Here is a 44,553-nt window from a genome sequence, read left to right as displayed (position 1 = left end):
TCATCACGCTGGCGTGGCGGCAGCGCCGAACCCCGCGCTGCAGCCGACGCGCCTGGCGATGGCGCTGTACGCCATCGCCGGTGGTGTGGCGCTGGGCTATGAAGTGGTGTGGTCGCAATCGATTGTGCAGTTCATGAGCACCCGCACCTATGCCTTCGCCGTGGTCTTGGCCACCTACCTGACCGGACTGTTTATCGGCAGCCAATTGATGTCGCGCCGGGTCGAGCGTCTGCGCGATCCGTGGGGCGCGTTCGGTCTGCTGATTGCCGGCGCGGGCTTGGTCGCGTTGCTTGAGATTGCCCTGCTGGGCCGCTGGCTGGTGGTGCTGCAAACCCAGGCCGAGGCGCTGGTGCTGAGCTTGGGCGGCAGTGAATTACCGGGGATGAGTGCGCGGTTTGCGGCGGCGGCGTTGTGCATTGTGTTTGTGCCGACGCTGCTGCTGGGGGCGGCGTTCCCGGTGGCGTTACGCTTGAGCGTGGGCAACCGTCATGTCGGTCGAGACGTGGGCGCCGTGGTAGCGTTCAACACCTTGGGCGGGATTGTCGGAGTGATGCTCTGCGGGTTTGTGCTGATCCCGTGGCTGGGCCTGGTGCGCACCCTTGGCCTGCTGGCGGTGGTTGCCGGTGCCGTCGGCTATGTGGCCGTGCGCCGTGGTCACGGGGTGAAGAAAGGCCGGCGCCAGGCGGTTGTTGCCTTGGGCCTGGCATCTCTGGCGGTGGCGCTGCTGACCCCGGTGGACCGCCTCGCCAACCTGCTGCCCGGCGCACGCAATGGGAGCCTGGCGTTTTATCAGGAGGGCCATGGCGCAACGGTTGCGGTGGTCACCCAGGGTCACGGTGCGCGGGCCTTCCAGCGCTTGTACATTCAGGGCGTGTCAAACACCGGCGACGCTATGCCGTCGCTGCGCTATATGCGTATCCAGGCGTTGTTGCCGCTGTTGATCCATAACGCCGAGCCCAGGTCGGCGCTGGTGATTGGTTTTGGCACCGGGATTACCGCCGGCGCCCTGTTGCGCTACCCAGGGTTGGAGCAGCGGGTGGTCGCCGAACTGTTGCCTGGGGTGGTGCAGGCTGCGCCGCTGTTCAAGGGTAACTACGACGCCGCGAGTGCCCCCGGTATCGACCTGCGCCTGCGCGACGGTCGCCAGGAACTGCTGCGCAACCCGCAGCGCTATGACCTGATCACCCTGGAACCGCCACCGCCCTCCGCCGCCGGCGTGGTCAACCTGTATTCACAGGATTTCTACCAATTGGCCGCCAGCCGCTTGCAGACAAACGGCTTGCTCGCCCAGTGGCTGCCGTTGCCCACGCAAAATATCGACGACTCACGCGCGCTGGTGCGCAGTTTCCTCAATGTATTCCCGTATGCGTCGCTGTGGACCAGCGAATTTCACGAGATGCTCTTGGTAGGCTCGCTCGAACCGGTCGAACTGGATGTCGAAAGGGTTCGCCAGCGCTTTATGCAACCTTCCGTGCGTGATGCCCTGGCCGACGTCGGCATCGACTCCGCTGCAACCCTGCTGGCCACCTGGGTCACCGACCGCCAAGGCCTTGAGCGCTTTGCCGGCGCGGCGCTGCCTGTCACCGACGACCAGCCGCGCATCGAATACGCGCCCTGGGTGCGCAGCAAGGAAATCACCCGGGTGTTGCCGGCCCTGCTCGACCTGCGCGTGCCGGCACCGCTGCTCAACGCCGATGCGAGCTTTACAACAACCCTGGCGGCCGAACAGCGGCGCCTGATGCAGTTCTACCGCGCCAGCCTGCATGCCTACGCTGGCGACCGGGATGCGTGGGGCCGGGATATCCGCGAGGTATTGCGCGAAGATGGCGCCAACCCGTATTACCGCTGGTTTGGCGGCAATTGAAAAAACACTGAGGGCGTGGCGGCCCTCAGCGTCAGTGCGGCTTAGTTGGTTTTTTTCAGCTTCAGGTACGACTGGTGCAGGTCCGATGCCCAGCCGTCGATAACACCCTTCACATCATCGGCCTTCATCACCTGAGCGTCGTTTGCCAGCGGCTTGCCGGTGCCTTTGCGCACCACTTGGGCGATGACCTTGCCGCTGGCGCCATCAAGGAACTGCGCTTCGGTGCCCAGCGTGGTTTCCTGGTCACGGATACCGGTTCCGGTACTCACCGCCGCTGCCACCAGCGCAACGGGAATATATTCGTAGGGCTTGAGGCTTTCGGTCTTGCTGCTGACCGCGGTAATGGCCGCACGCACCACAATCACACCAGGGCCTGGGGCGTTGGCCACAGGCAATGACTTGGCCAGCTCACGCTTGAGCGCCTGGTTGTAGTAGGTATTGATGCCGTTGAGGGTGCTGTCCGGGATTTTCGCGGTGGCCTGGGGCTTGGGGTAGAACTGGGTCGGTTCGATATACACCGCGTTATAACGGCTGAGGTCCAACGTGGGATCAACCCAGCGCATCACTTCGGCGCCCGAGGGTGACTTGGCTTCCTTGAGTTGGCTGTAGTCGGACAGAAAGCCTGAATATTCGTCCGGCTGCGTGACCTTGCTGGCGCAACCGGTGATGGCGATTGAAGCGACGCATAACGTGCTGAACATTAGCCTTAGTTTCATCATTGAACTCCCTGGCAGTCATCATCGAAACACTGAGCTGTAGGTATAGCCAATCCTGACGAAACAAGCCTTTTTTCAACCGCTGGTTTGACAGGACTGCGACCAGCGTCAAAGCTGCACGAAGCTTAAGCACGCCGCAGAGCGTCCATGCATCAAGACAGCGGAAGTCGAATGCCCAAGCCGAAGCGCCAAACAGCCGTGCCCCACCGTGATTCACCGCGTCGTTACCTGTACCCCGCATTGATTGTGCTGCTGTTGGCGGCCATGGCCGGGCTCTGGTTTTTCCTGCAGGCCAGTACGCCCCGGTTGCCGGCACCGGCGCCGGTGGTGGCGGCCAAACCGATGGCGCCGCCGCCGTCCGCGCAACTTGTGGATGAGCAACAGTGCCAGGGCTGCCACCAGGCCCAGGCCAGGGACTGGCAAGGCTCGCACCATCAGTTGGCGATGCAGGAAGCCACGCCTGACACGGTGCCGGCGGATTTCAACGACGTTTCCTTCACCGGCGAAGGTGAAACCACACGGTTCTTTCGTCGCGGTGCTGAGTTCTGGGTCAACACACCCGGCAGTGACGGCAAGGCTGGCGACTTCAAGGTGGCGTATACCTTCGGCATCGCGCCGTTGCAGCAGTACCTCATCGACGTCGGCGACGGTCGCCTGCAGGCGTTGGGCGTCGCCTGGGATACCCAGGAAAACCGCTGGTTCCACCTCTACCCCGGCCAGGGGGTCAACTTCAAAAACCCGCTGCACTGGAGCAAACCCAGCCAGAACGCCAACTTCATGTGCGTGGAATGCCACACCACCGGCTACAAGCGCAATTTCGATCCGCTCAAAAACAGCTTCGACAGCCAATGGAACAGCCTCGGTGTCGGCTGCCAGGCCTGCCACGGCCCGGCCTCCAATCACGTGCAATGGGCAGCGAAAAAAGGCGACCTGCTGCACGCGGGTTTCGCGGTGGACTTAAAGGACCAAGACGCCACCGTCGAACTGGAAACCTGCGCCCGCTGCCACGCACGCCGCGCGCCCCTGGGCGATGGCTATACCGTGGGCAAGCGTCTGATGGACGATTACCTGCCCAGCGTGCTGACCCGTGAGCTGTATGCCCTGGACGGGAAGATCCAGGATGAGGTGTTTGAACACGGCTCCTTCGCCCAGAGCAAAATGGCCGAAAAAGGCGTGCGCTGCAGCAATTGCCATAACCCCCACAGTAATCAACTCAAGGCCCCCGGCAATGGCGTGTGTTTGCAGTGCCACAACACGGCGGGAAAAACCCCGTATGCCACGGTGGACGGGCGTGGCTTGCAGGCCAAGCACTACGATTCCGCCGAGCACACCGGCCACCCCGTCGGGCAACCCGGTTCGTTCTGTGTTGATTGCCATATGCCGGGCAAGGTCTACATGGGCAACGACCTGCGGCATGACCACGGCTTCAGCATCCCCGCCGGTGCACGCGAGGTGCTGCGCGCGCCCAATTACGCCGAGGCCATGGTGTTGATTCGCGGCGGCCAGCCAGGCGCAGCCCAGGCATTGTACGAGCAACTCGCGCGCAGCAACCTGCCGCCGATCCAACGCGCAACGCTGTTGGTCGAGTTGCCCAACTATCCCAGTGAGCAGGCGCTGAAACTTGCGACCCAAGCGCTTGGCAACCCCGCCCCGCAAGTCCGCGAAAGCGCCATCCGTGCAGTCAGTGCATTGCTGCCGCCAGCGGAGCGCGCTGCACGCTATGGGCCGTTATTGCGTGACCCGGTGCGCGCGGTGCGCATCCTCGCCGCGCGCGATTTATTGAGCGTGCCGGGCCAGGGCCCCGCCTGGGAGCACGCGATTGCCGAATACGAGCAAGTACAGTTGAGCCTGCAGGAGCGCGCCGAAGCCAACCTCAACCTGGCGATGCTCTACCAGGCCAGTGGCCGTGGCGACAAAGTCGAGGCGCAGCTGCGCACCGCCCTGCTGCGCGACCCCGACTTCTTCCCGGCGCTGGTGAGCCTGGCGCAGTGGCTCGAAGCCAACGGCCGCGCCGAGGAAGCCCGCAGCCTGATCACCGAGCGACTGGCGCAGCATCCGCACGCAGCACTGCTGCAACACACTCAAGGGTTGATGCTGATTCGTGCAGGGGATGTCCCGAACGCCATGCCGCATCTACGCAGCGCCGTGCGCCTGGACCCGGCCAGCGGCCAATACGCGTATGTATTGGCGGTGGCCTTGCATGACAGCGGCAAGGTTGGTGCGGCCTGCGAGCAGCTTGAGGACTTGCTCAAGCGCCAGCCTTACAACCGCAACGCACGCCTGTCGTTGATCCAGTATTACCTGGAAAATGGCCAGGAGCCCAAGGCCCAGGCCGTGATGCAGAGCTGGAAGGCCCTCAATCCCGGCGACCCGGCGTTGAAATAGCGCCCTCAGCCGCGCTCGCGCGGGATCAGGCTCTGCAACTGCGAGGCCAGGAAGTTGGCGTCGAAGGCGAAGGTGTCCGGGTCTTTCAGGCCGTTGGTTTTCTTCCACAGCCAGTCGTTTTTATCCGCCGGCAGGACCAGCGAGACACTGCCATGGCGGGCGGCGGTCAGGCCCATGACCGAGACGGAAATCAGGCCGCCGGCGCCCATCACGTCCGGCACGAATTCCACCGGCTTGCCGGTGATCTGCACGGTCAGTTTCTCGGTCACGAAGGTCGAGGCCTCCACCGGTAGGCTCGGGCCGCTGGCTACATAGGCTTCGCGATGCACTTCCAGTAACCCGACGGTCTTGACCGGTTCCAGCCATTGCTCGATCTGCGCGAACAGCTCGCCGAGCTTTTGCGCCCAGCGCGCTGACTGCAGGTCGAACTGCTGCTTTTTATGTGCTTCGCTGTCGGCGTAATGACGGAGCATCTCGCCCAGTTGCTGTACATCGTCCATTGCGGAATTCCTTGGGTGAGCCAGGTTGCAAGACTCGATCATGGCAGATGCGACAGTTTGGCGTACGGCTTAAAACTGCACCGGTGATTTGCCCGGCAACTGCGTATGACTAATCAGTGGCCGATGGGTAAGGTGAAACGACTTTCCGTGTCAGGAGCATCGCATGCGCACCATCGGCCTTATCGGCGGCATGAGCTGGGAGTCCAGCGCCGAGTATTACCGCATCATCAACCAGCGCGTGCGCGACAGCCTCGGCCCACTACGCTCGGCGCAGCTGTTGATGTACAGCGTGGATTTCGGCCCGGTGGAACAGGCCCAGCATGCCGGGCGCTGGGATGACACCGCAGTGATCCTGGAAGACGCCGCGCGTCGCCTGCAAGCCGGCGGCGCCGAGTGTGTGGTGCTGTGTACCAACACCATGCACCGGGTGGCACCGCGTATCGAGGCGGCGGTGTCGATTCCGTTTCTGCATATTGCCGATGCGGCCGGGGCCGCCGCGGTTGAAGCCGGCACGCTGACCGTTGGCTTGCTGGGCACTGCCTTCACCATGGAGCAGGACTTTCTCAAGGCGCGCCTGGCAGCCCAGGGTTTGACCGTGCTGGTGCCCGAGGCAGACGAACGCCAGGCCGTGCACCGGATTATCTATGACGAGTTGTGTGTCGGGGTGATCAGCGATGCGTCACGCGAGGTATACCTGCGGGTGATCGAGTCCCTGGCCGCACGTGGCGCGCAGGCGATTATCCTAGGGTGTACGGAGATCAGTTTGCTGGTCAAGCCCGAACACTGCGACTTGCCGCTGCTGGACACCACCGAGCTGCATGCGCAGGCTGCGGTGGCGTTTGCCTTGCAGGATTAAGCCGACCGGCGCAGGCGCGCCATGCTCAGGGTGTCGACAAACACGCCGTCACGCAGGGCATAGTCGCGCAACCGGCCTTCGACTTCGAAGCCGAATTTGCGGTACAGGTGATGCGCGGCTTCGTTGTCGGCGTATACCGTGAGCTCGACACGGTGCAGGTTCATCCAGTTGTCGGCCACGTCCAGCGCGGCGGTCAACAGCCGTGAGCCTACGCCCTTGCCTTGCCAGGCGGTGGCGACGCCCATGCCAAACGAGCCGACATGCGCCTGGCGCACCCGCAGGTACTGTTCCAGGCCAAGTTGGCCGATGACCTCGCCGCCGTGCACTGCAACCAGTTGCAGGCGCCGTTCGTTATCGGTAACGAGTTTGGTGCGCCACGCTTCCACCGACTGGTAAGGCATTTGCAGCACCTGACGGCATACGGCCGGGTCGTTATAGAGCGCAGCCACGCCTTCGAGGTGGGCTTCGGTAAAGCGCTGGATGACGATATGGGGTTCAGGTGCGTGCATTGTGTTTCATCCTTTGAAAGACAAGTGGCCGCCCAGTGTAGAGCCCCCTGCCCGTCTGATGGAACGTCATCTCAGAAATTACCCTGCCAAAAAATGCCGGTTTCCTACATTTGCGCGCTCCGCCGCTTGCAATACTCGGCGCTTTTCAAATGCACAGGTCGGGGCAAAAAGGGTGATGAAGCAACGGGCAATAGTCGGAGTCTTGTGTGTGGCGGGTTTACTGGCTGCCAGCGCTTGCGCGACCAGGCAACCACCTGAGGTGGGTATCAAATGGCTGCCGGACTGCGCGGACCGAGCAATCCACTCCCTCGACCCCGAGGTCGTCGCCAGGACCCAGTGCGGCATTGTCACTGTGCCGCTGGACCATTTGAAGCCTGCGCGCGGTACGCTGGAGGTGGATATAACCCGTGTGACAGCCCTGCAACCCTCGAAGCGAGAAGGCGCGATATTCACCAACCCGGGCGGCCCGGGCCTCGACGGCGCCGCGTTCCCGGTGCTACTGGCCTGGATCTGGAAAGGCTACGCTGAACGGTCGGGCGGTGAGGCCTATCGGCATCTGACCGAGACCTATGACCTGATCGGCCTGACGCCCCGTGGGATGGGCAGTCGGCCAGACTCGCAACTGGTGTGCCAATCCGATGAGCTGATTGTCGCGCAAAACGACATCACCGAAGACCGCAGCCCCGACAACCTGAAAGCGCTGCAGCATAACGCCGGCGTATTGGCCCGAGGTTGTGCCGCTCAGCGCCTGGCGCCTTACATCAATACCGATCAAACCGCACGGGACATGGAGTTTGTGCGCGCCCAGCTCGGCGAAAAACACCTCAACTATTTTGGCAATTCCTACGGCACCTGGCTGGGCGCCTGGTACGCAGGCCTGTTCCCCAAGCGCGTCGGGCGCATGGTGCTGGACTCGAATACAGACTGGACGTCGACTTTCCAGGACGCGTTTTTTATGCAAGCGCCGGAGAAAGAACGCATCTTCACGCGCTTTGTTGCGCAACGCGCCGCCAGCGAGCCGAAGCTGTACCAGCTGGGCGATGACCCGGCGGCCATTCGCGAAATATTTCTGGGGCTGCTGCCCGAGGTTCGAGTCGCCCTGCGCTCTGACAACGAACTGTACAGTTCCATCGAAACACTGATGGCGGCACGCGCACTCAGCGACTGGCGGCGCCAGTCGCCGAGCCTGGAAGACGCGAAACTGCTGAAAAAGGCGCAAGCCTATCGGTTCAGCCCTGACGCAGAAATCGATCAATCGGCAAAAGCCGCGTTTGCCACAGTGCTCAACCTGACCGGCAGCCCTCGCCCCTGGAACGACATCGCGCCGGGCCCGCTGAAACTCACGACAGATATGTCCGTGCGCTCTACGGTGTTGTGCAATGACACGGTAGCGGCACACGAAGGGTTCTGGACCCAGAAGGAAGACCACTACGCAAGCCGCTACCCGGTTGGCGGCAGTTACTTTCAGGCCCGGCACTGCGCAGGCTGGAGTGGCAAAGTGCTTGGCGGAGTACCACAGCGCAAGCTGAAACTGGCTGACAGCATCGTGATGATCCAGGCCGAATACGACGACCAGACACCCGCAGCAGGCGCTTTGAAAGCGTTCAACAGTTTGCCCAATACCCACCTGGTCATGCTCAAGCGTAGCTATCACCATGGGGTTTCATTTGCCGACTTGAGTGCGTGTATCAACCGCACGGTGGGCGATTACCTGGCGTACGGCACAAAACCTGATCGAATCACCACCTGCTTCGCGTCAAACTGAGCCACTACGCCGGTCAGCGGCGCCGTGCAGTGCGCCACACCCGCGCAATATCTGCCGCGCGCTCACGCAATAACCGCGGCGCCTCGCTGCACGCCTGTTCCAGGCTCATCGGGCCGGACGGCAAGGCGAAAGCCGCGTCCACGCCGTGGGCGTACATCTGCTCATAGCCTTCGCCCAGCGTGCCGGCAATAACAAACACCGGCACGTTGTGGTGCCGGGCGACACGCGCCACGCCGAACGGGGTTTTGCCACGCAGGGTCTGGGCGTCGAAGCGGCCCTCGCCGGTTATCACCAGATCGGCGTCACGCACGGCGGCGTCCAGGCTCACCAGCTCAGCGACCACCTCCACCCCGGCCCGAAACTGCGCGCCCAGAAATGCCTTGGCCGCAAACCCCAGCCCACCGGCCGCGCCACTGCCTGGCTCGTCACGCACATCCCTGGGCAGCACCTTGGCACAGTGGTCGGCAAAGTGGCCGAGGGCCGCGTCCAACTGTTGCACCTGCGCAGCACTGGCGCCTTTTTGCGGGCCGAAAATCGCCGAAGCGCCCTGTGCACCACACAATGGATTGTTCACGTCCGCCGCGATCTCAAAGCGCACCCGAGCCAGGCGCGGGTCAAGCTTGTCCAGGTTGATCTGCGCCAGGCCAGCCAATGCCAGCCCACCTGGCGCCAAGGCTTGCTTGTCGGCATCGAACAATTGCACGCCCAGGGCCTGCATCGCTCCCGCACCGCCGTCGTTAGTGGCGCTGCCGCCAATCGCCAGGATGATGCGTTCTGCGCCTAGATCCAGGGCGGCGCGGATCAATTCACCGGTGCCATAGGTGCTGCTGGAACACGCGTCGCGCTGGCCCGGCGCCACCAGTTGCAGGCCGCTGGCTTCGGCCATCTCGATGATCGCGGTGTGGCTGTCGGCCAACCAGCCCCAACGGGCCTCAACCGTATCGCCCAACGGCCCACGCACGACCTGGCGGCGCAGCTCGCCATTGCACGCTGCGAGCACCGCATCCACCGTCCCCTCACCACCATCCGCCATCGGGCACTGAATCAACTGTGCATCCGGCCAGACTTGCGCCAACCCCTCGGCAATGGCCTGGGCGACGCCCTCGGCACTCAGGCTGTCCTTGAACGAGTCGGGGGCGATGATGATTTTCATGGGCTTTCTCCGGTTTTTATGACGCCCATGCTGCCAGCTGGCACCGGCAATGACGCCGGTCCGATGCACAAGTGCGGGTCAGGTTTGTTGTTCATTCCGACAAAGCCTGGGGCAACAGCTGAACGCCGAGGTACAGCGCGAGCATGCCATCCAGGGTCAGCGGGTCGACACCGCTGAGTTCGGCGATGCGCTCCATGCGGTAACGCAGGCTGTTGCGGTGGATGCCCAGCGCGTCGGCGCAGGCCTGGCTTTGCCCGTCGTGTTCACACCAACTGCGCAGCGTCGCCAGCAGTTGGCCGTTGCTGTCCTTGGCCAGCACTTTGCGCAACGGGTTGAGCAGTTCGTCGAGGGCGTCGTCGTTGCGATGACGCCAGAGCATGACCGGCAGGCGGTAGCGGTTGAGGGTCAACAGCCGCGACTGGGGCAACACATCACGACCGTAGGCCAGCAAGTCACCGACCCGCCGGTAACACCGGCGCAAACCCGCCAGGCCATCAGCCTGTCCACCCACGGCCACCCGCAGCACGGTCCACCCCGAACCCTCGAGTTTTTCCAGCAGACGTGGATTGTCGACTTGCACGCTGGCCGGCCGACACCACAGCAGGGAAAACTGCGCCGAACTCACGCACCAGCTGTCCGGGTAGCGCGACGTCAGCCAGGCAGCCAAGGCTTCCGCCGATTGCCCCACGCCCAGTTCGAACAAGTACGGCGTACGTGACAGGTGCGGCTTGAGGCCCAGTTGCTGCGCTTCGTCGACCAGGCGCGGTGAATCGCCGCTGTCGGCCAGCAGCAGGGCCAGCAAGTCGTCACAGCGCTGGCGCCGCCATTGTTGTTCGACCTGCTGGTGCCGGTGGCTGACCAGCATCTCGGCGGTCATGCGCACCAGTTCGGCGTAGGTGCGCAGCCCTTCCGGCTCGCCGGTGATGCCCAGCACGCCGATCAGGCGCTGGTCGTGCATCAGCGGCAGGTTGATCCCCGGTTGCACGCCCTTGAGGTGCTTGGCGGTCTGCCCGTCGATCTCGACCACGCGCCCATTGGCCAGCACCAGTTGCGCGCCTTCATGCCGGGTATTGATGCGCTCCGGCTCACCGCTGCCGAGAATCAGGCCCTGGCTGTCCATGACATTAACGTTATGGGGCAGGATCGCCATGGTGCGATTGACGATATCCTGCGCCAGGTCATGATCCAGCTCGAACATGGGGGCAACTTCCTCAAAAGACGGGTTGTTCATAGGCACAGCGCAATGGATGCTTCACTGTGCTCAGGCACAAAGACAGCACCCTGCCAGGTGGCCGAGACTCATTGGGCGATCAACGTTACCTGCGCATCGCGAAAAATCATAATAAAGAGAGATTCCCATGTCACAGAGCGCCGCTGCCCCACTGGCCACCGATGACGATAAAAACGCCATCTACAAGCGCATTACCCTGCGCCTGATTCCCTTCATTTTCATCTGCTATCTGTTCAACTACCTTGACCGGGTAAATGTTGGCTTTGCCAAGTTGCAGATGCTCGACGCACTGAAATTCAGCGAAACCGTGTACGGCCTGGGTGCCGGGATCTTCTTTATCGGCTACGTGCTGTGCGGCGTGCCGAGCAACCTGGCGCTGACCAAATTCGGTCCACGGCGCTGGATTGCGTTGATGATGATCGTCTGGGGCACCCTGTCCACGTGCCTGCTGTTCGTCACCACGCCGACGCACTTCTACACCTTGCGCCTGTTTACCGGCGCGGCCGAAGCCGGCTTCTTCCCCGGTGTGGTGCTGTACCTCTCGCAGTGGTTCCCGACGTTCCGCCGTGGGCGGATCATGGCGCTGTTCATGTCGGCAATCCCGGTATCCGGCTTGCTCGGCAGCCCGTTCTCCGGCTGGATCCTCAATCACTTCGCCGCCGGCCAGGGTGGCCTGGCGGGCTGGCAGTGGATGTTCCTGCTGCAAGGCATCCCGACGGTGATCCTCGGCGCCCTCGCCTACTTCCTGCTCAGCGACAGCTTTGCCCACGCCAAGTGGCTCAAGCCGCATGAGCGCGCAGTGCTCGAAGCCGACCAGGCCACGGACCTGGCGAACAAGCCGAAAACCACCACCGATTCCCTCGGCGAAGTGTTCAAGAACCCGGCGATCTGGGCATTCGGCCTGATCTACTTCTGCATCCAGAGTGGCGTCTATGCGATCAACTTCTGGCTGCCGTCGATCATCAAGAACCTCGGTTTCAGCGATAACCTGGTGATTGGCTGGCTGAGTGCGATTCCGTATCTGCTGGCCGCAGTGTTCATGCTGCTGGTGGGTCGCTCGGCGGACTTGCGCAAAGAGCGCCGCTGGCACTTGGTGGTGCCGATGCTGATGGGCGCCATCGGCCTGGTGATCGCAGTGAATTTCGCCACCACGCCGGCCATCGCCATCCTGGGCCTGACCATCGCCACCATGGGCGCCCTCACCGGTCTGCCGATGTTCTGGCCGGTGCCGACCGCGATGCTCAGTGCGGGCGCGGCGGCAGGTGGCTTGGCGTTGATCAACTCAATGGGCCAGATGGCCGGCTTTCTCAGCCCGTATATCGTCGGTTTTGTGAAAGACACTACCGGTTCCACGGATGTGGCGCTGTACCTGCTGGCGGCGGTGATCGTCGCGGGCAGTGTGCTGGCGCTGCGGATGACGCGGGCTTTGAAAGTCTGATGAGGTCAGTGTGGGAGCGGGCGTGCTCGCTCCCACATTTCAGGTCTGTGTTTACAACTGGCCGCCGCCGTCGATGTCGATCACGCTACCGGTCATAAAGCCATTTTCCATGGCCAGCATGTACCCCGCCGCCACTTCCTCCGCCTGACCGACGCGCCCGACCGGCAATGCCTCGCCGGCCTTGGCGAACATCGCCAGGCGCTGCTCCTCAGCCAACCCCGCATAAGCCGGCGTATCAATCACCCCAGGGCTGACCACGTTGACCCGGCGCGGCGCCAACTCTTTGGCCAATTGCTTGCCCAGCGCTTCGGTCGCGGCATTGATGCCAGTCTTGATGAACTGGCCCGGCGCCAATTTCCGCCCCAGCTGCCCGGAGGTCAGGCTGATGCTGCCGTGCTCGTCGAGAAATGGTAGCGCCAGCTGAATCGCGCGCAGCGAACCCCAGAGTTTCACGTTGAAGTTTTCCTGAGCCTCATCCAGGTCGGTCTCGACCAGAGGCTTGGCGCGCACCGATGGCCCGGAAGTGTAGACCAAATGGTCAAAGCGCCCGACGGCCTCGAACAGGCGTTGCAGGGAGGTGGCGTCGGTGACGTCCACCGGCTCGCTGCGCAGGCCGTTGTCCACGCCTGAAACCAGGCGCCGCCCGGCCAGTACCACCTGGGCGCCGCGCGCTGCAGCCGCTTTGGCCACGGCGGCGCCGATGCCGCTGCTGCCGCCGATCACGACGACGGTTTTGCCGTTTAGGGAAGAAGTCATGGGTGAAGTGTCCTTGGTTCAGAAAGTGAGCGTTCATCTTCACCGCTTGGCAATCGATGAAAAATCCCGGTAAAACGACAAGATCTTTAAAGGATTTTTACAAATGAGCTCAATTCTCGACCTGGAAGTGTTTGTGCGCACGGCCGACACCGGCAGCCTGTCGGCCGCCGCGCGTGGGCTGGGCTTGACCCCGGCAGCCGCGAGCATTGCGCTCAAACGCCTGGAAACCCGCCTGGGCATTCGCCTGCTGGCGCGTTCGACCCGCAGCATGCGCCTGACCGAAGAAGGCCGGCGTTACCTGGACAACGTGCGGGTGGCCCTTGAAGCACTGTCTGAAGGCGAGCAGGCCATCAAGCAGCAAGGCCAAAGTCTCAGTGGACTGTTGCAACTGGCCGCGCCTTCGGATTTCGGGCGCAATGTGCTGCTGGGCTGGCTGGATGAGTTCAAGCTCGAACATCCGAACATTCGCCTGCAGTTGTTGCTCAACGACAGCAACGCGGATCTGTTTCGCGACACCGTCGACATCGCCCTGCGTTTTGGCGTGCCCCAGGACTCCAGCCTGGTAGCGCTGTCGGTGGTGCCCGGCCATCATCGCATCCCGTGCGCCAGCCCCGACTACCTCGCGCGCCATGGCACACCGCGCACCCCAGCGGATCTGGCGCAACACAGCACCTTGCGCTATATGCGCCGAGGTCGGGCCAACAGCACGTGGTATTTCCGCCAGGGTGCGGTGCTGCAGGAAATCGAGGTCAGCGGCGATTACCTGAGTGATGACGGCGAAATCGTCCGCCGCTGGGCCTTGGCCGGGCATGGCATCGCCTACAAAGCCAATCTGGATATTGCCCGCGATATCCAGGCCGGGCACCTGGTGCCGCTGCTGCCCGACTGGCAAGGCGAGCCCACGCCTTTCAACCTGATGTGTCCGCACCGCCTGCAAGTGTCGGAACGCGTGAAAGTGCTGCATGTTTTTTTACAGCAGCGCTGTCAGACCTTGCTGGCTGGATGAAGAAACCCGCGCGGGGCTTGTTCCAGAGCCCTGGAGTCTGGTATTGCATAGGCCACATTTGCCTGCCTCGAGGAACTTTGCATGATTTACCGCACATTGGGCCAGTCCGGCTTGAAGGTCAGCGCCTTGACCCTGGGCACCATGATGTTTGGCGAACAGACCAACACCGAGGACTCGCTGCGCATCATCGACAAAGCCTGGGACCAGGGCATCAATTTTATCGACACGGCAGACGTCTACACCGGCGGGCGCTCCGAGGAAATCGTCGGCGAGGCCATTGTCCGCCACCGTCAAGACTGGGTGGTGGCCTCCAAGGTTGCGATTGGCCCGGCCGACGGCCTGCCCAACCGCAGTGGCTTGAGCCGCAAGCGCATCTTCAATGCGCTGGAGGCCAGCCTGGCTCGCCTGGACACCGACTACCTGGACATCTATTACCTGCACCGCGAAGACCACAACACCCCGCTGGAAGTGACGATCTCGGCGATTGGCGACCTGATTCGCCAGGGCAAGATCCGTTACTGGGGCCTGTCCAACTATCGCGGCTGGCGCATCGCCGAAGTGATTCGCGTGGCCGAGCGGCTGGGCGTGGACAAGCCGGTGATCAGCCAGCCGCTGTACAACATCGTCAACCGCCAGGCCGAGGTCGAGCAGCTCACCGCCGCGGCCGCCTATGGCCTCGGCGTGGTGCCTTACAGCCCGCTGGCGCGCGGTGTGCTCAGTGGCAAATATGCACCGGATGTCACCCCCGAAGCCGGCAGCCGCGCGGCGCGCCAGGATAAACGCATCCTGGAAACCGAATGGCGCATGGAGTCATTGCGCATCGCCCAGCAGATCCAGCAGTACACCCAAGGGCGTGGCGTGGGGATGGTCGAGTTTGCGATCGCCTGGGTGCTGAACAACTCGGCGGTCAGCTCGGCGATCGTCGGGCCACGCACCGAGGCGCAGTGGGATGCGTACACCGGGGCGCTGGAAGTGAAGATCACGCCCGAGGACGAGGTGTTTATCGACTCGCTGGTGACGCCGGGGCATGCGTCAACCCCGGGGTTCAATGACGTCGGGCACTTTGTGTCGGGTCGGATTGCGCGCATGTAAATAAGCTCGGTCACTGCCCCTTCCCCAGGGGCAGTGATAAATTTCCTGCAAAACGCCCCAAAACAGCGCAACTGTCTCGCGCCAAAAGCACCATAATCCCCTCCTGAGATCCCCCCTTACTTTTTGTATCAATCGGTTTTCGCGAGGACAGTGTGTCTAAAGGTGTTGTGTTATCGGTATCGGCGTCGATTTTGTTTGCCGTGATGTATTACTTCACATCGTTGCTTACGCCGTTGAGCGGCCTGGAGATTTTCGGCTGGCGCATGCTGCTGACCGTGCCGTGCATGACCCTGTTCATGATCGTCAGCGGCGAGTGGCGGCGGGTGTGGGAGCTGGTGCGAATGCTGGCGGGCAAGCCGCGCTTGATCGCCGGCGTGGTGCTGTCGTCGGCCTTGCTGGGCGTGCAGTTGTGGCTGTTCATGTGGGCGCCGCTGAACGGGCGCAGCCTGGATGTGTCGGTGGGCTACTTCCTGCTGCCGCTGACCATGGTGCTGACCGGGCGCTTGGTGTGGAGTGAGCAGCTGTCACACCTGCAACGCATCGCGGTGTTTTTTGCAGGCCTCGGGGTGCTCAACGAGCTGTACCAGTCCGGCGGGTTTTCCTGGGCGACGCTGGTGGTGATCATCGGCTACCCGCTGTATTTCATCGTGCGCAAATACCTCAAGACCGACAACCTGGGCGGGCTCTGGCTGGATATGGCGTTGATGCTGCCGGTGGCCTGGTGGTTTGTGCAAAGCGGCGAACAGGGGTTTGCCGTGCTTGATACACACCCCAAGCTGTATGCGTTGATTCCGCTGCTGGGTTTGATCAGTGCGTCGGCGCTGGTGAGCTACATCATTGCCAGCCGCTTGCTGGCGTTCAGCCTGTTCGGGCTGCTCAGCTATGTGGAGCCGGTCCTGCTGCTGGGCGTGGCGCTGCTGCTGGGTGAAGGGATCAAGGCCGGGCAATGGCTGACCTATATCCCGATCTGGCTGGCGGTGATGGTGCTGGTGTATGAAGGCTTCAAGCACCTGGTGCGTCAGCGCAAGGCCTGAACCGCAGGCAATAAAAAGCCCGGCCGGGGTATCCCGAGCCGGGCTTTTTTACACTCAGTCGGCGGTCAACACACCGCGACGCACCTGGTCACGCTCGATGGATTCGAACAGCGCCTTGAAGTTGCCCTCGCCAAAGCCATCATCGCCCTTGCGCTGGATGAACTCGAAGAACACCGGGCCCATCAAGGTTTCCGAAAAGATCTGCAGCAGCAGACGCTTGTCGCCTTCAATCGACGAGCCGTCCAGCAAAATACCGCGCGCTTGCAGTTGGTCCACCGGCTCGCCGTGGTTCGGCAGGCGGCCTTCGAGCATTTCATAATAGGTGTCCGGCGGCGCGGTCATGAAGCGCATGCCGATGTTCTTCAGCGCGTCCCAGGTCTTGACCAGGTCTTCGGTGAGAAACGCCACGTGCTGGATGCCCTCGCCGTTGAACTGCATCAGAAACTCTTCGATCTGCCCGGCGCCCTTGGACGACTCTTCGTTCAGCGGGATGCGGATCATGCCGTCCGGGGCGCTCATGGCCTTGGAGGTCAGGCCGGTGTATTCGCCCTTGATGTCGAAGTAGCGCGCTTCGCGGAAGTTGAACAGCTTCTCGTAGAAGTTGGCCCAGTAGGCCATGCGCCCCCGATACACGTTGTGGGTCAGGTGGTCGATGACCTTGAGGCCGGCGCCAACCGGGTGACGTTCTACGCCTTCGAGGTAGACGAAGTCGATGTCATAGATCGAGTTGCCTTCACCGAAACGGTCGATCAGGTACAGCGGCGCACCGCCGATGCCCTTGATCGCCGGCAGGTTCAGTTCCATCGGGCCGGTCTGGATATGGATCGGCTGGGCACCCAACTCCAGGGCGCGGTTGTAGGCCTTTTGCGAGTCCTTGACCCGAAACGCCATGCCACACACCGAAGGTCCGTGCTCTGCGGCAAAGTAGGACGCCAGGCTGTCGGTTTCGTTGTTGAGGATCAGGTTGATCTCGCCCTGACGGTACAGGTGCACATTCTTGGAGCGGTGGGTCGCGACTTTGGTGAAGCCCATGATCTCGAAGATCGGCTCCAGGGTACCCGGGGTCGGCGATGCGAATTCGATAAATTCAAAGCCCATCAGGCCCATGGGGTTTTCGTATTGGTCGGCCATTTTCGGCGCCTCATCATTCTTGTAGTAAACAAATAGTTATTTGCGAGCAAGGATGAGGTCGGAGGGCGGCGCACACGAGAGTCCCCGCACGCTGCGGGCGAGGAAGTCACCAAAGATCAGGGGGGAGCCGAGTAGCTTCATGGTGTCATCAGTCTCTGACGGCCGAGGCTTGCGTGAGCGCAAGTCCATATTCTTGTATGCGTAAATCGATTCTACACAGCGTAACGTGTTTTGTCCGTACAGTTCATCAAATCCCTATTGCCCTGGCCGGTGCAAGGGGTTTGTTGCACAGGTAGATCCCCAGCAGGATCACCAAGCCGCCCGCCAGCATCGGCGCGCTCAATGGCTCGCCGAGCAGCAATGCGCCGCAGACCACGGCTGTCAGCGGGTTGAGAGCGATAAATACGCCAGAGCGCGTGGCGCCGATGCACCGGATGCCATCGTAGTAACCGATGTAGGCCAGGGCCGAACCCAGCACGCCGAGGTACGCCAGGCTCAACAACTGCGGCAAGTGCAGGCTGCCGACCGCTCCTGCAGTAAAGCTGCCGGTCACCCATGTGGTTGCGCAAAGCATCAGCGTGCCCAGCAGCACCGACCAAGTGACCGTTTGCAGGGGCCCCAGGCTTTGGTTGAGCCCACGGGACCACAGCGAGTAGACGCCCCACCCGGCCACACAGCCGAGAATCAGCAGGTCGCCGAGCCAAGCATTTGCGGTGTGCTGCAGCAACTGTGGGTTGCGGCTGACAATCACCGTTGCCGCGCCACCCAGGCACAACCCGATCCCCAGCAGCCTGACCCGGCTCAGACGCTCCTTGAACAGCAGCCAACTCGCCAGGCCGATCACTGCCGGGTTCAGCGCGACAATCAACGAGGCCCGCGACGCATTGATGTACTGCAACCCGTAGAAGAAGCACAGGTTGTAGAAAAAAATCCCGAAGAACCCGAGCAGCGTCAGTTGCGCCCATTGCCGAGGGTTCGGACGTGCCAGGCGGACGCGTGCAACGGCCATGAACAGCAGCAATGCCAGGCTGGCCAGGATAAACCGCAGGCTGGCCGCCAACAGCGGATCGAGTTGATCGGCCAGGAAGCGGCCGGCGACAAATGTGCCGCCCCAGATCATGGTGACGGCGGCGAGTTTGCAATAAGTCAGGCGATCGCTCATGGGGGTCAGGCTCAAGATACGCAGAATTCGCGTATTATTTAGCTAATGATCGATCATCGTAAAATGAGCAATCACTCATGACCCTGACCCAGTTGGAAATCTTCTCCATGGTTGCCGAGTTACACGGCTTCACCAGCGCCGCGCACCGGCTGGGCATCAGCCAGTCGGCGGTATCGCACGCAATCAAGGCCCTTGAGCAGGAATTGGGCGTCGCGCTGTTTCGGCGGCACCAGACCCTGGTGGAACCGACCGACATTGGCCAGCAACTGCTCGGGCGTGCCCGGGCGATGCTGGGCCTGGCCAACACCCTGCAACAGGAAGCCGCGGATTCGCGTGGCATGAGGCGCGGCACCCTGCGCATCGGCTCGTTCGGACCGACCGCTTCGGTCCACCTATTGCCGGGCATCCTCAGGCGGTTTCGCGCCGAATACCCCGGGATCGAGGTGCATATTGACGAAGGGCCCGACCGACAAGTGCTGCAGTGGTTGGACGAACGACGCATCGATGTAGGTTTTGTGGTGCTGGAGCAGGAGCGTTTCGACACGTTCATGCTGTTCGAGGACCAGATGGTGGCGCTGCTGCCCGCCGCCCATCCACTGGCGGCGTGCGACGCGCTGACCTTGCGGGCGCTGTGTGACGACCCGTTCATTCTCACCGAGGCCGGCTCTTCGGAGCTGGTCACCCACTTGTTCAGCGCCGGCCAATTGCGGCCTGAAGTGCGTTACCGCTGCGCGCAACTGCTGAGCACCCTGGATGCGGTCAGCCGGGGTGATGGGGTGAGCATCGTTGCGCAGGCGTCATTGCCGCAGGCCCACGACCCGCGCTATGTGACACGGCCATTGTCACCCCGCGTATCGCGCCGGATCGGTCTGGCAGTGCTTGATCGCCGCCAGTCCTCGCCGGCCACCCTGGCCTTTATCGACATCGCGCAGGCGAGCGTATTTGAATCAGGCCGTCTATCATCGGGGCATTCCTGCCCGGTCGACCAATAGGCCTCATCCCCCATGCCGCTCACCGTCAAAGGCCCTCGAAAGCCCTTCGCCCGTCATTCAATCAGTGTGCTCTGCGGGCTGCTGCCGGTCCTGCTGGGTGGGATCATCCTGTATTGGCAAGCCGAGCGCAGTCTGCAGCTCAGCACTGCGCAAACCGCGCAGGAAGCGGTGCGCCAGTTCGACCTGATGCTCGATAATACAGCCCTCGCCGCCCAGGCCTTGCTGCCGCTGGCGGGGCAGCCTTGCGACAATGGCGCGCAGCTGGCGCTGCGTGAGCAGGTCACTCGGCGGCCCTTCGTGCGCGCCACGACCCTGTCCTGGCAGAGGAATATTTATTGCAGCTCACTGTTCGGCGACAATTACGAGTCGCGGGTCAACCCCGATGACTATGTGGATGGGCGGCTGTGGTTGATGAACGGCAACCCAGTGACGCCGGACACCGCGCTGCTGGTTTACCGGCTGGTGGACGGAGACAAAGCTGCGTTTGCCTCGATCGACGGCTACCACCTGACCAACGCCTTGCGCCTGATCAGCCGGTATGCGCACCTGGTGTTGCAGGTGGGCCCCCATTGGCTGGGCGCTGACGGTAAGGTGAATGACGCGCCAGTGCCACACTTTGCCGTGGCGCGGCATCACTTGGCGTCCGAGCGCTACCACTACAGCGTCGACGCCGGCATGCCCGCCGGCGAAGTATGGCGCTATATGCAGGCGCGTTATCCGGCGCTGTTCAGCCTGGTGCTGTTCTTTGGCGTGTTGGCGGGCGTGCTCGCGAACTGGCTGCAAAAACGTTCTTCGGCACCGACCCATGAACTGCAACGGGCCTTGGGCGCGAATGAATTCATCCCCTACTTCCAGCCGGTGGTGCGCGGCGACACACGCGAATGGGCCGGCTGCGAAGTGCTGATGCGCTGGCAGCATCCAAAGGAAGGCCTGGTACGCCCGGACCTGTTTATTCCGCTTGCCGAGGATTGTGGCCTGATCGTGCCGATGACCCGCGCCCTGCTCCGCCAGACGGCCGCTCAATTGGCGCCGCATGCAGCGCGGTTCAGTCCGGGTTTTCATATCGGGGTGAACATCACCGCTCGCCACTGCGAGGACTTGGCGCTGGTGGAGGACTGCCGGGAGTTCCTCGCCGCGTTCGCGGTCGGCCAGGTCACCCTGGTGTTGGAGTTGACCGAACGCGAGCTGATCGAACCCACCGAGGTCACGCGCCAGCTGTTCGACGCCTTGCACCAACTCGGGGTGATGATTGCCATTGACGATTTCGGGACCGGCCATTCAAGCCTCGGTTACTTGCAAAACTTCAATGTGGATTATTTGAAAATCGATCAAAGTTTTGTCGCCATGATCGGTGCAGATGCACTATCGCGGCATATTCTCGACAGCATCATAGATTTGTCCGTCAAGCTCGACCTGGGCATCGTTGCAGAAGGCGTGGAAACTGCGCAACAGTGTGAATACCTGGCGACGCGGGGCGTGGACTTCCTGCAGGGCTACCTGTTCGGCAGACCGTTACCCGGCGATGAATTCATTAAATCCCTGTCCAGCCATTGAATAGCCATGCACTAGGCGCATGAAATAATGTTAGTCAGACAAAAGACATGATTTACTCGAAGCCGATTAACTACTACAATTTTTTCTGCCTGTGCTGAACTCGCAGGAAGGCGTCTTTTCTGAGTTGCCTTAACGCTCTTGGCTTACAGCTTTTTTTATAGTTGATAACGGCCAATTACACTATTTGGAGTACCTATTTTGTCCAGACTCGCCGAATTTCGCGCAGCAGAAAAAGCCCTTCAAGAGCAGCTTGCCCAGCTGGAATCCCTGAAGAATGACGCCGGCCTGAAGAAAGAAATCGAATTTGAAGAAAAGCTCCAGGGGCTGATGAAAACTTACGGCAAGAGCCTGCGTGACATCATCGCAATCCTTGATCCTAACCTCAGCAAGTCCGGCGCCGCCTCCGCGCCTGCCCCAAAACAGCGTCGCGCGCGTGTGGTCAAGGTCTACCACAACCCGCACACGGGTGAGCTGATCGAAACCAAAGGTGGCAACCACCGCGGCCTCAAAGCCTGGAAAGAACAGCACGGTGCCGACACCGTAGAGTCCTGGCTGCGCAAGTGATCAAACCGCACTAAAAAAAGCCCCGCCGATGCGGGGTTTTTTTATTCAAGGGTTCGAAACCGAACTTAAATAACATTTCATTTGTTCAGTATCGCTCAGCGTACTGAATCTAAAGTTTCAGGCTGTCACGCACTGCACTGACTTCATCCCTACTCGCCTCGTAAGCCTCGGCTTGGCCTGCATACGAAAAGACATAGGCTTTATCTGTATCAACAGCGCCTACCAATGTTTGCGACAGCACGTGTCGGCCATTCTCGGTAATCACGCAAGTAGTTTCCAGCGCTGCAAGGCCACTCAATGTCGAAGGGTGCATTTTGGTGCACACACTTTGATAACCGCTGTGGGCAAAATCCTTCTGAATGGACTTACGCATTTCCAGCAATACGCCTTGAAGATTAACTTTGTGCCCCGCTTCAATCGGCGTGCCGGTCAATTCCATGACCATCAAGGTTGCGCCATTTTCGTCGTTCTTGATTGCCCGCTGGCGCGAAACAGTCGAAGGCTTGGCGAGCGCCTGGTCGTCAGGCACCACCTCTTCCACCTGCCAGCCACTGGGCCAATGGATCTGAGGGTCGGCCGCCAGCACACAGGGGCTGACCAACAGTAAACACACAGCGCGCAACAGCGATTTACGGGTTTCGATCATTGCAAAAAACGCCCAGGGATCAAGTGACAAAGTTTGAGCCCCGCCCCCCATTGCCCGCAAGGCCTGCGAGGTCTTTTTCATTTGGCGCAGTCGGTGACGCTTGCGTATCATGGCTGTGCTGCACGGATGCCAGCCGCAAGCCAAGGGACCGCTCTTTTTTCCTGGAGCCGCGTTTGCCCCATTTTTTTCTGGAGGGCCCATGAGCCTGCACGAACTGAACACTTTCCCGGGCGTCACCGCCCAGCCTGACACTGCCACCACTCACTTCGTGTTCAACCACACGATGCTGCGGGTCAAGGACATCACCAAGTCGCTGGACTTCTACACCCGCGTTCTCGGCTTTTCCCTGGTTGAAAAGCGCGACTTCCCGGAAGCCGAATTCAGCCTGTACTTCCTGGCCCTGGTCGACAAATCCCAGATCCCGGCCGATGCCGCTGCCCGCACGCAGTGGATGAAGTCGATCCCGGGCATCCTGGAACTGACTCACAACCACGGCACCGAAAACGATCCCGACTTTGCCTACCACAACGGTAATACCGACCCACGTGGCTTTGGCCATATCTGCATTTCGGTGCCGGATATCGTCGCCGCGTGCGAACGCTTCGAGGCCCTGGGTTGCGACTTCCAGAAGCGCCTGAGCGATGGCCGCATGAAAAGCCTGGCGTTTATCAAGGACCCGGACGCGTACTGGGTTGAGATTATTCAGCCAGCGTCGCTGTAAAGGTTTCACGCAATAAAAAACCCCATGATCGCTCATGGGGTTTTTTATTTCCGGGTCCGGGCTTATGCGGGAGCAGACGTGCGGATCAGGTGATCGAAGGCGCTCAACGAAGCCTTGGCGCCCTCGCCTACTGCGATCACGATCTGCTTGTACGGCACGGTGGTAACGTCACCGGCGGCAAATACGCCTGGCAGTGAAGTCTCGCCACGCGCATCGACGATGATTTCGCCACGCGGGGTCAGTTCCACAGTGCCTTTGAGCCAGTCGGTGTTCGGCAGCAAACCGATCTGCACAAAGATCCCTTCCAGGTCGATGGTCTTGAACTCGCCGCTGTCACGGTCCTTGTAGGCCAGGCCGGTCACCTTCTGGCCATCGCCTTTGACTTCACTGGTCAGTGCGCTAGTGATCACGTCGACGTTCGGCAGGCTGTAGAGCTTGCGCTGCAACACGGCGTCGGCGCGCAGCTTGCTGTCGAACTCAAGCAAGGTCACGTGGCTGACAATCCCGGCCAGGTCGATGGCTGCTTCAACGCCGGAGTTACCGCCGCCGATCACCGCCACGCGCTTGCCTTTGAACAACGGGCCATCGCAGTGCGGGCAGAAGCACACGCCCTTGGCCTTGTATTCCTGCTCGCCCGGCACACCCATTTCACGCCAGCGGGCGCCGGTGGCGAGGATCACGGTCTTGGACTTGAGGGTCGCACCGCTTTCGAAGCGAATCTCGTGCAGTTCACCGGCGTTTTTCGCCGGGATCAGGCTGCTGGCACGTTGCAGGTTCATGATGTCCACGTCGTATTGACGCACGTGGGCTTCCAGGGCGCTGGCCAGTTTCGGCCCTTCGGTTTCCTGCACCGAAATGAAGTTCTCGATCGACATGGTGTCCAGCACTTGCCCGCCAAAACGCTCGGCGGCCACACCGGTGCGGATACCTTTACGGGCAGCGTAGATGGCTGCCGCAGAACCGGCTGGGCCACCGCCGACCACCAGTACATCAAAAGCTGCTTTGGCGCTGATTTTCTCGGCGGCTTTTTCGATACCGCTGGTGTCGAGTTTGGCGAGGATTTCTTCCAGGCCCATGCGGCCCTGGCCGAAGTTCACACCATTGAGGTACACGCTGGGCACCGCCATGATTTGGCGCTCGTCGACCTCAGCCTGGAACAGCGCGCCGTCGATGGCCACGTGGCGGATGTTCGGGTTGAGCACGGCCATCAGGTTCAGCGCCTGGACCACGTCCGGACAGTTCTGGCAGGACAGCGAAAAGTAAGTCTCGAAGCTGAACTCGCCTTTGAGGGCGCGAATCTGTTCAATCACTTCGACACTCGCCTTCGACGGGTGGCCACCGACTTGCAGCAGGGCCAGCACCAGCGAAGTGAATTCATGGCCCATGGGGATGCCGGCGAAACGCAGGCTGATATCGGCACCCGGGCGGTTGATGGAGAACGAAGGCTTGCGCGCATCATCGCCATCGGTTTTCAGGGTGATCAGCGTAGTGAGGCTGGTCACGTCCTGCAAAAGGGCGAGCATTTCCTGGGATTTCGCACCGTCGTCGAGGGAGGCGACGATCTCGATCGGCTGGGTGACCCGTTCCAGGTATGACTTCAACTGAGCTTTAAGATTGGCGTCCAACATACGGGCGATTTCCTTTAATTCTGGGTATAAAAAAACGCCCGAGCGAATATCGCCCGGGCGTTTTTGAGGGCGGATGCAGCTTACTTAAGGTGCGGTGATACCCGCCCTGAGGTGTTTCACAGACTTAGATCTTGCCGACCAGGTCCAGGGACGGAGCCAGAGTAGCTTCGCCTTCCTTCCACTTGGCTGGGCACACTTCGCCTGGGTGGGCAGCTACGTACTGAGCAGCCTTGATTTTGCGCAGCAGCTCGGAAGCGTCACGGCCAACACCACCGTCGTTCAGTTCAACGATCTTGATCTTGCCTTCTGGGTCGATCACGAACGTACCGCGGTCTGCCAGGCCAGCTTCTTCGATCAGAACGTCGAAGTTGCGCGAGATGGTCAGGGTCGGGTCGCCGATCATGGTGTACTGGATTTTGCCGATGGCTGGCGAAGTGTTGTGCCAGGCAGCGTGGGCAAAGTGAGTGTCGGTGGAAACGCTGTAGATTTCGACGCCCAGTTTCTGGAACTCGGCGTAGTTGTCAGCCAGATCTTCCAGCTCGGTTGGGCATACGAAGGTGAAGTCGGCTGGGTAGAAGAAGACTACGGACCACTTGCCTTTCAGGTCAGCGTCCGACACGTCTACGAAGTTGCCGTTTTTGTAGGCGGTAGCTTTGAACGGTTTTACTTGGCTGTTGATGATAGGCATCGTTGACTCTCCGTCAGTGGTTGAAAAGTTGATGAGGTGAATCCTACCCACTCTCTCGGACGATGGCTCATTGGCAAACCTGATGCTGACGATTGGTTTTCCCTATCAGGTGACTGTATTAATAGAAGAAATCTCAAAGCAGCGGTTGCGTCGCCAAGGTCATGCCGAGAAAGGGCGTCGCTTCAACATAGCGCATGGCAGATTTCATGTCGCTCCAGCCGACGTAACTCATCAACGACTTCAAGTCCCAGCCGCTGCGGTGAGCCCAGGTAGCAAAACCTCGCCGCAACGAGTGGCTGGTGTATTGCTCGGCGGGGATACCGGCGCGCTCCAGAGCCTGGCGCAGTAACGGGATCACGCTGTTGGGGTGCAGCCCCTCCTCGCCCAGGTTGCCCCAGCGATCAACCGCGCGAAACACCGGCCCGCGCACCAATGCCGAAGCGCTGAGCCAATCGCCGTAGGCCTGCACTGGGCAAAGGCGCAGCAGCGCCGGGGTCTGATAGGTCTTGCCGAGGTTGTCACGGTCACTTTTGCTACGCGGCAAGTACAGGCTGATCCCTGCACCGGGGGTGGCTCGGACATGTTCGATTTCCAGGCGGCACAGCTCATCGCTGCGAAAGCCACGCCAGAACCCCAGCAAAATCAACGCCGTGTCGCGTTTGGCGCGCAGCAGCCTCGGCTGGTCGTGGTTTTCGCTCGCTTCCTGCGCTTCGACTTCCAGGCAGGCCACCACCTGTTCCAGGTGCTTGAGCTGCAAGGGTTCGGCTTGCTTCTCGCGCGCGGGGTGCACGGCGCGAATGCCCTTGAGCACTTTGCGCACCACTGGCGCTTTGGTCGGGTCGGGAAATCCCTGGCTGGTGTGCCACTGCGCCAGCGCCGAGAGCCGCAGCTTCAAGGTGTTGACCGCTAGTACCCCGGCGTGTGCCACCAGGTAACGCGCCACGCTATCGCTGGTCGCCGGCAGGAACCCACCCCAACTCACTTCGAAGTGCTCGATGGCCGCGCGGTAGCTGCGCCGTGTGTTGTCGCGGGTGGCGGCGTTGAGATAACGCTCCAGATCACTCATGAAAGGCCCATTCGTACGGCTTCGGCGCGTTTCGGGAATCAAAACGGCGATGACACGGGATAATACGCCAATATCCCACCTGTTAAATCATGAATTTAATCGCTTTTTAATCCGTGTTACAGTATGTAAATACATACTACGTACCACATTATCAAATCGACGGAGACCCCATGGCTCGCGGCGGCATTAATAAAGCAGTAGTCCAAACGGCACGCCTGGCGATCCTCGCCCGCGGCGAGAACCCCAGCATCGACGCGGTACGCATCGAAATGGGCAATACCGGCTCAAAAACCACGATTCATCGCTATTTGAAGGAGCTGGACGACAGCGAAACCCGCCTCACCATTACCGAAGCGCCCATCGACGATGAGCTTGGCGAGTTGGTCGCACGGCTGGCGCAGCGCCTGAAAGAGAAGGCACAGGAGCCTATCGATCTGGCCCAGGCGCAGTTCGAGCAGCAGAAAACCGCCCTGCTCGCCCAGGTAGAAGCGCTTGAAGAAGCCCGCAGCCAGCTCAAGCAGCAATGTGATATCCAGGCCGCAGCCTTGGCTGAAGAAAGCGCCGCGCTGCAAACCGCCAGCACCAGCCTGCAGACCGAGCAAACCCGTAACGCCGGGCTCAGTCAGGCGTGCAGCGATTACGAATTGCGGATTTCAGATAAAGACGAACAGATTCGTTCGCTCGAAGAAAAGCACCTGCACGCGCGTGAAGCGCTCGAGCACTATCGCAATGCAATCAAGGAGCAACGCGAGCAAGAGCAACGCCGGCATGAAGGCCAACTGCAACAACTGCAGGCAGAGTTGCGCCAGGCCCAGCAGAGCGCCATGGTGCGCCAGGATGAAATCACCCAGCTGCACCGTGACAACGAACGGCTATTGATTGAGCACCGCGTGACGGCGAAGGAATTGGCGACGCTGCAGGAGCAAAGCCGCAAGGATCAGGCGCAGCAGCTCAAGTTGAGCGCGCAGATAAGCCAGATAGAAAGCGAGCGCAGCGTGATTCAGGAACGTCTGCGGGTGGCCGTACTGGAAAGCCAGTCACGCCAGCAAGCGCTGGCAGAACATCAGCACACCAACAAAGCGTTGGAACTGGACCTTATAAAGGCCCAGGCCCAGATCGAGACATTGCGCCTGGCCGCCGCCGTTGCAACGGCGCCAGAGGCAACACCGCAGGCTTGATCAGCTCGCTACGGGCGTGCGCATGGTGACGAACTCTTCCGCCGCCGTGGGGTGCACGCCGATGGTTTCGTCGAAATGCTGCTTGGTTGCGCCCGCCTTGAGCGCGATCGCCAGGCCCTGCACGATTTCACCGGCGTCCGGGCCGACCATGTGGCAACCCAATACCTTGTCGGTGTCGGCGTCGACCACCAGTTTCATCAGGGTTTTTTCCTGGCAGTCGGTCAAGGTCAACTTCATGGGACGGAAGCGGCTTTCGAAGACCTGCACCTTATGGCCTTTGTCCTTCGCTTCTTCTTCCGTCAGGCCGACGGTGCCGATATTCGGCAAGCTGAACACCGCCGTCGGGATCATCGCGTAGTCCACTGGGCGATATTGCTCAGGCTTGAACAACCGGCGCGCCACGGCCATGCCTTCGGCCAGGGCAACCGGGGTCAGCTGTACGCGCCCGATGACGTCGCCGATCGCCAGGATCGAGGATTCTGCCGTCTGATACAGGTCATCGACTTCGACGAAACCACGCTTGTCGAGTTTGACGCCGGTATTTTCCAGGCCCAGGTTGTCGAGCATCGGGCGGCGGCCGGTGGCGTAGAACACGCAATCGGCTTCCAGCACCCGGCCGTCTTTCAGGGTGGCCTTGAGGCTGCCATCGGCCTGCTTGTCGATACGCTCGATGTCGGCGTTGAATTGCAGGTCCAGCCCACGCTTGGTCAGCTCTTCCTTCAAGTGCGTGCGCACCGAACCATCAAAGCCGCGCAGGAACAGGTCACCGCGATACAGCAGCGTGGTATGCGCGCCCAGGCCGTGGAAAATCCCAGCAAACTCGACAGCAATATACCCACCGCCGACTACCAGCACGCGCTTGGGCAGCTCTTTCAGGAAGAACGCCTCATTCGAGCCAATCGCGTGTTCACGCCCTGGAATCTCCGGAATCTGCGGCCAGCCGCCGGTGGCGATCAGGATGTGCTTGGCGGTAAAGCGCTCGCCATTGATTTCTACCTGATGCGGGTCCACCAGGCGCGCATGCCCTTCATGCAGGGTCACGCCGCTGTTGACCAGCAGGTTGCGGTAGATGCCATTGAGGCGATTGATCTCGCGATCTTTATTGGCGATCAAGGTCGCCCAATCAAACTTCGCCTCGCCCAGGGACCAGCCAAAACCGCCGGCCTGCTCGAAGTCCTCGGCAAAATGCGCGCCGTAGACCAACAGTTTTTTCGGCACACAGCCGACGTTGACACAGGTCCCCCCCAGGTAGCGGCTTTCCGCCACGGCCACCTTGGCGCCAAAGCCGGCGGCAAAACGCGCCGCGCGAACGCCGCCAGAACCGGCGCCAATTACATACAGGTCAAAATCGTAGGCCATTTCACTCTCCTCGGCAGGACATCAGCATACCGACTTAGATGGGGCTGAAAAACGAAAAAGCCACCCGAAGGTGGCTTTTTCAAGCGTGCAGGCAACCGTGAATCAGTAAGCCTTGCCCGTTTTGTAGAAATGCTCGAAGCAGAAGTTGGTCGCTTCGATGTAGCCTTCAGCACCACCGCAGTCGAAACGCTGGCCTTTGAATTTGTAGGCAATCACGCAACCGTCTTTGGCTTGCTTGAGCAGCGCGTCGGTGATCTGGATCTCGCCGCCTTTGCCTGGCTCGGTTTCTTCGATCAGCTTGAAGATGTCCGGGGTCAGGATGTAACGACCGATGATCGCCAGGTTCGACGGAGCGTCTTCCGGGTTTGGCTTCTCGACCATGTCACGCACACGGATCAGGCCATCGCCAATTTCGTCGCCAGCGATCACGCCGTACTTATTGGTTTGCGACGGATCTACTTCCATCACTGCAACGATGGTGCAGCGGTACTTCTTGAACAGATCAACCATCTGCTCCAGAACACCTTTGCCGTCCAGGTTTACGCACAGGTCATCCGCGAGGACCACGGCGAACGGTTCGTCACCGATCAGCGGGCGGCCGGTCAGGATGGCGTGGCCGAGGCCCTTCATCTGGGTCTGACGGGTGTAGGAGAACGAGCACTCGTCGAGCAGCTTGCGGATACCAACCAGGTATTTTTCCTTGTCGGTGCCCTTGATCTGGTTTTCCAGCTCGTAGCTGATGTCGAAGTGGTCTTCCAGTGCGCGCTTACCACGGCCGGTCACGATGGAAATTTCGTTCAAGCCGGCATCCAGTGCCTCCTCAACCCCGTACTGAATCAGTGGCTTGTTCACCACCGGCAGCATCTCTTTGGGCATGGCCTTGGTCGCTGGCAAGAAGCGAGTGCCGTAACCGGCTGCTGGGAACAAGCATTTCTTGATCATATGGGTCCTTACAAAGGGCTGTGCGTACGAAATTCGGCGCAGTCTAATCAGGCCGCAGTCACCTTACAATGGGTCCTGCTGGCGTTGCGATGTCAACATAGAGAAAAAATGTTCGCGTAAGTTCCGCTGATCTTACGAAGAGCATCTTTCCCGGTGGGGCCAAAATACCTGCACCGCGCCGTCTCCATGGGCTGTGCCCTTTTTAGCACGCTTTTGGAACCAGAACACTGACCTGGAATAACTTGCGCGAACCCGCGGCATTTGGCGCTATCATTACGCCCTTGAACCAGACCACGAGATTGTTAATAGATGTCAGAACCAAAAGGCGTGAACGGCTACCTGATCACACAGCGAGCGGACGGCTGGCACCTGATCAACTTCCACGGTGACAGCGTTGCCGGGGTATTCCCCACCGAACAAATGGCTATCGCGGTAGCTGAAGTGTTCGTCGATGAAGCAGGCCACGCGTCGAGCAAGCGGCCCAAGGGCAAGTAAGCCTCTGCGCCAGCAAAAAGAGCCTCGTTGAACGGGGCTTTTTTGTGTTTGTCTGTACCTAGGTGGCAGATCGCTATAATCTTCCGCAAACGCCCCACGACAGTGTCAGCGCTCCCCTCCAACACCCTTGATGACGAACTCATATGAACAAAATTCTGGCACTGACTGCGGTACTGGCGCTTACCGGCTGCACCACCACCTCCGACGTTTACCTGAAAAACGGTGAGCAAGGCCTGACGATCGACTGTTCAGGCGAAGCCAACTCCTGGGCCAGCTGCTACGAAAAGGCTGACGCCTCCTGCGCCGGCACCGGTTATCGCATTGTCGGCACCGAAGGCACGCCTGCGCTGAGCGAAGATGACAAAACCCTGGGCAAAGATGTCGGCAACTTCAAGAGCCGCAGTGTCGTGGTGGTCTGCAAGTAAGCGCGACGGCCTTACATGTGAATTTCGGCGAACTTGATGCCCAGGCCGCGAATGGTCTCGATCAAGTCATCCAGGCGCTCGAACGACTCCACTTCGTCCTGATCGTCCACCAGGAAAAAACTGCGCCCTCCGCTTTTCTTGAAAAATACAATCCACTCGCCCAGGTCGGCGGGGTTCTGGATGACATGGGTGGCCGAAATCTGGCCCTCGGCATGGTGGGTTCTGACGTGTTCACGTTTCATGACGGTTTTCCAGGAAAAGACCCATGCCGCGCAAACCCAGGGTTTGCGCGGCATTTTTGTGGTGAATGGCCGACAGTTTAACGGATGCCTTGCCCGATCAGCACGCCGTCTACGGTTTGGCCGTAGAGATTGACCCCGTCATTGGCATGAAACTTCAGGCGGGTTTTCTCCACCGAGCCGTCGATCAGCCGCGGGTCTTGGGGTCGTTCATGGCTGTTGACGTAGGCCGCGACGTCCCAGGCCTGCTGGTCACTCAGGCTGCCGCTCTTACCCAGGGGCATGTTGTGCTTGATGAAGGAAGCCGCCGTATTGATCCGATGCATACCTGCACCCCAATTGTAGGAGTCCTTTCCCCAGAGCGGCGGCATTAAGTAACTGTCACCGACCTTTTGCCCCTGCCCTTCGGCGCCATGGCACACCGCGCATTGCCCTTGGTAGACCTGCGCGCCCTGCCGCAGGTCATAGCCTGCGGTCGGCTGCGCTACGTCGGGGTAGCCGCGCCCCGGCAACTCGACGCCCAAGGGCGCCTTGCTGGCCAGCCAATAGGCATACACCGACAGCGCGGTAATCTCAATGCTGTCGGCGGCGGGTGGCTTGCCGCCGTTCATGCTGAACTGGAAGCAGCCCTGCAGACGTTCGGCGAAGGTGTTGACCTTGTCATTTTTCTTTCGGTAGGCCGGATACATCGGATAAGCGCCCCACAGCGGCGCAGAGTTGGCCAGCCGTCCCTGATCGAGGTGGCAATTGCTGCAATTGAGTCCGTTGCCGACAAACTCAGGCGCCAGGCGCTTGGTATCGACAAATAACGCATAGCCCTGCCTGACCAGCTTGCCGTAGGCGTTGTCAGGCAGCTCGCTTTCTTGAGGTGGCTGGAATTGAGCGGCTTGCGGGTGGGTTGCCGCCGATTGCAACTGCGACTGATCTTCCATGGCAATCGTCGCGGCCTGCACGGGCAGCACCGCGGCCATTCCCAGCAACACAAATGCTTTCATGGCTTGGCCTCCGGGCCTTGGGCCGCGAAATACTGGGCCACACCCTGCACTTCCTCCGCCGTAAGGGATTTGGCGATATGCCCCATCAAGTCATTCGGGTCATTGCGACGGGTTCCGGCCTGCCAGGCGTTCAGCTGTGCCACCAGGTAGGCAGCAGGCTGGCCGGCGAGTGGCGGGAACGCATCACCGACACCCACCCCCGCTGGCCCGTGGCAGCTGACACAAGCGGGGATCTGCCGCTCCCACGCGCCTTGCAGGGCAAGTTTTTGCGCAGCATCGGTCGGCATTTCACTGCGATAAGCCGGGGCGGGAACAGGCGCAGGCATGGCTGCCAGCGCCTGGCTGACGGCGCCGATTTCCGCCTCGGTGAGGGCGATCGCCAGCGGCCGCATCACCGTACTGGCACGGCTGGCGTTCTTGAAGTCTTCGAGTTGTTTGCTGATATACGCCGCCGGCAAACCCGCCAACCGAGGAAACCCCGCGGCGGCCATGCCCATTCCGTCGGCACCATGGCAGGCCACACAGGGCATGGCGCCCGGCAGTGATCCGCCTTGGGTAAAAATCTTTTTTCCATCCAGGGCGTTGGCGTTGCCCAACACCAACAACAACGCGCTACCCATCAGCATGCGTTCCAGGGACATCATCACCGCTCCATTTTATAGTTATATGCTTAGGCGTATATGGCATAAGCCTGCAAATGTTAGGAGACTGAGCCCTTGGCGACAACTGTAAAAAAATCCCACAAAAAAGCCTGACGCTGCTCTCGCAGGGTCAGGCTTTTATCGGATTCAGATAACGGGCAGAGCCTACGGCTTCAGCCGGAAATGCACTCTTCACCGGCCTTTTTCACATCGCCCGGGCGAATAGGCACATTGGACATGCTCTCGTAGAGCTTGATGCTGCTGCCGCTGGAACGCTCTTCAATCTCGAAAATCGCCGAAGGATCGGCTGAGAACTTCTGCGGCACGATGACTTGTACGCCTTCCTTATGCGGTTCGATCTGCGGCGGCCGGCGGGTGGTGGATAATTTACGCACGACGCAGGCTGCATATTCCTGCGGTTTCTTGCCTGAAATGACAGCCAATGTCGGCGGTGTCTGCTTGATATCTGCAACCGAAGCACACCCACCTATCGCCAAGGCCAGAACCAACACACTCCACTTCATATAAAACCTCCGATAAAGACCCTACGACAGCGGGGATGGTAATTTTCTCCCGCCCAAGTAGGATTTATCCCTGATAACTCGGTAAATAACTGTTTTAAATTGTCGACGCCGTCGAACACGGGCCGATAATAAACGCGCTGGGGCTGATAAACTCCATCTTAACCTACGTATCGTTCTGATTTTTCAGAAAAAGCCCTTCTGGAGACACCCCTCATGAAATTCATCCACCAGCGTGAGCACCTCAACGAGGGAGACATTGTCGTCATCGAATGCTCGCAAACTTGTAATATTCGTCTGATGAGCGACGCGAACTTTCGCAGCTTCAAGAATGGCGGCCGCCACACCTACCACGGTGGCGCCTTCGATAAATTCCCGGCCAAAATCACTGCGCCGAGCACCGGTTTCTGGAACATCACCCTGGACGTGGTGACCCGCCGCGCGATCAGCGTCACCAAAAAACCGACGTTGTCGCACAAGATCCGCATCGTGCGCCGCACCAGCTCCAAACTGAGCTGACCCGTATTTTTCACAGGAAATAACCGTGACTGCCACCACCAAATACGTGATCAAGTACAAACTCAACGGCGAGCGCCGCTTTGAATTCGCTCAACTGCACACCAACAGCGTGGAAGAAGCCCAGCAAGCCCTGGGCAAAATCCACGATGCCAGCGATGTGATTACTGACATCACCGTGAGCAAGGCGCTGTAAGCCATGGCCGGCCCCACTGCGGACCTGTTCGCCGATGACGCCCTGCAACAACCCGCAGGGCGCGAGCAAATCGGCGAACAATCCTACGTGCTAAGAGGCTATGCCCTGCCCTGGATCGAGCGACTGCTGCCGGAGCTGCGCCGCATCCTCGCGCAATCGCCCTTTCGAAAAATGGTCACGCCCGGCGGCTTCACCATGTCGGCCGCCTTGAGCAGTTGCGGCGACCTGGGCTGGAGCACCGACTCACGCGGTTACCGCTACACGCCGCTGGACCCCCTCAGCCAGCAACCCTGGCCCGCCATGCCGGATGCCTTACGGCAACTGGCCGTACAGGCCGCGGCAGACGCCGGGTTTGCTGACTTCACACCGGACGCCTGCCTGATCAACCGCTACGTACCCGGCGCCAAAATGTCCCTGCACCAGGACAAGAATGAGCGTCGCTACAGCGAACCGGTGGTGTCGATTTCCCTCGGGTTGCCGGCGATTTTCCTGTTTGGTGGCCATGAGCGCAGCGACAAGCCACTGAAAGTTTCGCTGTTCCATGGCGACGTGGTGGTTTGGGGCGGGGTCGATCGCCTGCGTTTTCACGGGGTGATGCCGATCAAGGATGGCGTGCACCCGATCATGGGTCCGCAACGCATCAACCTCACCTTGCGCACCGCCGGCTGATTTGACCGCAAGCTTCGGAGTGCCGGGCCAGCGCGGCAGGGCTAATCTGGGCAGAATTCGTCAAGAGTGCCGACCATGACCACCGAACACGACCCACGCTGGGCGGCCATCCTCGCCCGCGACCCGAAAGCCGATGCACTCTTCGTTTACGGCGTGAAGACCACGGGCGTGTATTGCCGACCCAGTAGTGCTTCGCGCTTGCCGCGCCCGGAAAATATCGAATTCTTCGACACGGCGGCGCAAGCCGAAGCTGCCGGTTACCGTGCCAGCAAACGCGCCGCCGGCGACCAAACCCAACTGGCCGCGCAGCATGCGCAACTGGTTGCCCAGGCCTGCCGGCAGATCGAGCAGGCCGACACCCCACCCAGCCTGAGCGCACTGGCGGCCCAGATCGGCCTCAGCCCTTTTCATTTCCACCGCGTGTTCAAAAGCGTCACAGGCCTGACGCCCAAGGGCTACGCCAGCGCCCATCGCTCACGCAAGCTGCGCGACGGGCTCAAAGGCCCGCACTCGGTAACGGATGCGCTGTATGACGCGGGCTTCAACTCCAATAGCCGCTTTTACGAGGCGGCCGATCAGTTGCTCGGCATGAAACCCAGCGACTATAGGGCCGGCGGCACCAACAATCAGATCCTGTTCGCCGTCGGGCAATGCTCGCTCGGCGCGATCCTGGTGGCGCAGAGCAACCGTGGCGTGTGTGCGATTCTGCTGGGCGATGACCCGGACAAACTGGTGCATGACCTGCAGGATCAATTTCCCAAGGCCAACCTGGTCGGCGCTGATCGCCGCTTCGAACAGTTGATCGCCCAGGTCGTAGGGTTTATCGAGGCACCCGCCCTTGGCCTGGACTTGCCGCTGGACCTGCGCGGCACGGCGTTCCAGGAACGGGTGTGGCAGGCCCTGCGCGAGATTCCAGTGGGCAGCACGGCCAGCTACGCGCAGATCGCCCAGCGCATCGGCGCGCCGAAGTCGTTTCGCGCGGTGGCCCAGGCCTGCGGCGCGAACAGCCTGGCGGTGGCAATTCCGTGCCACCGCGTGGTGCGCAGCAACGGCGACTTATCAGGTTACCGCTGGGGCGTAGAGCGCAAACGCCAACTGCTGAAGCGCGAAAGCGAAGTTTAAAGCGCTTTGCGCTTGCGGAACTGTGCAGCTTTAAAGCGGTTGCCGCACAACGCCATGCTGCACCATCGGCGCTTATGGGCCTTGGTGCGGTCGTAAAACCACAGCACGCACTCGGGATGCTCGCAGGTGCGGATCAGGTTGAAATCGCCGTCCACCAGCAGGCCCGCAGCGGCCTCGGCAATCCCTGACAGGAACTGCTCCGGGGTCTGCAGTTTGCGCTGCCGCTCCAGGCGCAGCTCACCCGGAGCCGGCCACGCCAATTGCGGATGGCTGACCGCCTTGCGCAAAAAACCATTCAACGCCGCAGGATCGCCCTGATTCCCCGCCTTGCGCTGCTCCAGCAGCACGCGCACAACCTCGCGCAACTGCACTGCCGCCGCTAATAACGCACCGGGCTCGAAGACCGGTATTGCGCCCTCCTCGGCCCAGCCCAGGCGCACCAGCCAGCGTTCGACATCCCCGTCGCTTTGCCAGAACTCAAAGGGCTGCCCATCGACATTGGCGCGGGTGTTGAGCATGTCCAGGACCGGGTTATCGGCAAGCACATAGGGTTCCACAGAGGCAGCGGTGGTCATGGTCAATCCTCTTGATTTCGCCGGCAAGCGTAACCGTTATTTTCAGATATGGGTAGTTACGCGCAGCAAAAACATAACCAGATAAAATAATTTGACAGGTTGCTTTTTTCGGTGCAGCTTTTAGCTGCGTAACCCGTATATTCAACTTAACCAGTTACTAAAGGCCCGATCACCATGACCACTCAAGCACCCGTTGTGCGCTACCACCACGTCGCTGTCGATGGCGTCAGCCTGTTCTACCGCGAAGCCGGCGACCCAACCGCCCCGGTTATGCTGCTGTTGCACGGCTTTCCCAGTTCATCGCATATGTACCGCGACTTGATCCCCTTGCTCGCCACGCGCTTTCGGGTGATCGCCCCGGACTTGCCTGGTTTTGGCTTCACCGACGTGCCGGCCGAGCGCGATTACGTCTACACCTTCGACAACCTCGCGCTCACGGTCGGGCACTTTGTCGATGCGCTTGAGTTGAGCCGCTACGCCCTATACGTCTTCGATTACGGCGCGCCGGTCGGCCTGCGCCTGGCGGTGGCGCATCCGGAACGGGTCAGCGCGCTGGTCTCGCAAAATGGCAATGCCTACCTCGAAGGCCTGGGCGATGCCTGGGCACCGATTCGCCGGTATTGGGCCGAGCCGACCCAGGCCAACCGCGAAGTGATCCGCAGCGCGGTGATCAGCCTGGAAGGCACCCGCTACCAGTACCTGCACGGCGTGAGCCAGCCGGAACTGGTTGCACCGGAGTCCTACATGCTCGACGTATTGCTGATGCAGCGTCCCGGCAACGACGAGATCCAGTTGGACCTGTTCCTCGACTACCGCAACAACCTCACGTTGTACCCGGCGTTCCAGGCATTCTTCAAGGCCACCCAAGTGCCGGCGCTGGTGATCTGGGGTCAGAACGATCCGTTCTTCATTCCGCCAGGCGCCCACGCCTATAAGGCCGACAACCCCAACGCCGTGGTGGAACTACTGGACACCGGCCACTTCGCCCTGGAAACCCACGCTGCACATATTGCCGAGCGCATCCACGCAGTGCTGGGGCACGCCATTGACTGACGGAGCATCACGAAACCTGCTCCCCGTCCAGTGAATAAAACAGACTGGCCGGGTGCCGATGGCCCTGCTAAAACAGCGAAACGCCCGACTAACGCTGGAGACGCCCCCCCATGAGCACCTGGCCAGACACCCGCATTCTCGACCTGCTGGGCATTCAAGTGCCCATCATCCAGGCGCCGATGGCCGGCGCCACCACCACCGCCATGGTCATCGCCGCCAATAACGCGGGGGCACTGGGTTCGATGCCGGCGGCCGCGCTGACCATCGAGCAACTGCGCGAAGCGTTGACCATTATTCGCCACGCCAGCGCGCAGCCGATCAATGTGAATTTTTTCTGCCATCTGCCGCCCGCGCCTGACGCAGCCCGCGATCAGCGCTGGAAAGCGCTGCTGCAACCTTACTACCGCGAGTTGGGCGCCGATTTCGATGCGCCGACACCGCTTTCCAACCGCGCGCCATTCGACGAAGCCGCATGCCAGGTAGTCGAAGCATTCCGCCCTGAAGTCGTCAGTTTTCACTTCGGCTTGCCGGAAACGTCCCTGTTGGAGCGGGTAAAAGCCACCGGCGCCAGGGTGCTGTCCTCCGCTACCACGGTTGAAGAAGCCATATGGCTGGAACAACACGGCTGCGATGCAATCATCGCCATGGGCATTGAGGCGGGCGGGCATCGTGGTTTGTTTCTGAGCGACGACCTGAATACCCAGATCGGCCTGTTCGCCCTGCTGCCGCAAATCGTCGACGCCGTCAGCGTGCCGGTGATTGCGGCGGGTGGTGTTGGCGATGCGCGCGGGATCGTCGCGGCGTTGGCCCTGGGCGCCTCGGCGGTGCAGGTCGGCACCGCTTACCTGTTCACGCCTGAAGCCAACGTGAACACTTCCCACCACCATGCTCTGCGCACCGCCCAGGCCAGCGAAACGGCCCTGACCAACCTGTTTACCGGCCGACCGGCGCGGGGCATCGTCAACCGAGTGATGCGGGAGTTGGGCGCGATCAACCCGGCCGCGCCGGCGTTTCCCATCGCGGGCGGCGCGTTGATGCCACTCAGGGCCAAGGATGAAGCAGGCTTCAGCAACCTGTGGTCGGGCCAGGCGTTACGCCTGGGCAAAGAGATCAGCACCTATGCGCTGACCCGCGAACTGGCCGAGCAGGCCCTGGCGAAGCTCAATTAGCAGCAACTTTGCACTGTACCGGCAATGGCCAACCGCTATATATTCCCGTACATAGCGGTTAAGCCTTCTCCCTATAACAAGCCGTACACTGCTCAAGGAGCTGCTTCATGAAGATTCACGCCCCACGCCAGGCCGTCCTGGTCGCCGCCCTCGCTTTCGGTTCGGCGCATGCCGATGAAGTCCAGGTCGCCGTAGCCGCCAACTTCACCGCGCCGATCCAGGCTATTGCCGCCGATTTCGAAAAAGACACCGGCCACAAGCTGGTCGCGGCCTATGGCGCTACCGGGCAGTTCTACACCCAGATCAAAAACGGCGCGCCGTTCGAAGTGTTCCTGAGCGCCGATGACACCACCCCGCAAAAACTCGAAACCGAAGGCGACACCGTCAAAGGCTCGCGCTTCACCTACGCGGTGGGCACCCTGGCGCTGTGGTCGGCCAAAGAAGGTTATGTCGATGCCAAGGGCGACGTGCTGAAGAAAAATCAATTCAAGCACCTGTCCATCGCCAACCCGAAAGCCGCGCCTTACGGTCTGGCCGCGACTCAGGTGCTGGCCAAAGAAGGCCTGACCGAGCAGGTCAAGGACAAGCTCGTCGAAGGCCAGAACATCACCCAGGCCTATCAGTTCGTGTCCACCGGCAACGCCGAACTGGGCTTTGTCGCCTTGTCGCAGATCTATAAAGACGGCAAAGTCACCAGTGGTTCGGCGTGGATTGTCCCGTCTTCCATGCACGATCCGATCAAACAGGACGCGGTGATCCTCAACAAGGGCAAAGACAGCGCCGCTGCCAAGGCACTGGTTGAGTACCTGAAAGGGCCAAAAGCTGCTGCCGTTATCAAGTCCTACGGTTACGAGCTCTAAATGCCGCTATCGAGTGCCGATTTTTCCGCGATCTGGTTGACCATCAAGCTGGCGTCGCTGACCACCGTGATCCTGTTGGTCATCGGCACTCCGATTGCCCTGTGGCTGTCGCGCACCCGCTCCTGGTGGCGCGGCCCGATCGGGGCAGTTGTCGCCTTGCCGCTGGTGTTGCCACCCACGGTTATCGGCTTTTACCTGCTGTTGACCATGGGGCCCAATGGCTACTTTGGCCAGTTCACCCAATGGCTGGGCCTGGGCACCCTGACCTTCAGCTTCGCCGGGCTGGTGATTGGTTCGGTGATCTATTCCATGCCGTTTGTGGTGCAGCCGTTGCAAAACGCTTTCTCCGCGATCGGTACTCGCCCGCTGGAAGTGGCCGCGACCTTGCGCGCCAACCCGTGGGACACCTTCTTCACAGTGATACTGCCCCTGGCGCGCCCGGGGTTTATCACTGCGTCCATCCTCGGCTTTGCGCACACCGTCGGCGAATTCGGCGTGGTGCTGATGATCGGCGGCAATATCCCCGACAAGACTCGCGTGGTCTCGGTGCAGATCTACGACCACGTCGAAGCCATGGAATACGCCCAGGCCCATTGGCTGGCGGGCTCGATGGTGGTGTTCGCATTCCTCGTGTTGCTGGCGCTCTACTCCAGCCGTAAAACCAAGATGGGCTGGAGCTGATGTCGATGATTGATGTGCGCTTGAACCTCAACTATTCCGGGTTTGCCCTGGACGTAGACCTGCACCTGCCAGGGCGCGGCGTGACGGCGCTGTACGGGCACTCCGGCTCCGGCAAGACCACCTGCCTGCGTTGCATCGCCGGGTTGGAGCGCGCCGACGACGCTTTTATCCGCATCAACGATGAGGTCTGGCAAGACAGCCGTAACCGCGTGTTCGTGCCACCGCACAAGCGCGCGTTGGGGTATGTGTTTCAGGAGGCCAGCCTGTTTCCACACCTGTCGGTGCGCGCGAACCTGGCGTTCGGCCTCAAGCGTATCGCGCGCCAGCATCGGCGCGTCGAACTGGCCCAGGCCACCGAGCTGCTCGGGATCGGCCACCTGCTCGAGCGGCATCCGCAGCACTTGTCCGGCGGCGAGCGCCAGCGTATCGGCATCGCCCGCGCGCTGCTCACCAGCCCCCGCCTGCTGTTGATGGACGAACCCTTGGCCGCCCTCGACAGCAAGCGCAAAGGGGAAATCCTGCCGTACCTGGAACGCCTGCACGACGAACTGGATATTCCGGTGCTGTATGTCAGCCATGCCCAGGATGAAGTGGCGCGGTTGGCCGACCATATCGTGCTGCTCAGCGACGGCAAGGCGCTGGCGAGTGGCCCCATCGGCGAAACCCTGGCGCGGCTCGACCTGCCCCTGGCGCTGGGGGACGACGCCGGGGTGGTGATCAACGGCAGCGTCAGCGCCTACGATGCTCACTACCAGTTGCTGACGTTGCAGTTGCCCGACAGCGCCCAGCACTTGCGCGTGGCCCATGCGCCGCTGGCTGTCGGCAAAACATTGCGGGTCAAGGTGCAGGCACGGGACGTGAGCCTCAGCCTGCAAGCCGAGGAACACAGCAGCATCCTCAACCGCCTGCCGGTGACGGTCACCCAGGAAATAGCGGCGGACAACAGCGCGCATGTGCTGGTACGCCTGGACGCCGATGGCACGCCGCTGCTGGCGCGCATCACGCGGTTTTCCCGCGACCAGCTGCAACTGCACCCCGGCCAGACCCTGTGGGCGCAGATCAAAGCGGTCGCGGTATTGGCCTGAAAACCTTTTGGCACGACCGCAAACGGCTGCGGTCAATCAGCTATACCGGCCTGATTTGTTGCCAAGGAACCTGCGCCATGCCCGATTCTGCGTCCCCCGCCGACCTGCCCCGTGACCTGCATTACGTTGACGACACCCAACCCGGCATCCGCCGCAAAACACTGCGCGGCACGTTTCAATACTTCGATGCCAAGGGTGAACGCATCAAGGATGCCGACGAGATCAAGCGCCTGAACACCCTCGCAGTGCCGCCGGCCTACACCGACGTGTGGATCTGCGCCGACCCGCGCGGTCACCTACAGGCCACCGGCCGCGACGCGCGTGGGCGCAAGCAATACCGCTATCACGCGCGCTGGCGCGAGGTACGCGACAGCGACAAATACGCGCGGCTGCAGGAATTCGGCAACGCCCTGCCCAAGTTGCGCAAGCAGCTGGAAGCGCAGATCGCCGAGCCCGGCTTTACCCGCGAAAAAGTCCTCGCCACGGTGGTGATGCTGCTCGACGCCACGCTGATTCGCGTCGGTAATACCCAGTATGCGCGCGACAATAAATCCTACGGGCTGACCACCCTGCGCACCCGCCATGTCGATGTCAAAGGCAGCGAGATCCAATTCCAGTTTCGCGGCAAGAGCGGCGTGGAACATCAGATCAGTGTCAAGGATCGGCGCCTGGCCACGGTGGTCAAGCGCTGCCTGGAACTGCCGGGGCAGAACCTGTTCCAGTACCTGGATGAAGACGGCGAGCGCCACACCGTCAGTTCCCATGACGTGAACGCCTACCTGCATGACCTCACCGGTGCCGACTTCACCGCCAAGGATTACCGCACCTGGGCCGGCACCGCGATGGCGCTGGCGGTGCTGCGTGAATTGCAATGGCAGCCGGAATCCGATGCCAAAAGGCACGTGGTCGCGATGGTCAAGGACGTCGCCAAGCAGTTGGGCAACACGCCGGCGGTGTGCCGTAAGTGCTATATCCACCCGGCCGTGCTCGAGCATTTCAGCCTCGGCGAACTGTCCAAATTGCCCAAGCCGCGCCTGCGTAAAGGGCTGAAAGCAGAAGAGGTGGCGCTGGCGATGTTCCTCGAACAACTGGCCGAAGACTTGCCGAAAAAAGCCAAGGCGGGTTAGGCTTTGCCTCCCTTCTGACTCACGGGATGAGCGCCGACGTGAACAACTAAGCCTTCCAAAATGTATCTGCAACGAGCCGCCTGGCGCGCTTGTTGGCCTGTCCGACATTTTTTTGGAGGTGCTGATGACTGACGTCAACCGGCTGCCCGTCCTGGTTTCCCTGCAACACCTATGCTTCCAGTTCGCCAACGGCGAGACCTTGCTGGAAGACCTGACCCTGTCTATCGATCACACCCCCACCGGCATTGTGGGGCGCAATGGCCGAGGCAAAAGTATCCTTGCGCAATTGCTCGCCGGGTTGCTGTCACCCTCCAGCGGTACCGTCAATCGCACGGCCAGCGTGGCTTACGTGCCCCAGACCGTAAAGGTTGCGACCGGGCAAACCGTCGCCGACATCACGGCCACTGCGCAGGCCCTGGCTGCTCTGGCGCGGATGGCGGCGGGTACGGCGCTGATCGATGATCTTGAGTTGATCGACGACCGCTGGGACCTTGCCGACCGATTACGCGCTGCGCTGGATGCTGCGGGCCTGGCACCGCTCGCCTTTGACGCGCCGGCCGATCAACTCAGCGGCGGCCAACTGGCCCGGGTAGCCGTGATCGGTGCACTGCTGGCAGCCCCACCGTTGCTGGTGCTCGACGAACCCACCAATCACCTCGACAGTGCCGGGCGCCAATGGCTATTGCGACAACTCAAGGCGTGGCGCGGCGGCCTGGTGGTGGTCAGCCATGATCGGCAACTGCTCAACAGCCTGGAGCGCATCGTTGAGCTGTCGCCCCTGGGCATACGGGTGTATGGCGGCAATTACGATGCCTATCGCCTGCAGCGCGACACCGAACAGCACGCCGCCGTCGCGGCACTGGAACACGCGCGCCTGGCGCGCAGCCGCGAACATCGGCGCCTGCACAAAGACCACGACGCCCTGCAACGCAATGCTGCGCGCTCGCGCAAACACGCCGAAACCGCCAACGTCGACCGCTTCACCAAAGCCCGCTGGAAAGGCGCCGCGGGTGAAATCGCCAGCCATGTGCGCAGTGCTCATCACGCCCAAAAACATGCACTGGACGCTCAGGTCCGCCACGCCTACCAGCGCGTGCAGGATGAGACAGCAACCCTGTTGACCTTGCCGGAGTCGGCGATACCCAACGGTCGCCAAGTCCTCGCGTTGGTAAATGTTCAGCTTCCCTGGCTGGCCCCTCCGCCGCTCACGCTGCACCTGACCGGGCCGGTGCGTGTGGCCGTGCAGGGGCCGAACGGCTGCGGGAAATCGACGTTGCTCAAGGTGCTTGCAGGCCTTTGGTCGCCGGTCAGTGGCGAATGTTCGGTGCCGGTGCCCAGCGCGTATATCGACCAGCACCTGGCACTGCTGGATGACCGACGCTCGATCATTGATCAGCTCGACCTGCTCGACACCCCCCTGGCCGAAGCCGAGCTGCGTACGCGGCTGGCGCTGCTGCAACTGGATGCCACGCGGGTCACTCAACCGGCCGGACAGCTCAGTGGCGGCGAGCGCTTGAAAGCGGCGATGGCGATTGCGCTGTGGCGTGAAATACCCGCGCAGCTGCTGTTGCTCGACGAGCCGACCAACCACCTGGACCTCGAATCGGTGCTGGCCTTTGAACAGGCGCTGCAAGGCTTTAGCGGGGCAATGCTAGTGGTCTCGCATGACCCGGCCTTTGTGCAAGCTATTCAGCCAACCCATCATCTGCGCTGGCACAGAGAGGGTTGGCGCCTGGCGTGTGTCTGAGGTCATTGCGCGCCTGGGCAAAGCGTCCTACGGTAGTGGCCGGATAATCTCACCGAGGAAGCCGGCCCCATGCTGCCAACGCCCCGCAAACCCTACGTCAATCCCGCACTCGCCCATCGACAGCGCTGGCGTGGCCGCGTCGGCATGATGCTGGTGGCCAGCCTGTCGGTGCTGGCGGGCATGACCGATGCCATCGGCTTCATGGCCAGCGGCGACTTTGTATCATTCATGAGCGGCAACACCACACGCCTGGCGGTGGCGATCAGTGCCGGCGATCTTGGGCTGACGGGGCGCTTGCTGTTGCTGGTCGCCACTTTTGTGGCGGGCAACGCCCTGGGCGTGATGGTCAGCCGTGTCAGCCGGCGCCATGCCCTGCCCTTGTTGCTGTGTATTGCGGCGTTGCTGTGCGGCGGGGCCTTGTTGCCCGTTACCGAAACGCTGCCGGCCTTGCTCGCGGCCATCATTGCGATGGGCATGCTTAATGCTGCCGTGGAAGAGGTC

46 protein-coding genes (1 of these 46 only partly in view) are annotated in these 44,553 nt (G+C 61.2%); 27 read left to right on the top strand and 19 right to left on the bottom strand.

All coding sequences use genetic code 11. The features are described 5' to 3' along the window. Positions 1-1,864 (top strand): spermidine synthase (locus tag WBR57_RS05265; protein WP_424082771.1); only part of this gene is annotated, 1,864 nt, incomplete at its 5' end. Positions 1,865-1,905: 41 nt separating this feature from the next. Here WBR57_RS05265 and WBR57_RS05260 read toward each other — a convergent pair. Beyond that, positions 1,906-2,580: a DUF3313 domain-containing protein gene (locus WBR57_RS05260; RefSeq protein ID WP_424082769.1), complete on the bottom strand. Its 675-nt coding sequence runs from the start codon at positions 2,578-2,580 to the stop codon at positions 1,906-1,908. Between the two features lie 171 nt (positions 2,581-2,751). On the opposite strand from WBR57_RS05260, the gene WBR57_RS05255 reads away from it, so the two are divergent. Further along, positions 2,752-4,965 (top strand): tetratricopeptide repeat protein, encoded by a 2,214-nt coding sequence (locus tag WBR57_RS05255; RefSeq protein ID WP_424082768.1) that lies wholly within the window; start codon positions 2,752-2,754, stop codon positions 4,963-4,965. A gap of 5 nt (positions 4,966-4,970) precedes the next feature. Here WBR57_RS05255 and WBR57_RS05250 read toward each other — a convergent pair whose 3' ends face one another. Further along, positions 4,971-5,465 carry a hypothetical protein gene (locus tag WBR57_RS05250; protein ID WP_424082766.1) on the bottom strand — a complete coding sequence of 165 codons (495 nt, stop codon included), beginning with the start codon at positions 5,463-5,465 and terminating at the stop codon, positions 4,971-4,973. 163 nt (positions 5,466-5,628) lie between these two features. Here WBR57_RS05250 and WBR57_RS05245 point away from each other — a divergent pair, with 163 nt between their 5' ends. Next, positions 5,629-6,321 carry an aspartate/glutamate racemase family protein gene (locus tag WBR57_RS05245; protein ID WP_424082764.1) on the top strand — a complete coding sequence of 231 codons (693 nt, stop codon included), beginning with the start codon at positions 5,629-5,631 and terminating at the stop codon, positions 6,319-6,321. On the opposite strand, the gene WBR57_RS05240 is transcribed toward WBR57_RS05245, so the two are convergent. Beyond that, positions 6,318-6,830 (bottom strand): GNAT family N-acetyltransferase, encoded by a 513-nt coding sequence (locus tag WBR57_RS05240; protein ID WP_424082762.1) that lies wholly within the window; start codon positions 6,828-6,830, stop codon positions 6,318-6,320. The genes WBR57_RS05245 and WBR57_RS05240 overlap by 4 nt on opposite strands. Positions 6,831-7,089: 259 nt before the next feature. Between WBR57_RS05240 and WBR57_RS05235 the strand changes: the two genes are divergently transcribed. Continuing rightward, entirely contained in the window at positions 7,090-8,595 is a 1,506-nt protein-coding gene (locus WBR57_RS05235) for an alpha/beta fold hydrolase (protein WP_424082760.1), read from the top strand. 13 nt (positions 8,596-8,608) lie between these two features. Here the strand turns inward: WBR57_RS05235 and WBR57_RS05230 are convergent, their stop codons facing one another. After that, on the bottom strand, positions 8,609-9,748 hold the full coding sequence (locus tag WBR57_RS05230) for a glycerate kinase (protein ID WP_424082758.1): 1,140 nt from the start codon (positions 9,746-9,748) through the stop codon (positions 8,609-8,611). A 91-nt stretch (positions 9,749-9,839) separates the two neighbouring features. Then, positions 9,840-10,946, bottom strand: coding sequence for a sugar diacid recognition domain-containing protein (locus tag WBR57_RS05225; RefSeq protein ID WP_424082756.1), 1,107 nt, complete (start codon positions 10,944-10,946; stop codon positions 9,840-9,842). 160 nt (positions 10,947-11,106) lie between these two features. Here WBR57_RS05225 and WBR57_RS05220 point away from each other — a divergent pair, with 160 nt between their 5' ends. After that, positions 11,107-12,417, top strand: coding sequence for an MFS transporter (locus WBR57_RS05220; protein ID WP_424082754.1), 1,311 nt, complete (start codon positions 11,107-11,109; stop codon positions 12,415-12,417). Between the two features lie 51 nt (positions 12,418-12,468). Here WBR57_RS05220 and WBR57_RS05215 read toward each other — a convergent pair whose 3' ends face one another. Continuing rightward, positions 12,469-13,173 carry an SDR family oxidoreductase gene (locus WBR57_RS05215; RefSeq protein WP_424082752.1) on the bottom strand — a complete coding sequence of 235 codons (705 nt, stop codon included), beginning with the start codon at positions 13,171-13,173 and terminating at the stop codon, positions 12,469-12,471. Positions 13,174-13,276: 103 nt separating this feature from the next. Here WBR57_RS05215 and WBR57_RS05210 point away from each other — a divergent pair, with 103 nt between their 5' ends. From WBR57_RS05210 to rarD, 3 genes are all read left to right on the top strand, one after another. Beyond that, the gene (locus WBR57_RS05210) at positions 13,277-14,179 is read left to right on the top strand and encodes a LysR family transcriptional regulator (protein WP_424082750.1); all 903 of its coding nucleotides are present in this window, start codon (positions 13,277-13,279) and stop codon (positions 14,177-14,179) included. 81 nt (positions 14,180-14,260) lie between these two features. Next, positions 14,261-15,271, top strand: a complete 1,011-nt coding sequence (locus WBR57_RS05205) for an aldo/keto reductase (RefSeq protein WP_424082748.1) — start codon at positions 14,261-14,263, stop codon at positions 15,269-15,271. A 152-nt stretch (positions 15,272-15,423) separates the two neighbouring features. Continuing rightward, complete coding sequence (rarD, locus tag WBR57_RS05200; RefSeq protein ID WP_424082746.1) at positions 15,424-16,305, top strand: EamA family transporter RarD; 882 nt, start codon at positions 15,424-15,426, stop codon at positions 16,303-16,305. 54 nt (positions 16,306-16,359) lie between these two features. On the opposite strand, the gene hppD is transcribed toward rarD, so the two are convergent. Beyond that, positions 16,360-17,436: a 4-hydroxyphenylpyruvate dioxygenase gene (hppD, locus tag WBR57_RS05195; RefSeq protein WP_424082744.1), complete on the bottom strand. Its 1,077-nt coding sequence runs from the start codon at positions 17,434-17,436 to the stop codon at positions 16,360-16,362. Between the two features lie 247 nt (positions 17,437-17,683). Continuing rightward, positions 17,684-18,607: a DMT family transporter gene (locus WBR57_RS05190; RefSeq protein ID WP_424082781.1), complete on the bottom strand. Its 924-nt coding sequence runs from the start codon at positions 18,605-18,607 to the stop codon at positions 17,684-17,686. Positions 18,608-18,675: 68 nt separating this feature from the next. On the opposite strand from WBR57_RS05190, the gene WBR57_RS05185 reads away from it, so the two are divergent. The 3 genes from WBR57_RS05185 to WBR57_RS05175 all read left to right on the top strand — a co-directional run bounded on the left by WBR57_RS05185 (position 18,676) and on the right by WBR57_RS05175 (position 21,708). After that, complete coding sequence (locus WBR57_RS05185; RefSeq protein ID WP_424082742.1) at positions 18,676-19,590, top strand: LysR family transcriptional regulator; 915 nt, start codon at positions 18,676-18,678, stop codon at positions 19,588-19,590. A gap of 12 nt (positions 19,591-19,602) precedes the next feature. Continuing rightward, positions 19,603-21,144, top strand: a complete 1,542-nt coding sequence (locus WBR57_RS05180; RefSeq protein WP_424082740.1) for an EAL domain-containing protein — start codon at positions 19,603-19,605, stop codon at positions 21,142-21,144. 198 nt (positions 21,145-21,342) lie between these two features. Beyond that, the gene (locus tag WBR57_RS05175) at positions 21,343-21,708 is read left to right on the top strand and encodes a DNA binding protein (protein ID WP_424082738.1); all 366 of its coding nucleotides are present in this window, start codon (positions 21,343-21,345) and stop codon (positions 21,706-21,708) included. Between the two features lie 109 nt (positions 21,709-21,817). Here the strand turns inward: WBR57_RS05175 and WBR57_RS05170 are convergent, their stop codons facing one another. Further along, entirely contained in the window at positions 21,818-22,354 is a 537-nt protein-coding gene (locus WBR57_RS05170; RefSeq protein ID WP_424082779.1) for a DUF4946 domain-containing protein, read from the bottom strand. Between the two features lie 199 nt (positions 22,355-22,553). Here WBR57_RS05170 and gloA point away from each other — a divergent pair, with 199 nt between their 5' ends. Further along, the gene (gene gloA / locus WBR57_RS05165) at positions 22,554-23,075 is read left to right on the top strand and encodes a lactoylglutathione lyase (protein WP_424082736.1); all 522 of its coding nucleotides are present in this window, start codon (positions 22,554-22,556) and stop codon (positions 23,073-23,075) included. 62 nt (positions 23,076-23,137) lie between these two features. Here gloA and ahpF read toward each other — a convergent pair whose 3' ends face one another. From ahpF to WBR57_RS05150, 3 genes are all read right to left on the bottom strand, one after another. Continuing rightward, entirely contained in the window at positions 23,138-24,703 is a 1,566-nt protein-coding gene (gene ahpF / locus WBR57_RS05160; protein WP_424082734.1) for an alkyl hydroperoxide reductase subunit F, read from the bottom strand. A gap of 124 nt (positions 24,704-24,827) precedes the next feature. Next, the gene (gene ahpC, locus WBR57_RS05155; protein WP_053255965.1) at positions 24,828-25,391 is read right to left on the bottom strand and encodes an alkyl hydroperoxide reductase subunit C; all 564 of its coding nucleotides are present in this window, start codon (positions 25,389-25,391) and stop codon (positions 24,828-24,830) included. Positions 25,392-25,524: 133 nt separating this feature from the next. After that, positions 25,525-26,457, bottom strand: a complete 933-nt coding sequence (locus WBR57_RS05150; protein ID WP_424082731.1) for a site-specific integrase — start codon at positions 26,455-26,457, stop codon at positions 25,525-25,527. A 170-nt stretch (positions 26,458-26,627) separates the two neighbouring features. Between WBR57_RS05150 and WBR57_RS05145 the strand changes: the two genes are divergently transcribed. Continuing rightward, positions 26,628-27,635 (top strand): DNA-binding protein, encoded by a 1,008-nt coding sequence (locus WBR57_RS05145; RefSeq protein WP_424082729.1) that lies wholly within the window; start codon positions 26,628-26,630, stop codon positions 27,633-27,635. Here the strand turns inward: WBR57_RS05145 and gorA are convergent, their stop codons facing one another. Both gorA and galU read right to left on the bottom strand, forming a co-directional pair. Next, on the bottom strand, positions 27,636-28,994 hold the full coding sequence (gorA, locus tag WBR57_RS05140; protein ID WP_424082727.1) for a glutathione-disulfide reductase: 1,359 nt from the start codon (positions 28,992-28,994) through the stop codon (positions 27,636-27,638). 102 nt (positions 28,995-29,096) lie between these two features. Further along, positions 29,097-29,936: a UTP--glucose-1-phosphate uridylyltransferase GalU gene (galU, locus tag WBR57_RS05135; RefSeq protein WP_058413995.1), complete on the bottom strand. Its 840-nt coding sequence runs from the start codon at positions 29,934-29,936 to the stop codon at positions 29,097-29,099. A 309-nt stretch (positions 29,937-30,245) separates the two neighbouring features. Between galU and WBR57_RS05130 the strand changes: the two genes are divergently transcribed. Together WBR57_RS05130 and WBR57_RS05125 are read left to right on the top strand one after the other, a co-directional pair. After that, positions 30,246-30,431, top strand: a complete 186-nt coding sequence (locus WBR57_RS05130) for a hypothetical protein (protein ID WP_122543762.1) — start codon at positions 30,246-30,248, stop codon at positions 30,429-30,431. A 143-nt stretch (positions 30,432-30,574) separates the two neighbouring features. Continuing rightward, on the top strand, positions 30,575-30,856 hold the full coding sequence (locus WBR57_RS05125) for a hypothetical protein (protein WP_024075349.1): 282 nt from the start codon (positions 30,575-30,577) through the stop codon (positions 30,854-30,856). 11 nt (positions 30,857-30,867) lie between these two features. Here WBR57_RS05125 and WBR57_RS05120 read toward each other — a convergent pair whose 3' ends face one another. The 4 genes from WBR57_RS05120 to WBR57_RS05105 form a co-directional block, all read right to left on the bottom strand. After that, positions 30,868-31,098, bottom strand: coding sequence for a hypothetical protein (locus tag WBR57_RS05120; protein WP_424082724.1), 231 nt, complete (start codon positions 31,096-31,098; stop codon positions 30,868-30,870). A gap of 77 nt (positions 31,099-31,175) precedes the next feature. Beyond that, the gene (locus WBR57_RS05115) at positions 31,176-32,027 is read right to left on the bottom strand and encodes a c-type cytochrome (RefSeq protein WP_424082777.1); all 852 of its coding nucleotides are present in this window, start codon (positions 32,025-32,027) and stop codon (positions 31,176-31,178) included. Between the two features lie 59 nt (positions 32,028-32,086). Beyond that, positions 32,087-32,734, bottom strand: coding sequence for a c-type cytochrome (locus tag WBR57_RS05110; RefSeq protein ID WP_424082722.1), 648 nt, complete (start codon positions 32,732-32,734; stop codon positions 32,087-32,089). A 170-nt stretch (positions 32,735-32,904) separates the two neighbouring features. Continuing rightward, positions 32,905-33,255: a hypothetical protein gene (locus WBR57_RS05105; RefSeq protein WP_424082720.1), complete on the bottom strand. Its 351-nt coding sequence runs from the start codon at positions 33,253-33,255 to the stop codon at positions 32,905-32,907. A gap of 213 nt (positions 33,256-33,468) precedes the next feature. On the opposite strand from WBR57_RS05105, the gene WBR57_RS05100 reads away from it, so the two are divergent. The 4 genes from WBR57_RS05100 (at position 33,469) to ada (ending at position 35,755) form a co-directional block, all read left to right on the top strand. Continuing rightward, entirely contained in the window at positions 33,469-33,771 is a 303-nt protein-coding gene (locus tag WBR57_RS05100; RefSeq protein ID WP_135290423.1) for a DUF1883 domain-containing protein, read from the top strand. 25 nt (positions 33,772-33,796) lie between these two features. Further along, positions 33,797-33,964, top strand: a complete 168-nt coding sequence (locus WBR57_RS05095) for a hypothetical protein (protein ID WP_424082718.1) — start codon at positions 33,797-33,799, stop codon at positions 33,962-33,964. 3 nt (positions 33,965-33,967) lie between these two features. Beyond that, positions 33,968-34,633: a DNA oxidative demethylase AlkB gene (gene alkB, locus WBR57_RS05090; protein ID WP_424082716.1), complete on the top strand. Its 666-nt coding sequence runs from the start codon at positions 33,968-33,970 to the stop codon at positions 34,631-34,633. 75 nt (positions 34,634-34,708) lie between these two features. After that, positions 34,709-35,755: a bifunctional DNA-binding transcriptional regulator/O6-methylguanine-DNA methyltransferase Ada gene (gene ada / locus WBR57_RS05085; RefSeq protein WP_424082714.1), complete on the top strand. Its 1,047-nt coding sequence runs from the start codon at positions 34,709-34,711 to the stop codon at positions 35,753-35,755. On the opposite strand, the gene WBR57_RS05080 is transcribed toward ada, so the two are convergent. Then, positions 35,752-36,330: a CGNR zinc finger domain-containing protein gene (locus WBR57_RS05080; protein ID WP_424082712.1), complete on the bottom strand. Its 579-nt coding sequence runs from the start codon at positions 36,328-36,330 to the stop codon at positions 35,752-35,754. The two genes, ada and WBR57_RS05080, sit on opposite strands and share 4 nt — an antisense overlap. 174 nt (positions 36,331-36,504) lie before the next feature. On the opposite strand from WBR57_RS05080, the gene WBR57_RS05075 reads away from it, so the two are divergent. From WBR57_RS05075 to WBR57_RS05040, 8 genes are all read left to right on the top strand, one after another. Further along, positions 36,505-37,383, top strand: a complete 879-nt coding sequence (locus WBR57_RS05075) for an alpha/beta fold hydrolase (RefSeq protein WP_424082711.1) — start codon at positions 36,505-36,507, stop codon at positions 37,381-37,383. Between the two features lie 110 nt (positions 37,384-37,493). Continuing rightward, positions 37,494-38,552, top strand: a complete 1,059-nt coding sequence (locus tag WBR57_RS05070) for an NAD(P)H-dependent flavin oxidoreductase (protein WP_424082709.1) — start codon at positions 37,494-37,496, stop codon at positions 38,550-38,552. Between the two features lie 107 nt (positions 38,553-38,659). Continuing rightward, positions 38,660-39,412: a molybdate ABC transporter substrate-binding protein gene (gene modA, locus WBR57_RS05065; protein WP_424082707.1), complete on the top strand. Its 753-nt coding sequence runs from the start codon at positions 38,660-38,662 to the stop codon at positions 39,410-39,412. Beyond that, complete coding sequence (gene modB / locus WBR57_RS05060) at positions 39,413-40,093, top strand: molybdate ABC transporter permease subunit (RefSeq protein WP_017734225.1); 681 nt, start codon at positions 39,413-39,415, stop codon at positions 40,091-40,093. Between the two features lie 5 nt (positions 40,094-40,098). After that, positions 40,099-41,178, top strand: coding sequence for a molybdenum ABC transporter ATP-binding protein (gene modC, locus WBR57_RS05055; RefSeq protein ID WP_424082775.1), 1,080 nt, complete (start codon positions 40,099-40,101; stop codon positions 41,176-41,178). Between the two features lie 77 nt (positions 41,179-41,255). Further along, positions 41,256-42,305 carry a DNA topoisomerase IB gene (locus WBR57_RS05050; protein ID WP_424082704.1) on the top strand — a complete coding sequence of 350 codons (1,050 nt, stop codon included), beginning with the start codon at positions 41,256-41,258 and terminating at the stop codon, positions 42,303-42,305. Positions 42,306-42,429: 124 nt separating this feature from the next. Next, positions 42,430-44,052, top strand: coding sequence for an ATP-binding cassette domain-containing protein (locus tag WBR57_RS05045; RefSeq protein ID WP_424082702.1), 1,623 nt, complete (start codon positions 42,430-42,432; stop codon positions 44,050-44,052). Positions 44,053-44,121: 69 nt separating this feature from the next. Beyond that, on the top strand, positions 44,122-44,553 hold the 5' portion of the coding sequence (locus tag WBR57_RS05040) for a YoaK family protein (protein WP_424082700.1). It continues 273 nt past the right edge of the window; the window shows 432 of its 705 coding nt (coding positions 1-432); the start codon lies at positions 44,122-44,124; the stop codon falls past the right edge of the window.

Origin of the sequence: Pseudomonas sp., from assembly GCF_049590575.1 — a bacterium.
Classification (GTDB): domain Bacteria; phylum Pseudomonadota; class Gammaproteobacteria; order Pseudomonadales; family Pseudomonadaceae; genus Aquipseudomonas.
Note: the sequence above shows the minus strand (reverse complement) of the source record. Positions and strands in the feature narration are given on the sequence as shown.

Bases quoted from the DNA above. Each gene is read 5' to 3' on its own strand.
- WBR57_RS05110 (WP_424082722.1), bottom strand. From the start codon at position 32,734: ATGATGTCCCTGGAACGCATGCTGATGGGTAGCGCGTTGTTGTTGGTG.
- WBR57_RS05125 (WP_024075349.1), top strand. From the start codon at position 30,575: ATGAACAAAATTCTGGCACTGACTGCGGTACTGGCGCTTACCGGCTGC.
- ahpC (WP_053255965.1), bottom strand. From the start codon at position 25,391: ATGCCTATCATCAACAGCCAAGTAAAACCGTTCAAAGCTACCGCCTAC.
- gloA (WP_424082736.1), top strand. From the start codon at position 22,554: ATGAGCCTGCACGAACTGAACACTTTCCCGGGCGTCACCGCCCAGCCT.
- WBR57_RS05225 (WP_424082756.1), bottom strand. From the start codon at position 10,946: ATGTTCGAGCTGGATCATGACCTGGCGCAGGATATCGTCAATCGCACC.
- WBR57_RS05145 (WP_424082729.1), top strand. From the start codon at position 26,628: ATGGCTCGCGGCGGCATTAATAAAGCAGTAGTCCAAACGGCACGCCTG.
- WBR57_RS05255 (WP_424082768.1), top strand. From the start codon at position 2,752: ATGCCCAAGCCGAAGCGCCAAACAGCCGTGCCCCACCGTGATTCACCG.
- ahpF (WP_424082734.1), bottom strand. From the start codon at position 24,703: ATGTTGGACGCCAATCTTAAAGCTCAGTTGAAGTCATACCTGGAACGG.
- WBR57_RS05215 (WP_424082752.1), bottom strand. From the start codon at position 13,173: ATGACTTCTTCCCTAAACGGCAAAACCGTCGTCGTGATCGGCGGCAGC.
- modC (WP_424082775.1), top strand. From the start codon at position 40,099: ATGATTGATGTGCGCTTGAACCTCAACTATTCCGGGTTTGCCCTGGAC.
- gorA (WP_424082727.1), bottom strand. From the start codon at position 28,994: ATGGCCTACGATTTTGACCTGTATGTAATTGGCGCCGGTTCTGGCGGC.
- WBR57_RS05050 (WP_424082704.1), top strand. From the start codon at position 41,256: ATGCCCGATTCTGCGTCCCCCGCCGACCTGCCCCGTGACCTGCATTAC.
- hppD (WP_424082744.1), bottom strand. From the start codon at position 17,436: ATGGCCGACCAATACGAAAACCCCATGGGCCTGATGGGCTTTGAATTT.
- WBR57_RS05120 (WP_424082724.1), bottom strand. From the start codon at position 31,098: ATGAAACGTGAACACGTCAGAACCCACCATGCCGAGGGCCAGATTTCG.
- WBR57_RS05220 (WP_424082754.1), top strand. From the start codon at position 11,107: ATGTCACAGAGCGCCGCTGCCCCACTGGCCACCGATGACGATAAAAAC.
- WBR57_RS05180 (WP_424082740.1), top strand. From the start codon at position 19,603: ATGCCGCTCACCGTCAAAGGCCCTCGAAAGCCCTTCGCCCGTCATTCA.
- WBR57_RS05210 (WP_424082750.1), top strand. From the start codon at position 13,277: ATGAGCTCAATTCTCGACCTGGAAGTGTTTGTGCGCACGGCCGACACC.
- WBR57_RS05245 (WP_424082764.1), top strand. From the start codon at position 5,629: ATGCGCACCATCGGCCTTATCGGCGGCATGAGCTGGGAGTCCAGCGCC.
- alkB (WP_424082716.1), top strand. From the start codon at position 33,968: ATGGCCGGCCCCACTGCGGACCTGTTCGCCGATGACGCCCTGCAACAA.
- WBR57_RS05105 (WP_424082720.1), bottom strand. From the start codon at position 33,255: ATGAAGTGGAGTGTGTTGGTTCTGGCCTTGGCGATAGGTGGGTGTGCT.
- WBR57_RS05115 (WP_424082777.1), bottom strand. From the start codon at position 32,027: ATGGAAGATCAGTCGCAGTTGCAATCGGCGGCAACCCACCCGCAAGCC.
- WBR57_RS05240 (WP_424082762.1), bottom strand. From the start codon at position 6,830: ATGCACGCACCTGAACCCCATATCGTCATCCAGCGCTTTACCGAAGCC.
- WBR57_RS05070 (WP_424082709.1), top strand. From the start codon at position 37,494: ATGAGCACCTGGCCAGACACCCGCATTCTCGACCTGCTGGGCATTCAA.
- WBR57_RS05230 (WP_424082758.1), bottom strand. From the start codon at position 9,748: ATGAAAATCATCATCGCCCCCGACTCGTTCAAGGACAGCCTGAGTGCC.
- WBR57_RS05150 (WP_424082731.1), bottom strand. From the start codon at position 26,457: ATGAGTGATCTGGAGCGTTATCTCAACGCCGCCACCCGCGACAACACA.
- modB (WP_017734225.1), top strand. From the start codon at position 39,413: ATGCCGCTATCGAGTGCCGATTTTTCCGCGATCTGGTTGACCATCAAG.
- WBR57_RS05130 (WP_122543762.1), top strand. From the start codon at position 30,246: ATGTCAGAACCAAAAGGCGTGAACGGCTACCTGATCACACAGCGAGCG.
- WBR57_RS05080 (WP_424082712.1), bottom strand. From the start codon at position 36,330: ATGACCACCGCTGCCTCTGTGGAACCCTATGTGCTTGCCGATAACCCG.
- galU (WP_058413995.1), bottom strand. From the start codon at position 29,936: ATGATCAAGAAATGCTTGTTCCCAGCAGCCGGTTACGGCACTCGCTTC.
- WBR57_RS05100 (WP_135290423.1), top strand. From the start codon at position 33,469: ATGAAATTCATCCACCAGCGTGAGCACCTCAACGAGGGAGACATTGTC.
- WBR57_RS05045 (WP_424082702.1), top strand. From the start codon at position 42,430: ATGACTGACGTCAACCGGCTGCCCGTCCTGGTTTCCCTGCAACACCTA.
- WBR57_RS05250 (WP_424082766.1), bottom strand. From the start codon at position 5,465: ATGGACGATGTACAGCAACTGGGCGAGATGCTCCGTCATTACGCCGAC.
- WBR57_RS05185 (WP_424082742.1), top strand. From the start codon at position 18,676: ATGACCCTGACCCAGTTGGAAATCTTCTCCATGGTTGCCGAGTTACAC.
- WBR57_RS05075 (WP_424082711.1), top strand. From the start codon at position 36,505: ATGACCACTCAAGCACCCGTTGTGCGCTACCACCACGTCGCTGTCGAT.
- modA (WP_424082707.1), top strand. From the start codon at position 38,660: ATGAAGATTCACGCCCCACGCCAGGCCGTCCTGGTCGCCGCCCTCGCT.
- WBR57_RS05205 (WP_424082748.1), top strand. From the start codon at position 14,261: ATGATTTACCGCACATTGGGCCAGTCCGGCTTGAAGGTCAGCGCCTTG.
- WBR57_RS05170 (WP_424082779.1), bottom strand. From the start codon at position 22,354: ATGATCGAAACCCGTAAATCGCTGTTGCGCGCTGTGTGTTTACTGTTG.
- ada (WP_424082714.1), top strand. From the start codon at position 34,709: ATGACCACCGAACACGACCCACGCTGGGCGGCCATCCTCGCCCGCGAC.
- WBR57_RS05260 (WP_424082769.1), bottom strand. From the start codon at position 2,580: ATGAAACTAAGGCTAATGTTCAGCACGTTATGCGTCGCTTCAATCGCC.